At 62.5% G+C, this 55688-nt stretch carries 60 protein-coding genes and 1 pseudogene (1 of these 61 only partly in view); 33 read left to right on the plus strand and 28 right to left on the minus strand.

Going from position 1 to position 55688, the window contains the following annotated elements; all coding sequences use genetic code 11:
* The 6 genes from ABD884_RS00560 to poxB all read left to right on the plus strand — a co-directional run.
* Window positions 1-481, plus strand: partial view of a phosphoribosylanthranilate isomerase gene (locus tag ABD884_RS00560; protein ID WP_345033515.1) — the 3' portion only. The gene continues 116 nt to the left of window position 1, outside the view; 481 of the gene's 597 nt are visible here — the last part of the coding sequence; its start codon lies beyond the left edge, outside the window; it ends in the stop codon at window positions 479-481.
* Window positions 482-690: 209 nt separating this feature from the next.
* Entirely contained in the window at window positions 691-1041 is a 351-nt protein-coding gene (locus ABD884_RS00565; RefSeq protein WP_345033520.1) for an ArsR/SmtB family transcription factor, read from the plus strand.
* Window positions 1038-1514: an SRPBCC family protein gene (locus ABD884_RS00570; RefSeq protein WP_345033522.1), complete on the plus strand. Its 477-nt coding sequence runs from the start codon at window positions 1038-1040 to the stop codon at window positions 1512-1514. Before ABD884_RS00565 ends, ABD884_RS00570 begins: the two co-directional genes overlap by 4 nt.
* 131 nt (window positions 1515-1645) lie before the next feature.
* On the plus strand, window positions 1646-2131 hold the full coding sequence (locus ABD884_RS00575; protein ID WP_425548238.1) for a nucleotide exchange factor GrpE: 486 nt from the start codon (window positions 1646-1648) through the stop codon (window positions 2129-2131).
* 311 nt (window positions 2132-2442) lie between these two features.
* Window positions 2443-2844: a YccF domain-containing protein gene (locus tag ABD884_RS00580; RefSeq protein ID WP_345033527.1), complete on the plus strand. Its 402-nt coding sequence runs from the start codon at window positions 2443-2445 to the stop codon at window positions 2842-2844.
* 89 nt (window positions 2845-2933) lie between these two features.
* Window positions 2934-4670: a ubiquinone-dependent pyruvate dehydrogenase gene (gene poxB, locus ABD884_RS00585; protein WP_345033529.1), complete on the plus strand. Its 1737-nt coding sequence runs from the start codon at window positions 2934-2936 to the stop codon at window positions 4668-4670.
* Window positions 4671-4679: 9 nt separating this feature from the next.
* Here the strand turns inward: poxB and ABD884_RS00590 are convergent, their stop codons facing one another.
* The 8 genes from ABD884_RS00590 to ABD884_RS00625 form a co-directional block, all read right to left on the minus strand.
* The gene (locus ABD884_RS00590) at window positions 4680-6371 is read right to left on the minus strand and encodes a sialidase family protein (RefSeq protein ID WP_345033534.1); all 1692 of its coding nucleotides are present in this window, start codon (window positions 6369-6371) and stop codon (window positions 4680-4682) included.
* Between the two features lie 61 nt (window positions 6372-6432).
* A complete protein-coding gene (locus ABD884_RS00595; RefSeq protein WP_345033540.1) occupies window positions 6433-7917 on the minus strand; it encodes a sensor histidine kinase in 1485 nt (494 codons plus the stop codon).
* A complete protein-coding gene (locus ABD884_RS00600) occupies window positions 7914-8609 on the minus strand; it encodes a response regulator (RefSeq protein ID WP_345033545.1) in 696 nt (231 codons plus the stop codon). Before ABD884_RS00600 ends, ABD884_RS00595 begins: the two co-directional genes overlap by 4 nt.
* A 128-nt stretch (window positions 8610-8737) precedes the next feature.
* Entirely contained in the window at window positions 8738-9352 is a 615-nt protein-coding gene (locus ABD884_RS00605) for a M15 family metallopeptidase (RefSeq protein ID WP_345033553.1), read from the minus strand.
* Window positions 9353-9445: 93 nt separating this feature from the next.
* Window positions 9446-10654 carry an ABC transporter permease gene (locus ABD884_RS00610; RefSeq protein ID WP_345033561.1) on the minus strand — a complete coding sequence of 403 codons (1209 nt, stop codon included), beginning with the start codon at window positions 10652-10654 and terminating at the stop codon, window positions 9446-9448.
* Window positions 10651-11340, minus strand: coding sequence for an ABC transporter ATP-binding protein (locus ABD884_RS00615; protein WP_345033566.1), 690 nt, complete (start codon window positions 11338-11340; stop codon window positions 10651-10653). Before ABD884_RS00615 ends, ABD884_RS00610 begins: the two co-directional genes overlap by 4 nt.
* A complete protein-coding gene (locus tag ABD884_RS00620) occupies window positions 11337-12476 on the minus strand; it encodes a peptidoglycan-binding protein (RefSeq protein WP_345033570.1) in 1140 nt (379 codons plus the stop codon). The genes ABD884_RS00615 and ABD884_RS00620 overlap by 4 nt, the downstream gene beginning before the upstream one ends.
* Complete coding sequence (locus tag ABD884_RS00625) at window positions 12473-13027, minus strand: hypothetical protein (RefSeq protein WP_345033572.1); 555 nt, start codon at window positions 13025-13027, stop codon at window positions 12473-12475. Before ABD884_RS00625 ends, ABD884_RS00620 begins: the two co-directional genes overlap by 4 nt.
* Window positions 13028-13356: 329 nt before the next feature.
* Here ABD884_RS00625 and ABD884_RS00630 point away from each other — a divergent pair, with 329 nt between their 5' ends.
* Window positions 13357-13716, plus strand: coding sequence for a DUF1801 domain-containing protein (locus tag ABD884_RS00630; protein WP_345033578.1), 360 nt, complete (start codon window positions 13357-13359; stop codon window positions 13714-13716).
* A 36-nt stretch (window positions 13717-13752) separates the two neighbouring features.
* On the opposite strand, the gene ABD884_RS00635 is transcribed toward ABD884_RS00630, so the two are convergent.
* From ABD884_RS00635 to ABD884_RS00645, 3 genes are read right to left on the minus strand one after another with little or no spacing between them, the layout of a single operon-like run.
* Complete coding sequence (locus tag ABD884_RS00635) at window positions 13753-14532, minus strand: 2-phosphosulfolactate phosphatase (protein ID WP_345033582.1); 780 nt, start codon at window positions 14530-14532, stop codon at window positions 13753-13755.
* Window positions 14529-15398, minus strand: a complete 870-nt coding sequence (locus tag ABD884_RS00640) for a DUF4031 domain-containing protein (RefSeq protein ID WP_345033591.1) — start codon at window positions 15396-15398, stop codon at window positions 14529-14531. The genes ABD884_RS00635 and ABD884_RS00640 overlap by 4 nt, the downstream gene beginning before the upstream one ends.
* A gap of 16 nt (window positions 15399-15414) precedes the next feature.
* Window positions 15415-15882: an SRPBCC family protein gene (locus ABD884_RS00645; RefSeq protein WP_345033599.1), complete on the minus strand. Its 468-nt coding sequence runs from the start codon at window positions 15880-15882 to the stop codon at window positions 15415-15417.
* Between the two features lie 158 nt (window positions 15883-16040).
* On the opposite strand from ABD884_RS00645, the gene clpB reads away from it, so the two are divergent.
* The gene (clpB, locus tag ABD884_RS00650; RefSeq protein WP_345033610.1) at window positions 16041-18710 is read left to right on the plus strand and encodes an ATP-dependent chaperone ClpB; all 2670 of its coding nucleotides are present in this window, start codon (window positions 16041-16043) and stop codon (window positions 18708-18710) included.
* Window positions 18711-18725: 15 nt separating this feature from the next.
* Here the strand turns inward: clpB and ABD884_RS00655 are convergent, their stop codons facing one another.
* Window positions 18726-19442 (minus strand): septum formation family protein, encoded by a 717-nt coding sequence (locus ABD884_RS00655; RefSeq protein ID WP_345033621.1) that lies wholly within the window; start codon window positions 19440-19442, stop codon window positions 18726-18728.
* A gap of 221 nt (window positions 19443-19663) precedes the next feature.
* Between ABD884_RS00655 and ABD884_RS00660 the strand changes: the two genes are divergently transcribed.
* The 4 genes from ABD884_RS00660 to ABD884_RS00675 all read left to right on the plus strand — a co-directional run bounded on the left by ABD884_RS00660 (window position 19664) and on the right by ABD884_RS00675 (window position 22451).
* A complete protein-coding gene (locus tag ABD884_RS00660) occupies window positions 19664-19897 on the plus strand; it encodes a DUF3073 domain-containing protein (protein WP_028265518.1) in 234 nt (77 codons plus the stop codon).
* A 319-nt stretch (window positions 19898-20216) separates the two neighbouring features.
* Window positions 20217-20567 (plus strand): ArsR/SmtB family transcription factor, encoded by a 351-nt coding sequence (locus tag ABD884_RS00665; protein WP_345033639.1) that lies wholly within the window; start codon window positions 20217-20219, stop codon window positions 20565-20567.
* On the plus strand, window positions 20564-21544 hold the full coding sequence (locus ABD884_RS00670; RefSeq protein WP_345033646.1) for a TIGR03086 family metal-binding protein: 981 nt from the start codon (window positions 20564-20566) through the stop codon (window positions 21542-21544). Before ABD884_RS00665 ends, ABD884_RS00670 begins: the two co-directional genes overlap by 4 nt.
* Before the next feature lie 121 nt (window positions 21545-21665).
* Entirely contained in the window at window positions 21666-22451 is a 786-nt protein-coding gene (locus ABD884_RS00675; protein WP_345033659.1) for a VOC family protein, read from the plus strand.
* A 67-nt stretch (window positions 22452-22518) separates the two neighbouring features.
* Here ABD884_RS00675 and purM read toward each other — a convergent pair whose 3' ends face one another.
* From purM to uraD, 5 genes are all read right to left on the minus strand, one after another.
* Window positions 22519-23679, minus strand: coding sequence for a phosphoribosylformylglycinamidine cyclo-ligase (gene purM, locus ABD884_RS00680; protein ID WP_028265515.1), 1161 nt, complete (start codon window positions 23677-23679; stop codon window positions 22519-22521).
* Window positions 23676-25295: an amidophosphoribosyltransferase gene (gene purF / locus ABD884_RS00685; RefSeq protein ID WP_345033674.1), complete on the minus strand. Its 1620-nt coding sequence runs from the start codon at window positions 25293-25295 to the stop codon at window positions 23676-23678. The genes purM and purF overlap by 4 nt, the downstream gene beginning before the upstream one ends.
* Before the next feature lie 61 nt (window positions 25296-25356).
* On the minus strand, window positions 25357-25737 hold the full coding sequence (locus tag ABD884_RS00690; protein ID WP_345033678.1) for a hypothetical protein: 381 nt from the start codon (window positions 25735-25737) through the stop codon (window positions 25357-25359).
* Window positions 25738-25835: 98 nt separating this feature from the next.
* Window positions 25836-26177 carry a hydroxyisourate hydrolase gene (gene uraH / locus ABD884_RS00695; protein WP_345033691.1) on the minus strand — a complete coding sequence of 114 codons (342 nt, stop codon included), beginning with the start codon at window positions 26175-26177 and terminating at the stop codon, window positions 25836-25838.
* Window positions 26174-26704, minus strand: a complete 531-nt coding sequence (gene uraD / locus ABD884_RS00700) for a 2-oxo-4-hydroxy-4-carboxy-5-ureidoimidazoline decarboxylase (protein ID WP_345033699.1) — start codon at window positions 26702-26704, stop codon at window positions 26174-26176. The genes uraH and uraD overlap by 4 nt, the downstream gene beginning before the upstream one ends.
* 295 nt (window positions 26705-26999) lie before the next feature.
* Here uraD and ABD884_RS00705 point away from each other — a divergent pair, with 295 nt between their 5' ends.
* The gene (locus tag ABD884_RS00705; protein ID WP_345033703.1) at window positions 27000-28094 is read left to right on the plus strand and encodes a pyridoxal-phosphate-dependent aminotransferase family protein; all 1095 of its coding nucleotides are present in this window, start codon (window positions 27000-27002) and stop codon (window positions 28092-28094) included.
* A gap of 258 nt (window positions 28095-28352) precedes the next feature.
* A complete protein-coding gene (locus ABD884_RS00710; RefSeq protein ID WP_345033706.1) occupies window positions 28353-29315 on the plus strand; it encodes a patatin-like phospholipase family protein in 963 nt (320 codons plus the stop codon).
* Window positions 29316-29318: 3 nt separating this feature from the next.
* Here ABD884_RS00710 and ABD884_RS00715 read toward each other — a convergent pair whose 3' ends face one another.
* The 8 genes from ABD884_RS00715 to ABD884_RS00750 all read right to left on the minus strand — a co-directional run bounded on the left by ABD884_RS00715 (window position 29319) and on the right by ABD884_RS00750 (window position 37038).
* Window positions 29319-29465, minus strand: coding sequence for a hypothetical protein (locus ABD884_RS00715; RefSeq protein WP_345033710.1), 147 nt, complete (start codon window positions 29463-29465; stop codon window positions 29319-29321).
* A 64-nt stretch (window positions 29466-29529) separates the two neighbouring features.
* Window positions 29530-29997 carry a thioredoxin-dependent thiol peroxidase gene (gene bcp, locus ABD884_RS00720; RefSeq protein ID WP_345033713.1) on the minus strand — a complete coding sequence of 156 codons (468 nt, stop codon included), beginning with the start codon at window positions 29995-29997 and terminating at the stop codon, window positions 29530-29532.
* A gap of 67 nt (window positions 29998-30064) precedes the next feature.
* Window positions 30065-30706: a winged helix-turn-helix domain-containing protein gene (locus tag ABD884_RS00725; protein WP_345033716.1), complete on the minus strand. Its 642-nt coding sequence runs from the start codon at window positions 30704-30706 to the stop codon at window positions 30065-30067.
* Window positions 30707-30716: 10 nt separating this feature from the next.
* Window positions 30717-32078 (minus strand): allantoinase AllB, encoded by a 1362-nt coding sequence (gene allB / locus ABD884_RS00730; RefSeq protein ID WP_345033721.1) that lies wholly within the window; start codon window positions 32076-32078, stop codon window positions 30717-30719.
* Window positions 32071-33303 carry a glycerate kinase gene (locus ABD884_RS00735; protein ID WP_345033723.1) on the minus strand — a complete coding sequence of 411 codons (1233 nt, stop codon included), beginning with the start codon at window positions 33301-33303 and terminating at the stop codon, window positions 32071-32073. Before ABD884_RS00735 ends, allB begins: the two co-directional genes overlap by 8 nt.
* Before the next feature lie 22 nt (window positions 33304-33325).
* The gene (gene gcl, locus ABD884_RS00740; protein WP_345033726.1) at window positions 33326-35116 is read right to left on the minus strand and encodes a glyoxylate carboligase; all 1791 of its coding nucleotides are present in this window, start codon (window positions 35114-35116) and stop codon (window positions 33326-33328) included.
* A gap of 127 nt (window positions 35117-35243) precedes the next feature.
* Window positions 35244-36122, minus strand: coding sequence for a 2-hydroxy-3-oxopropionate reductase (locus tag ABD884_RS00745; protein WP_345033734.1), 879 nt, complete (start codon window positions 36120-36122; stop codon window positions 35244-35246).
* Window positions 36123-36234: 112 nt separating this feature from the next.
* On the minus strand, window positions 36235-37038 hold the full coding sequence (locus ABD884_RS00750; RefSeq protein WP_345033740.1) for a hydroxypyruvate isomerase family protein: 804 nt from the start codon (window positions 37036-37038) through the stop codon (window positions 36235-36237).
* Between the two features lie 392 nt (window positions 37039-37430).
* On the opposite strand from ABD884_RS00750, the gene ABD884_RS00755 reads away from it, so the two are divergent.
* Complete coding sequence (locus tag ABD884_RS00755) at window positions 37431-37790, plus strand: hypothetical protein (protein WP_345033745.1); 360 nt, start codon at window positions 37431-37433, stop codon at window positions 37788-37790.
* Between the two features lie 50 nt (window positions 37791-37840).
* Here ABD884_RS00755 and ABD884_RS00760 read toward each other — a convergent pair whose 3' ends face one another.
* Complete coding sequence (locus tag ABD884_RS00760; RefSeq protein ID WP_345054335.1) at window positions 37841-38815, minus strand: NAD(P)H-quinone oxidoreductase; 975 nt, start codon at window positions 38813-38815, stop codon at window positions 37841-37843.
* Window positions 38816-38901: 86 nt separating this feature from the next.
* On the opposite strand from ABD884_RS00760, the gene ABD884_RS00765 reads away from it, so the two are divergent.
* The 18 genes and pseudogenes from ABD884_RS00765 to ABD884_RS00850 all read left to right on the plus strand — a co-directional run bounded on the left by ABD884_RS00765 (window position 38902) and on the right by ABD884_RS00850 (window position 53459).
* Window positions 38902-39732, plus strand: a complete 831-nt coding sequence (locus ABD884_RS00765) for a class I SAM-dependent methyltransferase (protein WP_345033750.1) — start codon at window positions 38902-38904, stop codon at window positions 39730-39732.
* A gap of 298 nt (window positions 39733-40030) precedes the next feature.
* Window positions 40031-41059, plus strand: a complete 1029-nt coding sequence (gene mpaB, locus ABD884_RS00770; protein WP_345033758.1) for a daptide biosynthesis RiPP recognition protein — start codon at window positions 40031-40033, stop codon at window positions 41057-41059.
* Window positions 41060-41117: 58 nt separating this feature from the next.
* Window positions 41118-42407 carry a daptide-type RiPP biosynthesis aminotransferase gene (gene mpaD / locus ABD884_RS00775; RefSeq protein WP_345033762.1) on the plus strand — a complete coding sequence of 430 codons (1290 nt, stop codon included), beginning with the start codon at window positions 41118-41120 and terminating at the stop codon, window positions 42405-42407.
* Entirely contained in the window at window positions 42404-43618 is a 1215-nt protein-coding gene (mpaC, locus tag ABD884_RS00780; RefSeq protein WP_345033766.1) for a daptide-type RiPP biosynthesis dehydogenase, read from the plus strand. The genes mpaD and mpaC overlap by 4 nt, the downstream gene beginning before the upstream one ends.
* 4 nt (window positions 43619-43622) lie before the next feature.
* Window positions 43623-43766, plus strand: a complete 144-nt coding sequence (locus ABD884_RS00785) for a daptide-type RiPP (protein WP_155854291.1) — start codon at window positions 43623-43625, stop codon at window positions 43764-43766.
* Window positions 43767-43812: 46 nt separating this feature from the next.
* The gene (locus tag ABD884_RS00790) at window positions 43813-43938 is read left to right on the plus strand and encodes a daptide-type RiPP (protein ID WP_345054340.1); all 126 of its coding nucleotides are present in this window, start codon (window positions 43813-43815) and stop codon (window positions 43936-43938) included.
* 54 nt (window positions 43939-43992) lie between these two features.
* Entirely contained in the window at window positions 43993-44130 is a 138-nt protein-coding gene (locus ABD884_RS00795; protein ID WP_345033781.1) for a daptide-type RiPP, read from the plus strand.
* An 84-nt stretch (window positions 44131-44214) separates the two neighbouring features.
* Window positions 44215-45039, plus strand: a complete 825-nt coding sequence (mpaM, locus tag ABD884_RS00800; RefSeq protein ID WP_345033790.1) for a daptide-type RiPP biosynthesis methyltransferase — start codon at window positions 44215-44217, stop codon at window positions 45037-45039.
* Window positions 45036-46286, plus strand: coding sequence for a YcaO-like family protein (locus ABD884_RS00805; RefSeq protein WP_345033795.1), 1251 nt, complete (start codon window positions 45036-45038; stop codon window positions 46284-46286). The genes mpaM and ABD884_RS00805 overlap by 4 nt, the downstream gene beginning before the upstream one ends.
* A gap of 20 nt (window positions 46287-46306) precedes the next feature.
* Window positions 46307-47980, plus strand: coding sequence for a daptide biosynthesis intramembrane metalloprotease (gene mpaP, locus ABD884_RS00810; RefSeq protein ID WP_345033806.1), 1674 nt, complete (start codon window positions 46307-46309; stop codon window positions 47978-47980).
* A complete protein-coding gene (locus ABD884_RS00815; protein ID WP_345033821.1) occupies window positions 47977-48687 on the plus strand; it encodes an ABC transporter ATP-binding protein in 711 nt (236 codons plus the stop codon). Before mpaP ends, ABD884_RS00815 begins: the two co-directional genes overlap by 4 nt.
* On the plus strand, window positions 48684-49421 hold the full coding sequence (locus tag ABD884_RS00820; protein WP_345033824.1) for a hypothetical protein: 738 nt from the start codon (window positions 48684-48686) through the stop codon (window positions 49419-49421). The genes ABD884_RS00815 and ABD884_RS00820 overlap by 4 nt, the downstream gene beginning before the upstream one ends.
* Window positions 49422-50138, plus strand: a complete 717-nt coding sequence (locus ABD884_RS00825) for a hypothetical protein (RefSeq protein WP_345033830.1) — start codon at window positions 49422-49424, stop codon at window positions 50136-50138.
* A 28-nt stretch (window positions 50139-50166) separates the two neighbouring features.
* The gene (locus tag ABD884_RS00830; protein ID WP_345033834.1) at window positions 50167-50361 is read left to right on the plus strand and encodes a hypothetical protein; all 195 of its coding nucleotides are present in this window, start codon (window positions 50167-50169) and stop codon (window positions 50359-50361) included.
* Between the two features lie 255 nt (window positions 50362-50616).
* Window positions 50617-51561 (plus strand): ABC transporter ATP-binding protein, encoded by a 945-nt coding sequence (locus tag ABD884_RS00835; RefSeq protein WP_345033851.1) that lies wholly within the window; start codon window positions 50617-50619, stop codon window positions 51559-51561.
* A gap of 2 nt (window positions 51562-51563) precedes the next feature.
* Window positions 51564-52394: an ABC transporter permease gene (locus ABD884_RS00840; protein ID WP_345033855.1), complete on the plus strand. Its 831-nt coding sequence runs from the start codon at window positions 51564-51566 to the stop codon at window positions 52392-52394.
* 7 nt (window positions 52395-52401) lie between these two features.
* A pseudogene (locus tag ABD884_RS00845) lies at window positions 52402-52566 on the plus strand (ABC transporter ATP-binding protein); the annotation flags it as partial.
* Window positions 52567-52601: 35 nt separating this feature from the next.
* A complete protein-coding gene (locus tag ABD884_RS00850; RefSeq protein ID WP_345033859.1) occupies window positions 52602-53459 on the plus strand; it encodes an ABC transporter permease in 858 nt (285 codons plus the stop codon).
* A gap of 157 nt (window positions 53460-53616) precedes the next feature.
* Here ABD884_RS00850 and mctP read toward each other — a convergent pair whose 3' ends face one another.
* Together mctP and ABD884_RS00860 are read right to left on the minus strand one after the other, a co-directional pair.
* Window positions 53617-55314, minus strand: a complete 1698-nt coding sequence (gene mctP, locus ABD884_RS00855) for a monocarboxylate uptake permease MctP (protein WP_345033864.1) — start codon at window positions 55312-55314, stop codon at window positions 53617-53619.
* Complete coding sequence (locus ABD884_RS00860; protein ID WP_345033870.1) at window positions 55311-55592, minus strand: DUF3311 domain-containing protein; 282 nt, start codon at window positions 55590-55592, stop codon at window positions 55311-55313. The genes mctP and ABD884_RS00860 overlap by 4 nt, the downstream gene beginning before the upstream one ends.
* Window positions 55593-55688: the final 96 nt, after the last annotated feature.

Below are 55688 nucleotides of genomic sequence, written 5' to 3' on the forward strand. Positions count from 1 at the left end.
CCGCGCCCGGGACCTACTCGTCCATGTACCGGAAGGTGTGGCCGCCGTCGGAGTCTTCCGCCGCGAGACCGCCGCGGACGCCGTTGCGACAGCCCGCGAGGCTGGCCTGAAATGGGTCCAACTGCACGGCAGCCGCTCGCCGGAAGATGTAAAGACCGTGCACGACGCCGGCATGCGGCTGATCAGGGCGGTCACCATGGGTGCCGCGCCGGAGGAGTTCGAGGAATGGGGCGAGGAACTCCTCCTGATTGACGCCGCTGTCCCGGGTTCGGGGGAGGCATGGGATTTTTCCTCGGTTCGGAAATTCGCTCTGGGTGGGCGCCACTGGTTGTTGGCCGGCGGGCTGACCGCGTCCAACGTAGGGGCCGCAGCGCATGAAGCAGCAGCTTGGGGCGTAGATGTGTCCAGCGGCGTTGAGTCCTCGCGTGGGGTGAAGGACCTTGAGCTCGTCCGGGCCTTCGTCCGAGCCGCAAAAGCCTGACTCCCCACCAAACCCTCGCTCACTTTTGGTGCCTTTTGGCGCGATCCTCCTGCAGAAGTCATGAGCGAGCGTTTGCGATTTCGCCCTCAAAAGTGAGCGAGCGTCGGAGGGAGTCCAGGCTTCGAAAAACCATTGACAGCCGCGCCTCGAAATACGATATTTAACACATCGGCTAATTAGTCGATGTGTTAAATACGAAGGCGCCAACGATGCCCACAGATCGGCTCAGCCTCATCTTCTCGGCACTTGCCGACCCCACCCGAAGGGCCATTCTCGCCCGCCTATCGGAGGGTGAAGCCACCGTGAACGAGCTTGCCGAACCGTTCGACATCAGCCTTCCCGCCGTCTCGCGGCATCTCAAGGTCCTGCAAAACGCGGGGCTCATCAGCCGGAGCCGGAATGCGCAATGGAGGTCTTCCAAACTGGAAGCAGAACCATTGCGCGAAGCCACCGAATGGATGGACGAATACAGGCGATTCTGGGATGCCAGCTTCACCCGCCTCGACGCCCACCTACGCAAGATTCAGCACGATTCAAACGATCGAGGGGTCAAGCAATGAACACGGAACAGAGCACCACCGAACAGCACATCCTCACCATGACCCGCGACTTCGACGCCCCACGTGAGCTCGTCTTCGAAGCCTTCGTGGACCCCGAGCAGTTGGCTGCATGGTTCGGGCCGGTGGGCATCGACTCGCCGCGCGACCGGATTGTTGTGGAACCCAGAGCGGGCGGCGTCTGGCAGCTCGTCATGACCTGGGACGAGGACGGTGCCACCAAGGAATCGCCCATTGACGCCGTCATCACCGCTTACGATCCGCCTGCGTTGCTGGTGGCCACCCAGAAAGCAGAGCCCGACGCCGGGATCACACTTTTGCTCGAAATGCGCCTTGAGTTTGAGGTGCTGGAAGGCAACCGCACGCGGCTTCATCTCACGCAAGGACCGTTCGACTCGGTCGAATGGGTTGAAATGACTCGCGAAGGATGGGGGACTTCATTCACTAAGTTGGACACCCTGCTGGTGCGGGAATAGCCCGCGCAACAAGTAAGTGCCAGAAGTCAACTTGGAAGGTCGCAGCTGATTCGGGCTAGACTCCCACGGCGGGGACAGAATGCCATTGTCCCCCGAGGCCGAATGGCTCCGGGGACTGACCGCCAAGCAGAATGCGACCTTTGAAAATCCTTGCTAAACCTCTTAACGGCCCTAACCGCTACCTGACAGTCGCCTTCTTCGCCGTTCTGGCGCTGTCCGGCTGCTCCGCGCAGGGTGGGGGCACCGCCTCGGCCGGTACGCCGTCGCCCTCTAGCACTGACGGAACCGCGTCGGTCAGCGCAAGCCCAAGTCCATCGTCGGGGCCGTACGGGGGCTTCGCTTCGGCAGTCGAAATGTGTTCCACCGTCTCCCAAGAAGCCACGGGAGCGTCGTTGCTACCCATGTCTGCGGCGCAGGGAAAGACCGCTGAACTGGAGCAGGATAAGGCCGAGCTCACCGCAACCGCCGAGCGCGTCCCGGAAAGCTTCAGGGCAGATTTCACGAATTTCAAGGACACGGCTATCGCCGGCTTGCAGGACCAAACGGTGTACTCGAGCGGAAAGTTCGAAAAGGCGATGGCTCCCGTCACAACCTGGCTGAGCGTCCACTGCAAATAGGCCTTCGTCAGGGAAATCCTGTCGACCCTGACCGACTTTGGCCCAATAGGTGAGCGTGCGTCCGGCAAAAGGGCCACATATGTGAGCGGGCGTCGGGGATCACCCGGCGTCGGAACGCTCGCGCACCTTTGGGCCGAAAGTGGGGCACCCTCCTTCAGTTCATCATCTGCAGGAGGGTGCCGCCATTTGGCCGCATAGGTGAGGGGGCGTCTGGGAAAAGGACCGCGTAGCTGAGCGGGGATCGGAAGATCAGGGGTATTTCAGGGCGAACCCCTAGGCCGCGGCAGCGTCCCACAAGGGACAATGGAAACATGAAAACGCTGCTCAACATCATCTGGCTCGTCTTCGGCGGCTTCGTTCTGGCCTTGGGATATTTCATGGCCGGAATTGTCTGTTGCTTGATGATCGTCACCATCCCGTGGGGCATCGCGTCGTTCCGGATCGCCTCGTACGCACTGTGGCCGTTTGGTCGTATGGTCGTTGACAAGCCCGGGAGCGGGGGCATCTTTACACTCCTGGGCAACGTCATCTGGTTGCTGGTTGCGGGCATTTGGATCGCGGTCGCCCACGTGGCCACTGCATTCGCCATGGCCATCACCATCGTCGGGATTCCCTTGGCCATCGCCAACCTGAAGCTCATCCCGGTGTCGCTCATGCCGTTGGGAAAGCAGATCGTGCCGAGCAACAGTCCCTTCGTCAGCACCTACCGCTAGCCCCGTGGCCCTCCCTGCGTAAGGCGCCATGGTTTGTTCCGGAGTAGCGTAGGCGGTGTCTGCACTGCCTCCCTCGAAAGGAACAGTCCATGCCCGCCGCCAGGAACACTGTCGCCAAGAACATCGTCGCCACCCTCAAAGCCAACAACATCCAACGCGTCTACGGGATCCCCGGAGATTCGCTCAACGGGTTCACGGATGCCCTGAGGGAGGAAGACAGTATCCGCTGGGTCCATGTCAGGCACGAGGAAGCCGCGGCGTTGGCAGCAGCTGCAGAGGCGGGTCTCACTGATGAGCTGGCGGTGTGTGCAGGATCCTGCGGACCGGGCAACCTGCACCTGATCAACGGGCTCTACGATGCCAACAAGTCCAGGGTTCCCGTGCTGGCCATCGCCGCCCACATTCCCAGCGAAGAGATCGGCAGCCAGTACTTCCAGGAGACGCACCCCCAGGAGCTATTCCGGGAATGCAGCGTTTACGTCGAGCACGTCGCCCATGCCTCCCAGATGCCCAGGGTCTTGGAAATCGCCATGCGGACGGCGGTCGAGAAGCGGGGTGTCGCCGTCGTCGTGATTCCCGGCGATGTTGCCCTCGCGGAGGCGCGCAGCGAGCGGACCGCGGTGATCCGCGCCGCCCGGCCAGAGATCCGACCCAATAGCCGTGAGCTCGCGGAGGCAGCTGGCATGCTCAACGCGGCCAGCAAAGTCACCATCCTGGCCGGTGCCGGCGCCGCGGGTGCGCACGCTGAGGTCATGGCCCTCGCGGACGCGCTAGGGGCGCCGATCGTCCACGCGATGCGCGGCAAGGAACACCTGGAGTACAACAACCCGTTCGACGTCGGCATGACCGGGCTCCTGGGGTTCAGTTCCGGTTACCGCGCCATGGCGAGCTGCGAGGCCTTGCTCATGCTGGGCACCGACTTTCCGTACCAGCAGTTCTACCCGGAGAACGCCAAGATCATCCAAGTGGATATCCGGGGCGAGCAGCTCGGCAGGCGTACCCCGCTTGACCTTGGGCTCGTGGGCACGGTCAAGGATACGGCGGCCTCGCTCCTGCCCCTGATCGAACGCAAGTCGAAGCGCACCCACCTGAGCACCTCGCTCAAGCACTACGCCAAGTCGCGCGCTAAACTCGATGACCTCGCCTCTCCGGCGAAGGGCGGCCAGCCCCTCCATCCGCAGTTTGTGGGCAGGCTTGTGGACGAATTGGCAGCCCCGGATGCTGTTTTCACGTGCGACGTCGGGTCCCCCACCGTGTGGGCCGCCCGCTATCTAACCATGAACGGTCGGCGGAGGCTTCTTGGCTCGTTCAACCACGGAACCATGGCCAACGCTCTATCGCACGGAATTGGTGCGGCTGCCGCGTATCCCGGCCGCCAAGTGGTTGCCTTGGCCGGGGACGGCGGCCTGACCATGCTTCTCGGTGAGCTGATCACCTTGGTGCAGAACAAACTCCCCGTCAAAGTGGTGGTCTTCAACAACTCCTCACTGAACTTCGTGGAGCTCGAAATGAAGGCCGCGGGCTTCGTCAATTTCGGTACGGAACTGGAGAACCCGGACTTTGCGAAGCTCGCGGAATCGCTGGGCATCCGCGGGATCCGGGTGGACGACTCCTCCGGGCTGAAGGCGGGATTGGCGGAAGCTTTCGCCCACGACGGCCCGGCCCTGATCGATGTCCGAACAGCCCGGCAGGAATTGTCCATTCCGCCGGCGATCAGCGCTGAACAGGTCAAGGGCTTCACGCTCTACGCGATCCGGACCGTCCTCTCGGGCCGCGGCGACCAACTCATCGACCTCGCGAAGACCAACATCCGCCAGATTTTCTAGGCGAAACCGCTACCGCGCAGGGTTAGTTGTCACGGCTCCGCTGCGCAGATCGAAACTGAAGCTGCGCTCCAAGGCCGGTGCGCCGCCGTCGTACGCTACCGCGAAAGTCAGCTCAAGAGAGTCCCGCGCAAGATCCTCTTCGGTGACGGTGTACACGGGAGTGAAGTAGGGGGCTTCCGCGCCCGGCGCGAGGTCTGTGGGCGGGAAGTCGGAGGCGTTCGAGTGCGGTCCGAGGAGTACGACGCCGGTAGCGGGCTGGGTGCCCAGGTTGCGGGCGCGTCCGGTGAAGGCGAGGATGTCCCCGGCTTTGTAGCCTGGAATGATGGGGCCGTAGTTGAGGTCCTGGGCTTCGCGGGTACCGAGGACCTGGGCTTGCTCGGCGGAGTAGCCTTGGCCGACTTCCTTCCAGGTCTGCACGTCCCAATCGCCGTGGTTGTCCGGGGAGATGACGTGGAATTCTCCGGCGTTCCGCCATACCGTGGGTCGTCCGGGAGTGATGGAGCGCAGCTCCATGCGGAACTCGACGCCGGCGGGCTGGGACTCGGTGGCGCCTTGATCCGGCACGCGAAGTTGCTCCGTCAGCTGCTCCACCGGCACGGAAACGAAGACGATCTCGCGGTAGCCCTGCCGTTCGTACAGCACGCCGATGTTCCCGTCCGGAAGCCGGGCAGCCGTCGAGTACGCCGAGCTGCCCTCGCACAACAAGAGCTTGGCACGCCACGTGGCACCGTTGTCCGTGGACAGGCTGAGGACCGTGTTGCGGCGGAGCGAGGTGTCCTGGTTGTTGCTCGCCAGGAGCCAATTGTCGGTGGCCGGGTTGCTCAGGGACGTCACGCTCGGCATCCCGTCGAAGCGGACCAAGGAACCATTGTCGCTCGGGTCGGGGAGGTCCTCTACCCGTTCCAGCTCGCTCCACGTTTCGCCGCCGTCGTGGGAGGTCGCGGCCAGGCGTCGGGGCGTCGCGCGTGAATGCAGGAGGAGGCGGCCGTCGTCGAGGCACGCGACTTTGTTCTCGTTGGGGCCGATTCCTGCCGGGCCCTTCCCGATCAGTGAACCAAGCGTCCAGTTCTCGCCGTGGTCGTCGCTGTACGCGGAAGCTGCCAGGATTTCGCCCTCCACGAGCACCACGAATTGCTGCACCAAGCGCCCGGCAAACGGACCCGCATGCATCTGGATACCTTGGCCCGCAGCTGCGAAAATCCCGGTGATGCCGCGTTCGCCGCGGCCCAGCTTGAGCTGCTCGGTGAGCCGCCGGTGCTGCCAGGTGACGCCGTCGTCGTCGGAATAGCTGACATCGCAGTGCTGCACGTCGTCGTCCGGTTCCAGCCCGGCCACTGCCTCGAAGAAGCCCGCGTGCTTGCCTGCGGCGTGGAACATGAAGATCCGCCCGGTCTCGGCGTCTACCAGGAGGCTGGGGTCGCCGTAGCCGTTGAGCCCGGAACCGCAGCGAACCACCCGCTGCTCCTCCCAGGTACGGCCGCTGTCCGTGCTGCGGCGGAACAAGAGGTCGATCGGGTTGGGCAGGTCGTCAAGGTTCGGCCTGCCGTCATAGGCGGCGAGCACTGTTCCCGCCGAGGAGACGGCCAGTGCCGGGATGCGGTATTGCCGGTAGCCTCCCGCGCCGCGCACGGCCAGGACGTGCTCGACGTCGGGACGGGCTGGGGGGAGTGCGGCACCATTGCTTCGGACATGGGAGGTCATATGTCCATGATACGAGTCGTGCTGCGGGGACCGTGCAGCGCTGCTTGGGCTTATGGCGAACCTAAGGCGAAATGGTTGACGCCCTTTCGGCTTCATCAATCTGGACCAGTCTCGGTAGGGTGGCGCAGAAGGTCGTCTCGCCCGGCGAAGTTGCGATTTCAACCCTGCCATCAAGCGCCTTGATGTTCTCAAGGACGAGCGAGAGGCCGAGCCCGGTGCCGTCCCCACTTCGCGAGCTGTCCGACTTGAAGAAGCGATAGAAGACCTTCTCGACGTCCGCAGCGGGTATCCCATCCCCGTGATCGGTCACGGAGACACGGAGCTCCGGACCCATCGGACATGCGTCGACGACGATCGGCGGCAACCCGTGGCGCAAGGCGTTCGCGACTAGATTGGACACCACGAGATCGAACCTCCTTGGGTCTGTTTCGAGCAAAAGCCCCGCCGGCGAGTGGACCTCGATCCCGGAGCCGGGAAAACGGGCCTCCACCAAATCTCGAAGCCGCATTTTGACATCGAAAACATCCTTCGAGATGACGATGCTGTGGGAGTCAAAGCGGGAGATCTCCAGAAGATCCTCCGTAAGATTGGCCAGTCTCCTCGCCGAAGAGGAGATCAGCGTGCCCGCCTCGGCGCGCAAGGGCCCTGGGGCTTCCGCATGACCGAGCACATCGGCCAGCGCCACCATGGCGGCCGTTGGCGTCCGCAGTTCGTGCGAAACATCGGCCACGAACCGGCGCGCGCGCTCTTCGGAGTCCTTCAGCTCGGACACCGACCTGTGTAACTGCTCGGACATTTCATTGAAGCTTGTAATCACGCCATCCAGTTCGTCAACGGTGTTGGCCGGAAGCGTTGCCGGCTCGACGCCGGCGTCGAACTGCTCGATGGCCCTGCGGAGCTCCAGGACCGGTCGCGTGAGCTGCCGGGCGAGCAGCCAGCCGACGGCGGCCCCGGCAACGCCGATCATCGAGGACAAGACGATCGAAGTACTGCTCAGGGCCCTGATCTGATCGTCTTGCGCCGAGAACGGATAGACAGCGTAAACAAAAGCGTCGACAGTGCCCACCTCGGACCCTGCCCGGACCAGCGTGACAACTTTACGGGTGCCGACGACGAAGACCGATTGTCCTGCGACTGTTTCACGCGAGAAGTCCGGAGCCGTCCGGGCGTTGTGTTCTACACGCTCCCTGAAAGTGGCGGGAAGCTGGCGAGGATCCAAGGTACCGCCCGAAGCCTGACCGAGAGAGGGCAGTACGATGCCCATTCGACCGACATCGAGGCTGGACGAGGGAACGGAGGAGACCAGGCCATCCAGAACCTCCAGCGCGTTCCAGGGCTCCCCAGACACGGTTGCTTTCGATTTGATCCCTTGGACGTCCCTGGTGAACTCTGCGAGTGCAAGATTCTGCTGTGCCATAAGGATATTCGTGCTCGCGAACCACGTGATCAGCGATCCGGTCGACACCGCGGCCAGGATCGCTATCAATGCCAGGGTTCCGCCGAGGCGAACGCCCAGGGTCCGCGGCATGACGCTTCGTCGGTTCATGGCTGCCGGTCGAAGCGATAACCAAAACCGCGGATGGTCACGATGTGACGGGGTTGCGAGGCATCGTCCTCGATCTTTCCCCTGAGCCGCTGGATCGTGGCATCGACCATCCTGGACTCCAAGAGGTATTCGATACCCCATACAGTGCGGAGCAATTGCTCCCGGCTGAGGACAACGCCGGGCCGATCAGAGAATTGGAGGAACAGTCTCAACTCGGTGGGCGAGAGTGGCACGTCCTCGCCCCCCTTCGTGACCTTGAGTGCGGTCCGGTCGATCGAGAGCGAACCACTCGTCAGGACGTCGGTGGTACCCGGTCTGTTCGTGTCCGGGGTTGTCCGGCGAAGCACCGCTCTAATCCGGGTTTCCAGGAGCGCAGGTTCGACGGGCTTGACAACGTAATCATCCGCTCCGGCCTCCAAGCCCAGAATCACATCGGCGTCCTCGCCCCGTGCCGTCATCATGATGATGGGGAGCATGCTGTGCTCCCGGATCCGCCGGCACACTTCCAAGCCATCGATATCCGGAAGCATGAGATCGAGAATGAGCAGTTCGGGGGGATCCGAGCCCAGTGCGGTCTTTACCCCCTCTGAGCCGAGGCGAACGCCTGTCGCCCTGTGCCCGCGTTGGCCCAGTGCAAGCTGGAAGGCCGTGTTTATCTCAGTGTCGTCCTCGACGACGAGTATTCTGGCCAAGAGGACTACTCCTTAGTGAAATATGATGGCTGCGTCCGAACCGAACTGCCGGGGCTAGCTGCCGAAATCTCGGCGGGGACGAAGTGTCTTCCGTGCTGTGGATCCCCGTAACGTGGGGTGCGTACAGTCTATTTGGATTGATTCGGACTCGCGGCGGGTGCAGGGCAAACGGACCCCGGCCGGGTAGTGAGCTCAAAATGCCACATTTCATTCGCATAACTTTGACACAAGCCGTAACTGCTTCCGTGCTGAATTAGCCAGTCAGCGGCCGAAGTTGGCCCGACATCAATCGCCTTTCCTAATACATGCGACGACTTCTCTGGAGAAGAGACCCAATGGAGGGCTTCCTCTTTACTGCCGTAGTTGGTGATCGCCTCGTCAAGAAGCGATTGTTGGTATCGTTCGCTCCTCCATCCGGAAGTGATGACGATCGCAATGCCCTGGGACTTTGCGTCTGCGGAAGCACGGCGGAGCGCTTCGAGCAGCTGGGCATCAAGTTTGTCGATTCCGGGCAGGCCCGTCCCGGTGGCAGCCTGTCCCTCTGGCAGAACACCGTCAGAAGGTCCAACCGGGCCCGTCGTGGGGCTGGAAGTGGGACCGGAAATAGGGATAGGGCTCGAAGTGGACCTCGAAAATGGGGTTGAGGCGTGATCCGTGGCGACGTCCGCCGCCGAACAACCAGAGGTGAGTAGAAGGCAGGTCAGTGCGGCGAGGATCGTTTCTTGGGGTCGCAGGGCGTTCATGAACTCACGGTATGAATCAGATGTCCGGGCCTAGAGGCAGCAATGTAACCGCCGCGCTACAGCTCAGGGCAGAAGTGCCACTTGGCTGCCTTTTTACTGCGGGGCGCCCGCCAGAGCCGTGGTTGGTGGGATGTTCGAGGCCCGCGTCGCAGGATAGATCCCGGCAATGAGCCCGATGACCAAGGTACTCGCGATGGCGGATGCGATAGTCGAAGGCGGAATTGTTGGTGGCCACCCGTTGGCAGCGGAGATTGCAAAGAGGCTCGCGGTGCCGACTAATATTCCAGCTAGGCCTCCCAAGACGGAAAGTTGAAGAGCCTCGAGGAGGAATTGGAAACGGATGTGGGATCGGGTTGCGCCGAGTGCGCGGCGGAGACCGACTTCTTGACGACGTTCAATCACGGAAATGATCATCGTGTTCGCCACGCCAATACCCCCAATCAACAGGCTAATGCCGCCGAGTGCAAACAGAAGCCCATTGAAGGCCGCGTCAGTGGCGGTCTTTGCCGCCAGCGCCTCCGAAGGTCGGGACACTTCAACACCTAGCGGAGACTGGGGATTAATCGTTTTGGGAAGGCGATCTTTCACTTCCAGGACAGTGAAATCGGTGGAGCGCTCATATATTCGTGTGGGCCGCCCATCCCAGCCCAAGACATTTTTACCGTATTCTTGTCCGATCAATGCCGCCGTATCCAGTTCCGGGGCAAGCGGCAACGGTTCCAGAATCCCGGTCACTGTTATGTCTCTGCCGTCGAGAACGATCTGGCTTCCAGGGCTCACAATTCCCAGGCGCTCAGCGGCTCTTGCGCCCAAGACCGTGGTTGGATAGGCAGCTTCAGGCCCACTAGGCCAGTGCCCCGCCTTTAGGGTTGCGTTGAGCAATTCACCCAGACCGGCTGAGAAGGTCAAAACATCAATTCCCTCGCTCTGTAACGGATCGATGATCCTACTGCGGTAAACATGTTGGTCTGTGAGCAGGGAGACCTCTTTGGCGTCTAGAACGCCGTCGATACGTCGCGCTTTGGCGGCCGAACCGATAGGCAGTCCATCGGCATCAGCTGCCACAGATTTGCCCGGTTCAATCGTGAGTAGATTTGTTCCCAACTTAGCAAGCTGTTCGTTGAGCTTGGCTTGACTTGAACTTGAAATCCCGACGATCGTGAGCATCGATGCGATGCCAATCGCGATGCCCAGCGCGGAGAGGACGGTACGTAAGGGCTTGGCCATGAGGGAAGCCCCGCCGATGCGAATGAGATCGGCGAAAGTGACCTTCGATTTCGCCTCGCTAGTCGGACGAATCATTGTGGCGTTCCTTGTGTGTCTGCGAGGACTTTGCCGTCCTGGATGCTGACCCGTCGTGGCATTTGCGCGGCGAGTTCAGGATCGTGTGTGATGACAATCACGGTGGTGCCCTCGTTATGAAATTTGCGGAGAATCTCCATGACGGCCGCACCTGAGCTGCGATCCAGGTTGCCCGTGGGTTCATCAGCCAGCAGAATGCGAGGACGCGAGACCACGGCCCGCGCGATGGCAACCCGTTGGCGCTCTCCGCCGGAAAGTTGATGAGGGCGGTGCCCACGCCGGTGGCTGAGCCCAACCGCATCCAGAGCCTCTGCCGCACGGCGCCGTCTGGAGCTACGGTCAACACCGCAATACAACATGCCGTTAGCGACGTTCTCGAGCGCAGTCGCGCCGTCGAGCAGATGGAATTGCTGGAAAATGAAGCCGATGCGATGTGCTCTGAGCGCCGAGAGCTCATCATCGCTCATATCAGCGACTGCGCGTCCTTCGATTACGGCGCACCCGGAGGTCGGCCGGTCGAGAGTTCCCATGATGTTCAACAAGGTGGACTTCCCGGATCCGCTAGGGCCCGTGATTCCGACAAATTCACCTGCCGCGATGCTCAACGAAACGTGGTCAAGGGCTCGCGTCTCAGTGGGCCCATGATCCCGGCAGACCTGGTCAAGATGAATCTGCTGCCCCTTCATGATTGAGGCACCACGACGTCTTGCCCGTCTTCGAGCCCGGAACCGGTCACTTCAACAAAACCGCCGGCGAACAGGCCGGTTGTCACGGGAACCATGTCATTTGGTTTACCTTCATGTACTACTTCCACTCCGAGGTTCCCATCTCTCAGTGCGATCAAGGCCGCGGCCGGGACTGTAAGGACGTTCTCGCGCTTATCGGTGCTGACATCAATAGAGACCGGATACTCCTGGAGTTTCCCGGCGTCTTCCGTTGCGTCCAACACGATGGTGGCGGGGATTGTTGTGACGTCCTTCCCGTTTTCTTGGGTCGTTTTCGCCGCCCCCACTGCTGTGATCTTCCCCGGGGAAGACTTCCCCGGAAGATTGACGTGAACTGCGCGAGCAACGGTGGCAAGAGCTTGTTCGGCCGGTTTGAAGTTCACGCTCACCACTCTGTCCGGCGAAGTCACTTTCAGCACTGGCGTTCCAGCAGAGACCTGGGACCCGACTTGAACGGCATTCGCCGCGGCCCGAATCGGCCCGGGAGCGAACACAAAATCGCCAAACCCCAGCGATCGCGCGTCCGATAATCCTTTGTCCTTGCGCCACCCACTGATAGCTGCTCCGGTAGCAGCGGTGAAATTCTCGTCCGGGGTCCCGGAAAAATAACCCCAACCAGCTAGTGCCGTCTCGATCTGCTTAACATCGGCCCCGGGACCCATTCCAGGCTCGATTGTCCTCCATGCAGGAAGCAGGCCGGGGACAAGCACCACAGGATGGTCGTTGATCCGGTACAAAACCTCCCCGGGGGCAATCGTCAGCCCTTCAGGAGGAAGGGCTGTGACCGTCCCTTCGGCCCGGGACGCCAGATCCCGGGCAGGACCGTAGCCGAGCGTGCCGCGCACGGTGACTTTTTCCGCAAGCGTTTGCCGTGCCACTTTTGCCGTTTCCGTGGAAGCGCTGCTGGCCAATTTTGGGGTGCCCGATGACTCCCTTGGCCAGTTGTTCGCGATGGCTATCCCCGCCGTGGCCGTCACCAATACGGCTACGACAGCAATATGGACCCTGCGCGACCGCCAGAACCGGGACTTCGAATCTTCGACGGCGGGCGGCGCGTTCTCGCTTGGTACCGAGCCGTGCTTGGTGCCACTTCTCATTTTTTGGCAGCCTCTTTGTTCTTGGCCGCGATCTCCTCGCCCTTCTTGGCGGCCGCTTCCCCACAGGTGCTTTCGTCCTTGCGATCGACCTCATAGGGGGTGTTTGACCCCACAGCATCGCCAAGTTTCGGATCCTGAAGGGTGTAGCCCTTTTCGCGCAGGCACTTCGTCATTTGCAGTGCCAATTCGAGCATCTGCTCATCACTCATTTTCGGACCATCAGACCCAGGCAGAGGACCAACCTCGCCTGCGCATGCATCGCCCGCCTTCAGATACTCACTCTGTCGATCACCGAAATCGGGCTTTCCATCCTTCGGCAAGTCGAAACCTTTCTTGGCGAGACAAGAACGGTAAGCGAAGTCCCACTGGTCTCTGGTTTGCGCGGCGCCTGTGCTCTTGCCCGCCGTCTTATCAGCTCCCGAACCGGCTCCACTACTAGACGCCGGAGAGGGAGCCGAACAGGCCCCCAAGCCTAGACAGAGCAAACCTGCCAAGACGAACGTGAACCGCGCCTTACCCAGGCCGTGCATCCTAATGCTCATAACAATCAAATCCCTTCTGTTTTCGGTAAACGCATACCAGCGCCAATGCGAACCGATGGCCCTAGGCGATGACTGCCCGCGGGGCGTTTTCGCACCAGCCTCACCGGGAGAATGACGGTCCTCATGGCTGAAGTCCCTGGACATGTCCGCTAGCGAAGTAACGGACGCCTCGTCCATTCAGACGCTGACATTTCCCACACCTTCAAACTAGGGCGCCCCTGTAAGCCCCTTGGAACGGTGTTGTAACAGCCACGCACCAAAGAATCCCGAATGAATGGAGCGGCGGGAACTCCGGGAGGTGGGCCCGCGCAGCTCTGCTCGGGCTTATGGTTGCTGCCATGGGCGATCGAAATCCGGAAGTGGACACTTGGCTTCAGCGCTACGACAACCCGCACCGCGAATTGCTCGGTAGCATCAGGGAATTCATCCTCTCCCTGGACCCTAGATTGTCTGAGGCCATCAAATGGCAGGCGCCCACCTTCATCTACAAGGGGAACATCGCCTCGTTCTTTCCGCGATCAAAGAAGAACGTCACCCTGATGTTCCACCAGGGCGCGTCAATCGCTGATGAACTGGGCCTGCTGGAGGGCGACGGCGAGGTTTCCCGGGTCGCGCGGTTCGTGGACGACGCCGATTTCGAGGCAAAGAAACCGGCGCTTGAAGCTGTGGTTTTGGGCTGGATCAAGGACAAGGGCTAGCTGAGGGCTTAAGGGACGCGCGGGCCTGGCGGATACTCAGGGTTGCCGGAACGCACCCTCCCTCAACAGGGCCACAGCGACCCCGGCGTCAAGTTCGGCGGCGATCTCGACGTCGTCGGGGTACCCGGCACCGATCAGCTCCCGGCCGCTCGAACACTCTTGCAGAGCATCGCGGAGTCGGGGCTCGGAAGCATTGAAGACAGCCATCGCGGCCTCGGCCTCCGGAGAGAAACCTTCCTTGCCGTCTTCCGGGGTGAAGCCGCCCCGCCCCGCGGCCGCGAGTCCGGCGATGAAGGCGCCCGCCCCGATCTGATCCTCCACAGCGGGCCGGAGCGAACCGCCGGGCCAGCGCTCGCCGGCGGCGATCACCGCCACTACCGCGTCACGGGGTAGTTCGGCCGCCACCCAATCGGCCGTGGCGGCTGCGTTGCGCAGCGACACGGCCGCGATCAGCGGGACGTCCCGGCTGAGCTCGTAGGCAATCGACGATCCGTTGGGCGAAGGCAGCACCACGCGGCCCAGGGCCGGGGCGTCTCGCAGGCTCGACGGCGAGAGGCTCAGTCCACCGCCTCCCCTTGGACCGGCCAACAGGGCACCATGGTGGGCTGCGAAATCCTCGGCTCCGGCATCTTTCCATAGGTAGGGGTACACCATCGCCCCGCGGTCGACGGCGACACTGACACATGTGGTGAAGGAGAGGACGTCAACCACCACGGCGAGTTGGGCCCCGGACGCTACGGCACGGCCGCCGTCGAGCCCCCATTCAAACCTCACCGCGAACGGAAGCTGCCGGTGTACCGCCGCCGCTGTGGTCATGAAAGTTCGGCCGCCAGGTTGCGGCGCGCGGCATCCAGCCAGAGACCCTTGGCTCGTTCGCTGTGGAAGAGCGGATCCAGGGCAAGCAATTGCCTGACCACCGAGGCCCTGCCTGCGGCAAAGTCGGCGTCACTGACGTGGGCGTAGTCCTGGCGGACGGCGCTGAGGTAGCGGGCATATGCGGCGGGTTCTGCGCCGAGGATGGAGAGATCGGCGTCGCACAGGAGCGCGCCGGCGTGATCTCCTGGTTCGGGGCTGTGCGTGGAAGTCAGCCTGACGAGCCGGGCGACCTCGTCAACCACTGCCTTCGGAAGGCCTGCTATGGCGAGCCGGTCCTCGGCCAACGTGGCCGATTGTTCTTCGTCGTGCCCCGCGATTCCCTCATAGACGGCGTCGTGGAACCATGCGGCGAGGGTTACCGGGCGCGGGGTGAGCGCGGGCCCGGTGAGGAGGTCCAAAGCTTCGAGGACGGCCAACAAATGCGTGCGGCTGTGATACTTCCGGTGCCCTTCGCCCCAGCGTTCCAGGAGCTCGAAACCCAGCTCCTCATGCCCCGGAAGCGTTGAATTCCAGCGCTCCAGAAGGGGTACCGTGAGGGCTTTGCTCCGTTCGCGGGCAGGGATCCGCAAACCGCTCGCGATCAGCTTGCGGACCAAGATGCGGGCCTCCACGGGTATGGCGCCGGCGGACAGGAGGTCCTGGTAGCGGCGCTCCGGGACGTCGTAGTGGTCGCCGTCGAAGGCCCGCTCCGGAATCCCCGCGGCCTCGGCGAAGGCGTGCAGCTCCTCAATCGAAGTGTCCGAGACGAGGTGGGAGAACACGGTCCCGTGCGCGGGCCACAGCGGCGGATCGAGGTATACAGCCATGGCCTGGGTCCGAGGGTTACGAGTTCTTCTGGGTGACTGCCGTCCTGAGGGAGGCCAGGCCTTTTTCGAAGTCGCCGCCCACCATTTTGTCCATATTCATGAACAAGGCGAAGACTTTGCCGAGTCCCTTGTTTTCGCCGGTCATTGTCCAAGTGACACGGGTCCCGTCGCCCTCCGGCACAAACGTGAACGCAGTCGGGTTGATGGCTTTCATCGGTTTGGTGAACTCCAGGCGGATGTCGATCTTGCCGGGTTCCTGCGAACCGACGATTTCCATGGTGCCCGTGCCCGCCTTGTTGTTGCCGCTCCACGCGTACTTTGCTCCGACGCCGGATTCGTTGCCCGAGTAGCTGCGGCTCAGCTTGGGGTCAACCGCCTCCCACGGGGACCATTTGGTCCATTCGTGGAAGCTGTTGACGAAGGGGAAAATGTCGGCGGGGGCAGCGGGGATCAGTGCATTGCGGGTGACTGTGAAGGGTGCCATGTGCATATCGTACGGCGGTTTGTCGAAGTCAGTGCGCTGCGTGCTATAGACAGCAGTTTCGCCGTAGGCAAACATGGACCGGGAGGGTCGCTTACTCAAAGTTGAGCATAGTAGACTCAACTTTGAGTAATCGTCATCTTCCCGAAAGGAGCTCTTCCATGGACGTTAAGTTCACCACCAAGAGTCAGGAGGCTCTTTCCGCGGCGGCCATGAACGCGTCAACGGCCGGAAACCCGCAGCTGGAACCTGCCCACTTGCTCAAGGCACTCATGGACCAGCGCGAGGGCGTCGCCGTCGCGCTCTTGCGCGCCACCGGCACGGACCCGGATGCCGTGAGCGTGCAGGCGAGCTCAGCGATCAAGGCGCTGCCGTCGTCGTCGGGCAGTTCCGTGCAGCAAGCGCAGCTTTCCCGCCCCTCCATGCAGGCCATTCAGGCTGCCCAAAACGAGGCCGAGAAGCTCGGCGATTCTTTTGTCTCCACCGAGCACCTCCTCTTGGGACTCTCCGCCGGGAGCGACGCCGTAGGAAAGTTACTGCGCGACGCCGGTGCCTCCCATGAAGCGCTTCTCGCCGCCTTGCCGGGCGTCCGTGGCGACCGGAAAGTCACGTCCCAGGATCCGGAGAACACCTTCCAGGCACTGGAGAAATACGGCACCGACCTCACAGCCGTTGCGCGCTCGGGCAAGCTGGATCCCGTGATCGGTCGGGACAGCGAAATCCGGCGGGTCATCCAAGTCTTGAGCCGCCGCACCAAGAACAACCCGGTGCTGATCGGCGAGCCCGGTGTTGGTAAGACCGCCGTGGTGGAAGGCCTCGCCCAGCGCATGGTGGCAGGTGACGTCCCCGAAAGCCTCCGGGGGAAGACCCTGATTGCCTTGGACCTCGCGTCCATGGTGGCCGGAGCCAAATACCGCGGTGAATTCGAGGAACGCCTCAAGGCAGTGCTGGAGGAGATCAAGAACTCCAACGGGCAAATCGTCACCTTCATCGACGAGATCCACACCGTCGTGGGCGCCGGCGCTACTGGTGAGAGCGCCATGGACGCGGGCAATATGCTCAAACCCATGCTTGCCCGTGGTGAACTCCGCCTGATCGGTGCCACCACCCTGGACGAGTACCGCGAAAACATCGAGAAGGACCCTGCCCTGGAACGCCGCTTCCAGCAGGTATACGTGGGGGAGCCCAGCGTCGAGGACACTATCGGTATCCTCCGCGGCCTCAAGGAACGCTACGAGGCACATCACAAAGTGGCTATCGCGGACTCCGCCCTGGTTGCTGCGGCCACGCTCTCCAACCGCTATATTTCGGGCCGCCAGCTGCCGGACAAAGCGATTGACCTCGTGGACGAATCCGCGTCCAGGCTCCGGATGGAGATCGACTCCGCTCCCGAGGAAATAGACCAGCTTCGCCGTGCCGTGGACCGGCTCACCATGGAGGAGCTGGCCCTCGATCGAGAGACCGACGCCGCTTCGGTGGAACGCCTTGCCGCCCTCCGAGCGGACAAGGCGGACAAGAAGGAAGCTCTGGCAGCGCTGAACGCCCGTTGGGAAGCTGAGAAGGCCGGACTGAACCGCGTTGGTGACCTCAAGGCGAAAATCGACGAACTTCGCTCCGCGGCCGAAAAGTACCAGCGCGAAGGCGACCTTGAAGCCGCCTCCCGCATCCTCTATGGCGAACTGCCGGCCCTGGAGCGCGAGCTGAACGCAGCGGCCGAGGAAGAATCCGCCCGGGAAGCAAGGGGGGAAGCGAAGCCTGCCCTCATGGTGGCGGAAGAGGTAACAGCGGACGATATCGCCGAGGTTATTTCGGCCTGGACGGGCATCCCCGCCGGGCGCATGCTGCAGGCGGAATCCCAGAAGCTGCTGCATATGGAAGAAGAGCTGGGTAAGCGGCTGATCGGTCAAGCCCAGGCCGTGGCCGCCGTTTCCGACGCCGTCCGCCGTGCCCGCGCGGGCATCAGCGACCCCAATCGCCCTACGGGTTCGTTCCTGTTCCTGGGCCCCACCGGCGTCGGCAAAACCGAGCTCGCCAAAGCACTTGCTGACTTCCTGTTCGACGACGAGCGCGCCATGGTGCGGATCGATATGTCCGAATACGGGGAAAAGCACTCGGTGGCCCGTTTGGTCGGTGCCCCTCCCGGATACGTGGGCTACGAGGAAGGCGGCCAGCTTACCGAAGCGGTCCGCCGCCGTCCGTACTCCGTGATCCTGCTCGACGAAGTGGAAAAGGCGCACCCCGAGGTGTTCGACATCCTCCTGCAAGTGCTCGACGACGGCCGGCTCACCGACGGCCAAGGCCGGACGGTGGACTTCAGGAACACCATCCTGGTGTTGACCTCCAACTCTGGCAGCCAGTTCCTCGTGGATCCAACTTTGGACGCGGCGGCTAAACGGGATGCGGTCATGGCCGTGGTCAACGCTTCCTTCAAGCCCGAGTTCCTTAACCGGCTCGATGAAATTGTGCTTTTCGATCCGCTCAGCGTGGAGGAGCTCGCCAAGATCGTTGAACTACAGGTGGCCGAGCTGACCAAGCGCCTGCGCGACCGCCGGCTCACTCTCGAGGTCAGCGACGGCGCCCGGGCTTGGCTCGCGATGTCCGGCTATGACCCTGCCTACGGGGCACGTCCGTTGCGCAGGCTGGTCCAGCGCGAGATCGGTGACCGCTTGGCCAAGGAGATCCTTGCCGGGCATATAGCGGACGGTGACACGGTTTTCGTGGATACCGCCGCCGACGTCGATGAACTCACCATTGCGGGGCTTGAAGCGTTGTCAGTTCCTGGCGGCGGAGCCCCGGCGGGCAGCGGGCTCAAGGTGCGGCGGAAGAACTAGCTGGGGCTGGCGGGGCTACTTCTGGAGGATGGATTCCTTGAGCGTGTTTCCAGAGTTCACAACGATGAAGCAGTCCACGCGGCGATCACCGTTGTCCCAGCTGGAGGCGCTCGGGTAGACATTCTGCTGTAGGAGTGTGTACTTCGTGGAGGCCTCGTTGAACATCACGTTACGGCAGATTTCGCGCCCCTTGTCACGGAGGGCAGTAGCGCCGGGGAAGGTGTCGTCCGCTTTGTACCGGAAAATTGCGCCCAGCTGGGCGGAATGGTCGGTGGTGCAGTCCACAACCCTGGACTTGGTGGCGTTGGAGTCGAAATCCGCGAAGCAATCGCCCAGCTGGTAGTCCTTCGCCTCCACGTCCGCCGGAAGGGGGCCGCGGCTGGTGGACGTGACGGGTTCGGGAGTGGCGGTGGCCACAGGCCGGTTGGCGAGCGCGCCCACGAGGATCCAGATCACCACGCCGATGAGGATCAACACGGCCAGTACAATGCCGCCAATGATGAGTCGCTGCCGTGTCATGACGTCAAGGGCGGTTCGCAGCGGGGAGCCTTTTTCGGCGGGAACAGTGCTCCCCGGCTCGAGGCCGTCAGGTGCGCCATTCTCCGGGTCGATGCCCGACGCCGCCGGATCCTCGGCCCCTGAAGCAAGGTCTACCGGCGACTCATCGTCGCCTGTACCGTTGTTGCCCGGGAAGGTGTTGTCCTGGCCCATGTCCGAATTTGCGCCTCTCATGCGTGTGGCCCGATATTAGGGCGACTCTACCCAAGTTTTCCATGCCGGCGAATGATGATATGGCCAGCTGGGACTGTGACGCGGCTTTTACGAACGTCGTGGCAAGCAGTCGCTCCAGAAAGCATGTAATCTAGACATACGACAAATTGACCAAACATTCCGGGGCCTCACCGATAGCCAAGGTGACCACCTCCGGTCCAAGTACAAAAGGGGGTCACGCCATGGGGCGCGGCCGTCAAAAGGCAAAAGCTACCAAGCAGGCTCGGGACATCAAGTACTACTCCCCGAACACTGACTATTCAGCCCTTCAGCGCGAGCTCACAGGGCCATCAAGTCGTGCGACGAGCCGATTCGCGGACGATCCGCCGGAGCCGGACTACTCGGCTTACGAGGACAAGTACGCGCAGGACTTGGAAGACGATGACGACGAGGTAGACACCCGCCGTATCGGATAGCTGTCGCAACGATCAGGTGCCTTTCGGCATCGAGTTGCGTACCGCCGTCGTACACGAGGTCATGTGGCGTCCCCGGATGCCACTCATAACGATTTGGCCCGTAGGGCTCGCCATGATTGGCGTGCCCTACGGGCCTTTTTCGTTCCCCTTTTTGCCGGACCAAGGTGTTTTCCGGGGTTATAGGAAAAACGTGTGTAAATCGCGGGACCTGCACCTTCGGCGAAGAGAATGATCCAGCAGTATCCGACGAGGTCCATGGATCCTGCGGTTCTGTAGTCGTTGATAGTGCGCTCTCGAAAGCTGTTGACAGTATGCGTTAGTGACGACTAACGTATTAATTATGCTCGACCCACTGGAAGTTGCCGCGGAGCCGAATAGGCGGCGTCTGTTGCACCTGCTTGTGGTGGGCGAGCGCACTGTGACGGAGCTGGCAGCCGAATTCACCGTGAGCAGATCCGCCATCTCGCAGCACTTGTTGCTGCTGGAGGAGGTAGGCCTCGTTGCCGCCCGCAAAGAAGGTCGCAACCGCTTCTACCGCTTGGACAACGTCGGCATGAGAGAACTCCGGATGCTTTTTGAGCAGTTCTGGACCGCGGAGCTGGACATGCTCCTCGCTGACGCACAAAACTTCACCACCGACCGCCCTCAAACAACAGAGGAATCATCATGATTTACGACAAGACCGTTCTTCTTCCCCTCAACGTCGACCAGGCGTTCGAACTCATCACGCAGCCTGCACGCCTCCGCCGCTGGCAGACCGTTGCCGCACGCGTCGACCTGAAGGTCGGCGGCGAGTACCGCTGGACCGTCACTCCTGGCCACCACGCAGCCGGAACCTTCACCGAAATCGAACCGGGCAAGCGCGTGGTCTTCACCTGGGCCTGGGAGCAGCCGGAGGCCCCGGCGGACAACGTCTCCACCGTAGCCATCACCCTTGAGCCAGCCGACGGCGGGACCACGGTGCGCTTCGTGCACGAAGGCCTTCCGACGCCGGAAGCCCTCGCAGCCCACTCCGAGGGCTGGAACCACTACCTCGACCGTCTCCTCGCCGAGGCCTCCACGGGCGACGCAGGTGCCGACGAATGGGCCGCTGCCCCTGCCGATCTCAACGAGCTCACCTCTGCGGACGCCACGCTTGCCATCGTGCAGCGGGTGCTGGCGCACGTCACCGCAGCCGACGCGCAGACCCAGACTCCGTGCGCCGATTTCAACGTGTCGCAGTTGCTTGACCACCTTGCGGGATCGATTGGCGGCATCGCAAGGGCCCTGGGTGCCGAGGTAGCCGACGACGCCGGAAAGTCGCCTGAGGTGCGCATCGCCGACCTCGCCCAGCCCACGCTGGAGGCTTTCTACCGCCGCGGCCTCGAAGGCACCATCGACATGGGCTTCGCCGAATTGCCGGCCACGATGGTGGCCTCCATCCTCAACCTCGAGTTCCTCGTCCACGCTTGGGACTTCGCCAAGGCCCTGGGCCTCGAAGTGTCGGTGGCGGATGAGCTCACCGATTACGTCGAGGTCCTCGCGCAGAACACGATCAGCGAGCAGGTCCGCTCAAGCGGCAGCTTCGCCCCGGCCCAGGAAGTCGCCGAGACGGCATCCAGCCTGGAGCGCCTGGTCGCTTTCACGGGCCGGACTGTTCACGCATAAGGGTTCCGGCGCCGCTCTAAAGGGGATCCATCCGCGCTGGCTGTTGTCAGTGTCGGACCCTCGTACTACTTTGAACGTGGTATCCGCTGGCGTAAGCCCGCTACTCAACGAAGGGATAGCAATGCCGCAGGTTGATAGCTACAAGCAGGGAACTCCGTGTTGGGTGGACCTGTCGTCGTCGGACATTGAGGCTTCCAAGGCCTTCTATGGTGATCTGTTCGGCTGGGAACTGGATGCGATGGATGCTGGCAACGGTATGACCTACTACATGGCCAAGCTGCAGGACCGCTATGTAGCGGGCATGATGCAGCAAATGCCGGACATGGCTGCGGCAGGAGCACCGTCCTACTGGGCCAACTACCTCGCCGTCGATTCCGTCGACGAGGCAGCTGAACGCGCGACGGCGGCGGGTGGCAACATCCTGTTCCCGCCGGACAGCGTCCCCAACGGGAGCGGCCGCATGTTCTTTGCCGCTGATCCCACGGGTGCCCAGATTGGTTTCTGGGAGGCCGGAAGCCACCACGGTGCCGGGTTGGTCAATGAACCGGGCACGGTGCTCTGGAACGAGCTGCAGACAAACGAGGTCCCCAAGGCCGTGGCTTTCTATGAATCCGTGACGGGATGCTCCAGCGAAACCGCAGCAGCCGGCGATCTGCAGGAATACACCCAATTGTTGGTGGACGGGAAGTCCGTGGCCGGCGCCATGAAGCAGCCCATGGAGGGCATGCCGCCGTTCTGGATGACATACTTCAATGTTGCGAACGTGGACGAATCCGTGGCGAAGGCCGTGGAACTCGGGGCCCAGGTCTTCGCGCCTGCCTTCGATGTCCCCGGGGTCGGCCGCATGGCAGTTCTCGGCGACCCCGCCGGGGCAGCCTTCAGCGTGATGGCCGGCGAAAGCTCTTAAATAAATCGAGTGCCCACCCAACTGCCGGATCGGCAATTGGGTGGGCACTCGTTTGCGTTAAGGACCCTTAGGCGTAGGCGTTCACGAGGCGCACGGCGCCGCCGTCGACGCCCTTGGCGCCTTGAACGTAGTCCGGGCCGCTCTTGTCAACGGACGCGGAGTCCGCGGCAACAGTACCCATCACCCATGACGGCAGTCCGCGCTCGTTGAGGCGGGCTACGGCGGCGTCAGCGATCTCCGGCGACACGATGGCCACCATGCCAACACCCAGATTGAGCGTGCGCTCAAGATCAGCCAGGGGCACATTCCCGAGTTCGGAGACGAGCTTGAAGATGGCGGGCAGTTCCCACGTGGCGCGGTCAACCGTGGCCACGAGACCCTGCGGCAGCACACGGGCCAGGTTGGCTGCGAGTCCGCCACCGGTAACGTGGCTGAAGCCGTGCACGGCGCCGGCTGCGGTACCAATGCCGCTGACCGGGAACGCGCGGGCGAGGTCCAAACAGTCTGCGGCATAGACTCGGGTCGGTTCCAAAAGCTCTTCGCCCAAAGTGCGGCCGAGCTCGGAAACCTGACGGTCCAGGGCCCACCCGGCGTGGTTGATCACCCGGCGGACCAAAGAGTAACCGTTCGAGTGCAGGCCTGAAGACGCCATGCCGATCACGACGTCGCCAGCGCGGACGCGGTCCGGTCCAAGCAGGGCGTCGGCTTCGACAACACCTGTAGCTGCACCGGCGACGTCGTACTCGTTCTCACCCAGCAGGCCCGGGTGCTCAGCGGTTTCGCCACCCACCAGGGCAGTGCCGGCAACAGAACAGGCAGCGGCAATGCCGCGGACGATGTCCGCGATGCGCTCGGGGACAACCTTGCCGCATGCGATGTAGTCGGTCATGAAGAGCGGCTCGGCACCCACTACTACGATGTCATCCACCACCATGCCGACGAGGTCGAAGCCGATGGTGTCGTGGATGTCCATGGCCTGGGCGATGGCAACTTTGGTGCCGACACCGTCCGTGGACGTGGCCAGGAGCGGCCTTTTGTACGTGAGCAGCTTGGAGACGTCATACAGGCCGGCGAAACCGCCGACGCCGCCGAGCACCGAGCTGTTGTGGGTCGCCTTGACGGCGTCCTTCATGAGTTCGACGGCGCGGTCGCCCGCTTCGACGTCGACGCCGGCGGACGCATAGGTGATGCCGGTTGCGTTCTCAGCGGCGGAGGATGCGGAGGTCATACAGACTCTTTCTTATCGGCGTCGGTCAGCAGGTTCTCAAACTCGGCGTCGGGTCCGGGGTCGCAACCCGTCGCGCCGGGCTTGTTGGCCGGGTCGTCCGAGTCTGCGTCTACGGTTTCCGTGGAAGTGCCCGACGCCGGCAGCCCGCCGAGGTCGGTGCGCTCAAGCAGGTTCTTGCCGAGTTTGTCCGAACCCGGAAGTGCGATGGGGTACCGGCCCGTGAAGCAGGCGGTACAGAGGCGTTCGCGAGGCTGCTGGGTGGCGCCGATCATGCCGTCTTCGGAAATGTACGCCAGCGAATCTGCGCCAATGGCGTGGGAGATCTCCTCGATGGTGGCGCCGTTGGCGATCAGTTCAGCGCGGGAGGCGAAGTCGATGCCGTAGAAGCAGGGCCACTGCACGGGCGGGGAGGAAATCTTGATATGGACGGCTGCGGCGCCGGCTTCGCGGAGCATCCGCACGATGGCGCGCTGGGTGTTGCCGCGCACGATCGAGTCATCCACAACCACCACGCGCTTGCCGCGGATCACGGATTCGAGGGCGTTGAGCTTGAGCCGGATGCCGAGCTGGCGCAGGGTCTGCGAAGGCTGGATGAACGTGCGGCCCACATAAGAGTTCTTGACGAAGCCGTGGGCGAACGGGATACCGGACTCTTCGGCGTAGCCGACCGCGGCGGGGGTGCCGGATTCCGGGACCGGGATGACGATGTCGGCTACCTGGGTGTTTTCGCGGGCCAGCTGGCGGCCCATCTCCACGCGGGACTCGTACACGGAACGTCCGGCAATCGAAGCGTCGGGACGCGCAAGGTAGACGTACTCGAAAACGCAACCGGCCGGCGTCGCATCCGCGAAGCGCTGGGAACGGACGCCGTTCTCGTCAATCGCAATGAACTCGCCGGGCTCGATCTCGCGGATGAAGCTCGCACCCACGGTTGCCAGCGCGGACTGCTCCGAGGCGACAACCCAGCCGCGCTCGAGGCGGCCAAGGCACAGGGGGCGGATGCCGTAGGTGTCGCGGGCGGCGTAGAGGGTGCCTTCGTCCATGAACACGAAGCAGAATCCGCCGCGGATCTTGGGAAGCAGTTCAAGCGCGGTCTGTTCGAGGGTCTTGCCCTCTTCGCCTTCGAGCAGGGCGGTGACCAGGGCGGTGTCCGAGGTGTTGCCTTGCTTCATTTCTCCGGTCAGCTGGCCATCGTTGCGCTCGAGGATCATTTCCCGGAGTTCGGCGGTGTTGGTCAGATTGCCGTTGTGGGCGAGTGCCACGGTTCCGGTAGCAGTTGCACCGAGGGTCGGTTGAGCGTTGGCCCAATGGCTGGCACCGGTGGTGGAGTAGCGGCAGTGTCCGACGGCAAGGTGTCCCGTGAGGGTGTTCAGCGTTGTCTCGTCGAAGACCTGGGACACGAGGCCCATGTCTTTGTAGACATTGATGCGCTTGCCGTCACTGGTAGCAATACCAGCCGATTCTTGTCCGCGGTGCTGCAGCGCGTACAGCCCGTAATAGGTGAGTTTTGCTACCTCTTCGCCGGGAGCCCAGACCCCGAAGACGCCACAAGCGTCCTGAGGTCCTTTTTCGTCGGGGAGAAGATCATGAGAAAGTTTTCCGTCGCCACGTGCCACTGGTCAATTGTCGCATGATGTTGGCGTGGTATTTTCCCCACGCGACTTTGTGACCGGGATCCTACGCTTCGGCGTCGTCCTCTGTCGGGTTGGGTACGGACTCCACGACCGCGCGCTGGGTGCGCCGCACGCTGACCTTGTCCAGGATGAGGGCTGCGATTGAACCTAGCAGGACTCCACCGGCGGCAAACGAAATCAGGAAGAATCCGAAGACCGCCCCGGTGTCGAAACTCGCATCGCCGGGGATCCCGTAAGCCACCAGTGCGGCAACGATGATCCCGATGACTGCACCCAGGACCATGAACGGAACGAATTTCGGCGCGCGACGGACCGTGATCCCACGGCGCTCGGCGGGGCCGCGGGGTGCTGGGGTGCCGTTTCCGACGCCAGGGGTGTGGGGTTCCTCAAAAGCCATGCCTTCCAGCCTACCGTTTCGAGACATGTCCGGCTCCGTCCACCCAACTAGCTCGCAATTGTTGTCGTTATGAGGCGTCAAAACGACAACAACTGCGAGCTAGTTGGGCGGCCGACTCGGAAGAACTAGCTTCCTCGGTACGTGGAGAAGGCGAACGGGCTGAGCAGCAGCGGCACGTGGTAATGCTCGCCGGCGTCGGACACCGTGAAGCTCAAGTCCACCTCCGGGAAGAAGGTTTCCACTCCCTGTGCCTTGTAGTACGGCCCGGTGGCGAAGTTCAAGCGGTAACTGCCGCCGTCGACTCTTTCAGGACCCAGATCCTTGATCCGGCCGTCCGCATCGGTGGTGCCGCGGGCAATCTGCCTCCAGTTATCGCCGTCGCGCACTGAGAGAACGACGGCGACGCCGGCAGCCGGACGGCCGGAGCCGGTGTCCAGGATGTGGGTGGTTATTTGGGAAACGCTCATTTGCTGGGTACTCCTTCGCTGCTCGCGCTGGCTTCGCTGATCACACCGGCAAGGCGCAGCAGCGCGATGTCGCGCAATTGGCCCGCCACGATGACGTCTTCTTCTTCGGCGGTGTGGTTGAGCCGTTCCTGGAGGGAGGCCAGAATCTCCTTGGCTGTCCGTCCCGCGGCGCGGATCAGGAAGACGCGGCCGAACTTGGCCTCGTATCCACGGTTGCCTTCCGCCAAGGCTCTGACCAGGCCGTCGTCGTTGGGATCCACGCCGGCCTGTTCCGAGCGGGACATAGCGGCTTCGGTGGTGTGGGCCTTGGGCCGTTCGCCGATCCGCGGGTGGTGGGCCATCGCGGCCGCTACTTCGTCCGACGTGAACGGTTCGGCGGTTTCCCGGGCAAAGTCGAGCAGGGAGTCCAGGCTGCGAAAGGGGCGCGCATCCGCGATGTGCTCCACCCAGCGCTGGATATCGAGGCACGGGCGCAGGACGTCGATCGCGTCCGCACGGTCCACGTTGTTGAATATTTCAAGCTGCATGCTTGTTCATTCCTCGTGCGAGTGCTGGCATCCATGGTGTTGGCTATGCGGAACTCCGGCGATTTCCGCCGGATGGACTTGGGCGCCTGGGCTCCTCTGGTCTTCCACATCATGGAACTGTTATTTCAGCATGCGTAATAGTCAATCCAAAGAGTACGGCGGTGTCAAGAGAGTACCGCACCTCGGTCCTCCCTCCGCCCGAAACGCTCGCTCACCTTTGACCCGAAATCCCGAAACGCTCGCTCACCTTTACTGTCTGGTGGACAATGTCAGCACCAGCCAAAGGAGTTTCGCCATGCCAGAGGTCCTGACGTCCCGGTATCTCTTCGGACCCGGTCCCAGCAACTGCTATCCGGAAGTGACCGCCGCGTTGGCGTATCCGGTGATCGGTCACCTGGATCCGGTATTCATTAGGCGCCTTGACCGGACATGCGCCGGGCTCCGGACCATGTGGGGGACCCGGAATACCCGCACCTTGCCGTTGAGTGCCACAGGCTCAGGCGGGATGGAGGCCGCTTTTGTTAATACAGTGTCCGACGGCGATGTGGCAGTAATCGCCGTCAACGGCCTTTTCGGGGAGCGAATGTGCGAGGTGGCCCGGCGCTGCGGTGCCACGGTAGTGCGCGTCGACCATGAATGGGGCCAGCCAGTCGATGCGGAAAGAGTCCTCGCCGCACACCCGCATCCCAAGGTGATTGCCGCCGTCCATGCCGAAACCTCCACAGGCGTCCTGTCCGACGTCGCGCCCCTTGGGGCCGGCAAGGGCGACGCCCTCTTGATCGTGGACGCGGTGACGTCCATCGGCGGGCTGGAGCTCCTGGCTGACGAGTGGGGGATCGACGTCGGGTACGCCGGGACGCAGAAGTGCTTGGGGACGCCTCCTGGATTGTCCCCTTTCACCGTGTCTGAGCGCGCTTTCGAGCGGCGCATCAAGGATCCGCGTTCGTGGTACCTGGATATCGGTCTTTTGGGTGGATATGTTGGCGCGGCGAGTGGCAGCCGGACGTATCACCACACAGCGCCAGTGACCATGATCGCCGGGCTCGAGGCCGGGCTGGACCGCATCCTTGCCGAGGGGTTGGCCGCTGTCCAGGCGCGGCACCGCGCTGCCGGAACCGAGTTGCGGGAGGGACTTGAAGCCATGGGCTTGGAGCTATTTGCTGCCGAAGGCTCGCGCCTGCCGAGCCTCACCACAGTCAAAGTGCCCGACGGCGTGAACTCGGCCGCCGTCCGCACTTACCTTCTGAAGAACTTCAGCATTGAAATCGGCTCCGGTGCGGGCCATTTTACGTCGACCATTTGGCGGATCGGCATGATGGGTCCGAACGCGAACAGGGCATCGGTGAAGCTTGTCCTTGGTGCACTGGAAGAGGCGATCGCGAAAGCGTGACGCTCGCTCAGCTATGGGCGCCAATTCCCAGACGCTCGCTCAGCTATGGCCGAAAACAAGGAAACCCTCCTGCAGTCCCGTCCGATTGCGCACCGGGTCGTCGCCGTGCTAGCGTTCCGGTGATCGTGATCTATCGGCAGGAGGTGAGACCCATGAACGCAGTATCCACAGTGGGTGCTCCCTGCAGTCCACGATCGCGCGACTGAAGTAGTCGCCACCGGGAGCGCCAGATCAGGCAATTCGCGAAAGGCGACTCCCATGAATACAACACCTTTTTCAACTCTGAACGTCACCTCGACGTCGGCATCCGACCGCGCGCCGCTGCTCCTGATGGGCCACGGTGAGCGAGCCTTGGTCCTCGGAGGCGGCGGATCGACAGGCAACGCGTGGCTGATCGGTGTCGTCGCCGGCCTGTTCGGTGCCGGATTGGACGTGACGACTGCCGATCTGACCATCGGGACGTCGGCCGGCTCGACGGCGGCGGCCCAGATAGCTGGCGCGACCCCGACCGAGCTGCTCGCAGCCATCCTGTCCGCCGTCCCCCCGCAACGGACCGGTCCGTTGGTCGGATCCGACCGGGGACGCAATCCTGGTAGGCCGGTGGTGGACCAGTTGGAGAGGATGAGCAGAATCATCGCCTCCGCTGAGGACGCGGTTGACATGCGCCGCAGAATGGGCGCGGCGGCACTCGATCTGGATGCGGCGTCGGACGGCTCCTGGTCGACACAGTGGCGCACTATCGTCGGCTCGCGGTTGCCCAGTCAGAGCTGGCCACAACGAACAGTGCTCATCACGGCGGTCGATGCCAGAACAGGTGAGCCGGTAGTGTTCGACCGCCAGAGCGGGGTCGAGCTGGCGGACGCCATCGCCGCCAGCTGTTCCAGCGGTCTTCCCTACCGGATGGGGGACAACCGATACATCGACGGCGGCTACCGACGCAACGAGAATGCCGATCTCGCGGCCGGACACGCGCGGGTGCTGGTTCTGTCACCATTCGGCGGCAGAACCCTACATCCGTTGGACTGGGGCATGCAGCTCGCGGCGCAGGTCGACGAGCTACGCGCAGGCGGCAGCAGGGTCGAGACGATCTTCCCGGACAGCAACGCCGAGCACCTGTTCGGCGCCAATGCGATGGATCTGTCCATGCGTCCTGCCGCGGCCCGGGCCGGACACGAGCAAGGCAGAGCCCTCGCCGAGCAGCTCGCCGAGTTCTGGTGCTGACGTTCAAGCAACAAAGCGGAACATGGTGACCGGTTCGCTTACATCGGCGCCGAGCGGCAACTGATCTGACGCTCGCTCGTCTTTGGCCGGAATATCCGGGACCCTCCTGCAGATAATCATCTGCAGGAGGGTCCCGTCATTTGGGCTCATAGGTGAGGGAGGATCATGCTGGAGGGGCTCATAAGTGAGCGGGCGTCGCGGGAGAGACGGGGGATCAGAGTCCGAGTTCGGCCTTCAGCTCTGCTACATGGCCGTCGGCCTTGACCTGGTACTGGGTCAGCCTGACCTTTCCTTCGCCGTCGAGCACCACGGTGGAGCGGACCAAACCGTCAACTACTTCGCCGTTCACGAGCTTCTCGCCCCAGGCACCGTAGGCCAAGGCCACTGCGTGGTCTTGGTCAGAGAGGAGCGGGAAGGTCAGGGCGTAGTCCCCGGCGAAGCGTGCGATCTCTTCCGGGGCGTCGGGAGAGATGCCCAGGACTTCGTAACCGGAGGATTGGAGGCTGGACAGGCTGTCCCGGAAGTCGCATGCCTCGGTGGTGCAACCGGGGGTGGCGGCTTTGGGGTAGAAGTACACAATGACGTTGCGCCCGCGATAGTCCGAGAGGGAGATCTTTTGGCCTTCGGAATCGAGCAGGGAAAAATCGGGGGCCTGGGTTCCGGCGAGGAGCTTCTGGGTCATGTTGCGATCCTTGACTTGTCGGGCAACCGCCGTGGCCGGCGATCAATCTAAAGGTTTAACGGTCTGCCTAGATGCAGTATTCCGCGGGTCCGCGGACTGTGGAGCCAGGTCCGGGCACGAACTGGTAGCCGTCTCCACGCACTGTGGCGATGACATGACGGGCTGAGCCCAACTTGCGCCGGACGCGTCCAACATACACGTCGATGGACCGGAATGCCGCGCCGGGACAGTCAAGTGACTCCAAAAAACGTTGCAATTCTTCACGTGGAACGGCCCGGGACAGGTTCTCCACGAGGTAGCGCAAGAGGCTCTGCTCCATCGCCGTGAAGCCGACAGGGTCGCCATCCAGCAGGACAGTGTCTGCGGCGAGATCCACTGCTACCGTGCTGCGCCGGCCGGCCCGGGCGTTAGCCAGGACAACCGGTGGGTTGACAGCGGCGGGGCGGCTTTCGCCGTCGGACGTTGCAGCTCCGGCGGCGGGCCAAAGGAGGACTTCCGCCCCCGGAGCAAGTTTGCGGGCCCGGGCCAGGACCGCTTCAGCGGCCCGGGCCCAAACCTCAGGATCGATGTCGCAGCCTTCACCCGGCTGTACCCACACGGCCAGGCCGCGCGGGTACAGCCCCGGCCGAACCACGGAAGCTGGCTGGTGCCGCGAGGCGTTGAACCGGGCGGGAAGTTGCCCATACGGGGCATGGACGTTGACGGCCATGGGTGTGGACTTACACGCCGCCGCGGCGAATCAGTTTGCCGCTGGGCGTCCGGCCGTCGATCTCGTTGCCGCGCAGGTACGTTCTGCGTACGACGCCGGAGAGTGCCTTGCCGTCGTACGGCGTGATCGGGTTCTTGTGCTTGAGTTTCTTGACGTCGACGACGAACGCGTCGTCGGGCGCGAAGATCGAGAAATCCGCGTCGTACCCGAGCGCGAGCTGGCCTTTGTTGTGCAGCCGGGCCAAAGCTGCGGGCTTCTCCGACATCCAGGACACGACCTGTTCCAAGGATATTCCGCGGTGCCTTGCCTCGGTCCAAATCAACGAGATCCCCAGCTGCAGCGAGGAGACGCCGCCCCAGGCCACAGCGAAGTCGCCGTTTTCCAAGTCCTTCAGGTCAAGCGTCGAGGGGGAATGGTCTGAGACGATGCAGTCGATGGTGCCGTCCTGGAGTCCCTGCCAGAGCAGCTCGCGGTTGGAGGCCTCGCGGATGGGCGGGCAGCACTTGTAGGCGGTGGCGCCATCGGGGATTTCCTCGGCCATCAGCGTGAGGTAGTGCGGGCAGGTTTCCACGGTGAGATGGACGCCGTCGCGCTTTGCCGACGCGATCATGGGCAGAGCGTCCGACGACGAGAGGTGCAGGATGTGCGCACGCGCACCGGTCCAGCGGGCCCGTTCGATGACCTCGGCGATGGCCTTGTTCTCGGCGCCGCGGGGGCGGGAGGCAAGGAAGGTGGAGTAATGAGCGCCGCCGGGGTGGGGCGCGTGGTCGATCGCATGGGAGTCCTCGGCGTGGACGATCATGAGGGAGTCGAAGGACTTGAGCTCAGCCATGTCCTCTTCCATCTCGTCCGCGTCCAAGTGCGGGAACTCGTCCACGCCGGAATGGAGCAGGAAGCACTTGAAGCCGAAGACTCCCTCGTCATGCAGCGGGCGGAGGTCCTTCTTGTTGCCCGGAATGGCGCCGCCCCAGAATCCGACGTCCACGAACGCCTGGTCCTCGGCCACTTCGCGCTTGAGCTTGAGGCCGTCCACGTTGGTGGTGGGCGGGATGGAGTTCAGCGGCATGTCGATGATGGTAGTGACGCCGCCGGCTGCGGCAGCGCGGGTGGCAGAGGCGAAGCCTTCCCACTCGGTGCGGCCGGGCTCGTTGACGTGCACATGGGTGTCCACCAGACCGGGGATGAGGGTTTCGTCGTCGGCGAGTTCAATCACCTGAGCACCCTGCAAGCCGTTCCCCAAGGGTTCGATCGCGACGATCACGCCGTTGCGGACGCCAACCTCGCGGGCGGTAATGCCGGCGGTGGTGAGGACGCGTTGGCCACGGATGACCAGGTCAAACGGGCCGTGTGCTGTGGTGGTCTCTTCAGACATGGAGTGGCTCCTTGGTCTCGGTTCGCGCTGAGTCTTGGGTGGGTGCCTGGCTCTGGGAATTTCCCGAAAGGCGCACGCCGATGTGCTTACCCAATTCTTCAAGCAGCGGCCCTGCTTCAGCTATACATTTCTCTACATTGGCTTCGAGCTCGGTCAATGCGTGGGCCGACTCGAAACCGGACTCCGTAAGTTGTTCCGGGCTCAGCGTACTGCGGCCGCAGACGGCAATCACAGGGACCCCGGAACGCGCTGCCGCCCGCGCCACACCCATGGGCGTTTTGCCGAGCAGGCTCTGTTCGTCGAGGCTGCCTTCGCCGGTTATCACCAGGTCTGCGCCCGCCAGCCGCTGCTCCAATTCCGTGAATTCGAGGACGACGTCGATGCCCGGCCTGCGTGCCGCGCCCAGCGCCGCGATGGCAATATAGCCGACGCCGCCTGCCGCACCCGCGCCCGGCGCCTGTGCGGCGTCCTCGGCTTCGGGGCCGATTTCGCCGGCGAGGACCCGGACGAAGTGGGCCAAGGCGGCATCGAGCGCGGCGACGTCTTCCGGCGTCGCGCCCTTTTGCGGCCCGAAGATCGCGGCGGCGCCGGTGCGGCCCAAAAGGGGATTGTCGACGTCGGACGCCAGGACGAACTCGGCGACTTCCAAGCGGACGTCGAGGTTCGAGAGGTCGATCCGGTCAAGGCGGCCGAGCGCGGCTCCGCCGGCGGGGAGTTCGTTGCCGTCGGCGTCGAGGAGCAGGGCGCCGAGGCCCTGCAGGACTCCTGCGCCGCCGTCGGTATTGGCGCTGCCGCCGACGCCGAGGATGATGTGCCGGCAGCCGAGGTCCAGGGCGGCGCGGATGAGTTCGCCCGTGCCCAGGCTGGTTGAGTTTCTGGCGGTTTCGGTGTTTGGCGCGCTTCCGTCGCCGAAGCCTGGGAGCACTGCGAGTCCCGAGGCTTCGGCCATTTCGATGACGGCTTCCTTGCCGCGGACGGCGAATTCGGCTGTGATCGGCTGGCCCGTGGGTCCGGTGACCGTCGCGCTGCGGCGGGTGAAGCCGGAGCCGACGGCGGCGTCGAGAGTCCCCTCGCCGCCGTCGGCCACTGGAATGAGCGTGGTTTCAAAGCCCTCGGCCGGGTGACTGGCGGCGAAACCTGCCCGCAATCCCGTGCTCAAGCGGCTGGCGACCTCGGGAGCTGACAGCGATCCCTTGAACTTGTCCGGAGCTATGACCACACGCATTCCGTACCTCCTTCAGTACTTACTAGGCCCGCCGGGCGATGATCGCAGTGGGGGCGTCCTCGGCACGCTCGGCCAGCTCTTCGAACTCGTTCACGCCGTCGATTTCAACACCCATGGAGATATTGGTGACCTTCTCCAGGATCACTTCAACCACTACGGGAACCTTGAACTCGCCCATGAGTGCCTTGGCCTTGTCGAACGCGGCGGGCAGGTCGGACGGGTCTTCCACGCGGATGGCCTTGCAGCCGAGGCCCTCGGCCACCTTGACGTGGTCCACGCCGTAGCCCGCTGCTGTTGCAGAGAGATCAGTGGAGTTGATGTTCTCGAATGCCAGGGACACGTTCTGTTCCATGTTGAAGCCGCGCTGCGACTGCCGGATCAGGCCCAAGTACGAGTTGTTCACCACCACGTGGATGTACGGCAGGTTGAACTGCGCGCCCACTGCCAGTTCTTCGATCATGAACTGGAAGTCGTAGTCGCCGGACAGGGCAACAACGGTCTCGTCCGGCTTGCCGCGGACAACGCCCAAGGCGGCGGGACATGTCCATCCCAGAGGGCCCGCCTGGCCGGCGTTGATCCACTTGCGCGGACCGAAGACGTGCAGCAACTGTGCACCGGCGATCTGCGAGAGGCCGATGGTGGACACGTAGGTGGTGTCCTTGTCGAAAGCCTTGTTCATCTCTTCATACACGCGCTGCGGCTTGATCGGCACGTTCTCGAAATGCGTCTTGCGGTGCAGGGAACCCTTGCGTGCGGTGCACTCGGCAACCCAGGCGGAGTAATCCGGAAGGGACTTGGCCGCCTGGCGCTCGCGGGCCAGCTCGATCAGCCCGTCCAGCGCCGCGCCGGCGTCGGACGCGATACCGAAGTCCGGTGAGAACACGCGACCGATCTGCGTCGGTTCGATGTCGATGTGCACGAACTTGCGGCCGGCCGTGTAGGTGTCCAGGCCGCCGGTGTGGCGGTTGGCCCAGCGGTTGCCGATCCCGATCACGAAATCCGAGGCCAGCATGGTCTCGTTGCCGTAGCGGTGCGAGGTCTGCAGGCCCACCATGCCGGCCATCAGCGCGTGGTCGTCCGGGATGGTGCCCCAGCCCATCAGGGTGGGGATGACCGGAACGTTGAGCAGTTGGGCCAGTTCAACCAGCTGAGCGGAGGCACCGGCGTTGATGATGCCGCCACCGGCGACGATCAGCGGGCGCTCGGCTGCGGTGAGCATGTCCAGCGCTTTTTCCAGTTGCTTGCGGCTGGCCTTGGGCTTTTCGACGGCGATGGGCTCGTAGGCGTCGATGTCGAATTCGATCTCGGCCATCTGCACGTCGAACGGCAGGTCCAGCAAGACCGGACCGGGACGGCCGGAGCGCATCAGCTGGAAGGCCTTCTGGAAGGCGCCCGGAACCTGTCCCGGTTCCAGGATGGTCATGGCCATCTTGGTGACCGGCTTGGCGATGGACTCGATGTCCACGGCCTGGAAGTCTTCCTTGTGCAGTTTGGCGACGGGGGCCTGGCCGGTGATGCAGAGCATGGGGATGGAATCCGCCCAGGCTGCGTACAGGCCGGTGATCATGTCCGTTCCTGCGGGGCCCGAGGTGCCGATGCAGATGCCGATGTTTCCGTCCGCTGCCCGGGAGTAGCCGTCGGCCATGTGGCTGGCGCCTTCAACGTGCCGGGCCAGGGTGTGGCGGATGCCGCCGTGGGCCCGCATTGCCGAGTAGAAGGGGTTGATTGCCGCGCCTGGCAGGCCGAACGCCTCGATGGCGCCTTCCTTTGCCAAGATGGCGACGGCTGCGTCTACAGTGCGCATCTTCGTCATGGTGTGCTCCTTGAAAAGTCTGTTTCGCCCGCCGTGGGCGGCTTTTGGGTGTAGTGGGGGAGCCGCCGTCGTGAAGTACGACGGCGGGTGCCCTGTTGTGCTGGTTGTCGCGCCTTAGCGCGTGGCTTTACTTACGGCCGCTGAGCTGGAGGACCTGCTTGAAGAGTCCCGAGTGGTCGAGGCCGCCGTCGCCCTGGTTGACGGTGGCGGCGACGAGCTGTGCAACGACGGCGCCGAGCGGGACTGCGACGTTGGCTTCGCGGGCTGCGGAGGTGACGATGCCGAGGTCCTTGTGGTGGAGGGCCAGGCGGAAGCCGGGGTCGAAGTTGCGGTCGAGCATCTTCTGGCCCTTCTGCTCGAGGACCTTGGATCCGGCCAAGCCGCCGCCGAGGACCTTGAGGGCTGCATCCGTGTCCACGCCGTAGGCCTCAAGGAAGGCGATGGCCTCGCCGAGGACCTCGATGTTGACGGCCACGATCAGCTGGTTGGCTGCCTTGACGGTCTGGCCGGAGCCGGAGGGGCCCACATGGACGATGGTCTTGCCGACGGCGTTGAGGACCGGCTGGGCTGCTTCGAAGTCGGCTGCGTCACCGCCAACCATGATGGAGAGGACCGCGTCGATGGCGCCCTGTTCGCCACCGGAGACGGGGGCGTCGAGGGGGCGGATGCCGGCTGCTGTCGCCTGATCTGACAGGCGCTTCGCGACGTCCGGGCGGATGCTGCTCGCGTCGATCCAGAGGGCGCCCTTCTTTGCGTTGGCGAAGACACCGTCCGGGCCGCTCACGACGCCTTCGACGTCGGGGGAGTCCGGCACCATGGTGATGACGACGTCGGCGTCTTTGACGGCGTCGGCGATGCTGGTGGCGCCCTTGCCGCCTTCGGAGACGAGCTTGTCGATCTTGTCCTGGCTGCGGTTGAATCCGGTGACGGTGTGGCCGGCCTTGACCAGGTTGATGGCCATGGGGAGGCCCATGATTCCGAGTCCGATGACTGCAACGTTGCTCATGATTTTCCTTAGTGAAGTCTGCTGGACCCAACTAGCTAGCAGTTGATGTCGTTTTGAGGGCTCATAACGACATCAACTGCTAGTCAGTTGGGCGGGTGGGAGGGGGTGGGGACTAGTGGGACGTGGCGCGCTGGCGGATGGCCCAGCTGAAGGCCGTTTCCTGCGGTTCTTTGTATTCGAGGCTGATGAAGCCTTCGTAGCCGAGTTCGCGGCTGCGGGCGATCCATTCGCCGAGGGGAAGCTCGCCGGTTCCGGGAGCCCCGCGGCCGGGGTTGTCGGCGATCTGGATGTGGCCGAAGTCCTTGGCGTGGTTCTCGATGACGGCTGCGACGTCGTCCCCGTTGACTGCCAGGTGGTAGAAGTCGGCGAGGAGCTTGACGTTCGTGGCGCCGGATTCTTCCTTGACACGAGCGATCACTTTGAGGGCGTCGGCGGCCTTGAGGAGCGGGTACTTGGGGGCACCGCTGACGGGTTCGAGGAGGACGGTGCCGCCGATGCGTGCGATGCCTTCTGCTGCGCTGGCCAGGTTTTCGGCGCCGATGGCGTCCTGCTTCTCGGCCGATTCGCCGTCAACACGGTTGCCATAGAGGGCGTTGAATGCCTTGCAGTCGAGCCGCTCGCCGATGCCTGCGACAACGTCGATGTTGTCCAGGAATTCGGAGGAGCGTGCGGGCCAGGAGACCAGGCCGCGGTCGCCGGCCGGCATGTTGCCGGCATTGAAGTTTAAGCCGGTGAGCTGAACGCCAGCGTCCTTGATGGCGTTCTCGAACTTCGTGGTTTCTGCGTCCGTGGGAACGGACGTGTCGAAGGGCCACCAGAATTCGACGGCGTCAAAGCCGGCGGCCTTCGCGGCCGCGGGGCGCTCGAGCAGGGGCAGCTCCGTGAGGAGGATGGAGCAGTTCACTGTGTACGTCATCGTAGGTGTCCTTCCGGGGAGGGCTTGGGATCTATGTTCCGCTGGGCTTCGTTGGCTTGGCTAGCCTTGGTAAGTTTCCGCTTGCCCATACTTGATAAGTTTCCGCTTTGTGGAATTTAGATTCTGCTTTATGAAAAGTTTAGGGAAGGTGGGGGTGGGAGTCAAGGGGGGACGGCGGCCCGAGGTATCCGTCCACAACACCCAGAAGCAACTCCGTGCACAGCGTGTGCGCCTCCGTGTGTGGCCCAGGCACACGGAGCTTGGGGTTTCAGCCCACTGATCTTTCCGATTTCTTCACGTAGACGCGCGAAAACGGGCTTCGGAATGGCACAGAATCGGGCTATCCGGTTCTAGCCACAGAAGTTGCCCTGAAACCCAGAAAAGGCCTGACATTGATCTATTCATCAAGGATCCGCACTGCCGCCTCTGTCTTCGCGCTCGCTTGTATCTCCGGCAGTGGCGTCATGGGGCTTCTTCACGGACTGAGAACGCCGCTGCTTGCTTGGACATTCTTGGCCGCGGGGGCGATTGCCCTGGTGGTAGTGCTCGCAACAAAACGAAGTCCGAAGCGCGATGCTGTTCTCTTCATAATCAGCGGGATTGGCAGTGGCGTCTTTATGTCAGCCTCGACCGTTGCTTTCCCCGGATCGCTTTCGATGTGGCTCTGGACGGTCGGCGCGTTTTCTATCGGAACAATGGCGCTCATCGCGGATGCCGAAGAGGCTCAGAAGCAATCTGTCAATCGTCTCTAGGCATGTTGGCGGTCACGGGGTGGCCGATACCCAGCCACGCCGTCGTGGTGTTAGCGGCTACAGTCTAGGATCATCTTGCCGACGTGGTTTCCGGAGTCGAAGTAGGCGTGGGCCGATGCAACGTCGGAGAGGGCAAATACGGTGTCCGTGGTGATCGTGATGGCTCCGGTTTCGATCAGGGGCCAGACCAGGTCCCGCGTGCGGTTCATGATCTCAGCCTTCTGCCAGGGTGGCCTGTCACGGAGCAGCGTTCCATGAACCGAGGCCTTCTTCTTCATCAGTTTGGCGAAGTCGAGAGTCCCTTCCGCCCCTCCTTGCATCCCGATCGTGACGATCCTTCCAAAGGGAGCCAGGGCCCGCAGGTTCCGGTCCAGATAGGGACCCGCCACAGTGTCCAAAACGATGTCCGCGCCGCCGATGCCATCAAGGACTTCAGCGAAGTTTTCGCTTGTGTAGTTGATCACGACGTCGGCGCCGAGGGCCCGGGCGGCAGCGAGCTTTTCCGAGGTGGAGGCCGTGACGGCCACTCGTCCGCCTAGTGCCTTGACCAGTTGAATTCCGAACGTGCCAATACCGCCGGTGGCGCCGTGAATCAGGACCGTCTCCCCCTCGCGGAACGAACCGGTCATGACCACATTGGAAACCAGCGTAGCTGCGACTTCCGGAATTCCGGCGGCTTCGAGGAGCCCGATGCCGGATGGAACCGGTAGAACTTGCCCCGCCGGGACTGCCACGAGGCTCGCGTAGCCGCCGGATGCCAGTAGCGCGACCACCTCATCCCCGATCCTGAACCCCGTTACGTCCGGACCTAGCCCGGCGATCCGCCCAGAGACTTCCATGCCAAAGATGTCGCTGGCACCGGGAGGTAGGTTGTAGCGGCCCCTGCGTTGCAGGGCATCCGCCCGGTTCAGGCCAGCGGCGGCGACGTCGATAAGGACGTCTCCGGCTCCTGGAACCGGATCGTCAAGCTCTTCCACGCGCAAGGTTTCCGGTCCGCCGGGGAAACGGAAACGCACCGCGCGCAGGCTAGGCCTCGTCCGTCGTGGAGCTGCATCGTTTCACGGTTAGGACACGACCAGGACCACAATCCGTCCCTCGCTAAAGTGGAGGAATGACCCCGCATCTTGAACCGCAGGCGCAGGCAACCGTTGTAGGCACGGGCCGGTGGATTGCCGCCGCGCGGGCCCTTGAAACCGCCCGCGCGGATCGGCTTTTCAACGATCCGTGGGCCGAGCAACTGGCGGGAGAAACCGGCAAGGCCACAGTGGAAGCCGCAGACTACAACCCATTCCTCCCGGTCCGGACACGTTATTTTGATGATCAGATCATCCGCGCGGCCCGGCCGAACTCACAGATCGTCCTGCTTGGTGCCGGCTTGGATACCAGGGCCTTTCGGCTGCCCCTTCCGGCATCGTGCACCGTGTTCGAGATCGACTATGCGGAGGCATTTACTGAGAAAGAGCCCATCCTGTGCACGGCAACTGCCCGAGGTGAACGAAGGTGCGTCCACGCGGACCTGTCTGGCCCTTGGACCGAGGCCCTTCTCGATGCAGGCTTTGACCAGCGAGCACCGACGATCTGGGTAGCCGAGGGGCTCTTCTACTATCTCGCTGCCATCGATGCCGAGTCTCTGGTGCACGCCACAGCAGCCCTATCCGCCAAAGGCTCCACCTTCCTGGCGGACATCTTCGGCACCGGGCTTTTAGAATTGGAAGGCATGGCACCGCTGGTGACCGCGCGCAAGAAGGCCGGCCGCCCCCTGCCCTTCTGCACAGATTCGCCCAAGGCACTTTTCAAGGCCGGGGGCTGGAACAACGCCGCGGTGGTTCACCCTGGACAGCCCGCGGCAAACTTCGGCCGACTAACCCAGCGCCCCGGCGCAAGGGACGCTGGCCACGAATCCAATCTCCGCACCCATTTGGTGACCGCCACCCTTTTTTGAGGACTCGGGCCAGGAACACCATGGCCGCTCGCACGGAGGGTCAACGCTAGGCACTAGGCGTGCACTGGCTTGTCCACGTGCTCACGCTGGAATTACACGGAGAACCGTCACCAACCACACGTAGATTGCCCGATTCCACCCTTAATTCTGGTCCGTCAGCACTGAATTTCCCCCTTTTCTACACTGAGGCCGTTTTTGCGGCCCTAGTCTCCTACACAAGGACGGTCCCCGTGCCGCCGATCATCGGAGGGCCTTTCCACGGTGCCGGTACAGGACGCAACTTATGGGGGGTTGGGAAATGAAACTAAGTCAGCAACAGGCGGTTGGCGCAGCGATGGACCAGTGGATTACGGGCATTCCCGGTCGAATTCCGGATCATGCAATCTTCGTTGAGAATCCTGAGCACGCTCCGTATGCAAAGGAGCTTGCCGGCGAGCAATCGATCGTCTTCGTGCTCGACGGCGGGAACGGCGCCGATGAAGACACCGTGGTTCCGGTCTCGGGGTTCTTCGATGTCGTCGGGGAAGAGCTGCTGGTTGCCGGCAGCCTCAGCCTCGAGGTCCAGGACTACCTGGCCATTCCGTTCATCAGCCTCATGGGAGTCACGGTTGTCAGGATTACTACTTCTGAAGACTGGCAGGCCTTCTTCGACGACGCAGAAGAAGCTCGACGATCGGGCCATTTCGTGTGGCAGCTTACCGAAGTCAACGCCGTCTTTGCAGAGCGCGGCCTTCTAGACGGCGGTCAAGGCGTTGATTCCCCCCTCGCAAGGCTCCACATCGCATCTGACGGAACGGTACTCAGCGGTCCCTACGGATCCACTGTTGGCAAGGCGGGCGATTCCTTGGCAGACATTCGGACAAGGTGCCTTGCGCTGGAACCGGAATCTGCACTGGCTTCTGTCTGTGATGCGGAGGCTGTTCGTGATTCCCTCGGCGCCCGGCCTTGGATTCCCCGTTACTTGGCTGCACTGGATGCCTGGAAGTTCATTCCCCGGGACGATCGCTCCAAAGCTACGATTGTCGGCTTTGGCGCCAGCGTCTACGGAGCATCGCCCACTGACGATCTCCCCTCACCACGCGCTCCCTTCATCATCCACAGCGATGGACAGTACACACTCCTGGACACCACGTCGGGCCGGACTTTCCGGGTTGGACCTGATGCGGCGGCCATCATCGAGGCCCTCTCGAATCTGCGGCATCTCCAGCTCGCTGCGTCTGCGGTAGCTGCTGCCCTGGGCGTTTCCGTAGCGGCAGCCGAGGAATCCACACGAGCCGTCCTAGAACAGTTCGAACGGGCAGGCGTGGACGTTTTCGGCGCCGGCTGAGCTCCATAAACGTCAACTTGCCGGCCACCGCCCGTCCAATTCCGAGGACCGACACCTGATGACTGCCGCACCCGCCCTTGATACCTCCAGCACCCGACTTCCGCTCTGGGTACCATTTGTTACCCAACACAATTTTCCCGTCGATAGCTACACTGCCGTCAGGGCCCATGGCGTCCACGTAGATTTTGAAGACGGGCAACGACGCCTGTGCGCAAAGAGCGGACTGTGGAACACCAACCTCGGCTACGGTAACCCGCGAATTGCCGGTGCAATTGCCAGAGAGCTTGAGGCAGCGTCCTATCTTCCGTTGTTCAGGACTGCGAATCGCAAAGCAATCGAGGCGGCAAACGCGCTGCTCTCACTCCCGGCTCACTCCTTCGAGAGGGTGGTCTTCTCTACTTCCGGGGGTGCTGCCAACGACGCCGGCATGAAGCTCGCGCGCCAATACTTCCTCTTGGACGGACAACCCGAGCGAAAAATCATCGTAGGGCTGGTCGGCAGCTATCACGGGCTGACCTACGGGAGCCAGGCTCTCAGCGGTGACCACCTCGCTCAGACGATCTACGGGGTGGACCGCCGCAATATACGGCACATCAGATTCGACGACGGGGGCGCCGAACTGGCGCTATTAATGCGCAGGGAAGGCCACAGAGTGGCCGCAGTCATCGTTGAACCTGTCCTTGGATCCGGGGCGGACGTCGTGCCAGCGAGCTTCGTGCGTTCCTTGTTGACCTTCCGGGAGGAGCACGGCTTCCTGGCCATCGCAGATGAAGTGGCCACGGGCTTCGGACGAGTGAATTCATGGTTCGTCTCGGATGAATGGCCCACGGCCCCGGACATCATTGTGACGTCCAAGGCCATGACGAACGGTACCAGTGCGTGTGCCGCCCTTCTGATTGGACAGCGAGTAACCCGAAAGTTCGATTCCACGGAATCTGTCTTTGTCCATGGAGAAACCCAAGCAGGAACACCCGCCACGTGCGCCGCGATACTTTCGACCATCGAGGAAATGAAAAGGCTGGACCATGGCGGTCTCACAGCGGTGGTCTCGGCTGGACTTGATCGCCTCATTGTCCGGCTCATGGGCATTCCGGGCGTCAGCACCACAACCGGTCGGGGCTGCATGCGGGGAATCAAGCTGGAAACAGCGCAGGGGGAACCGCTGTCAGCAGACGGCGTCCTGGCCGTCGTGAGGCATATTCATCAAGCTGGCGCAATCGTGCAGCCAGGACCGGGGAGGATCCAACTCCTTCCGGCCTTGGTCTTCACAGAAGAGAACTTTGAGGAACTCCACGCCGCAATCACAGCCGGTCTCAGCGCCGCCCATCGGGACGGGATCTTCGCATGATCGCCGACCGGACCTGGAACACGCGCTGCGTCATTCTCGATCAGGGAACGTCTGCCAGATATGTCGGCACTCTGATCCGTGGGCGGACCGGACTTGTTGTGGACGGCGCACTCCCGGAACACCGGGATCGACTCCTGGATGGGGATCTCAAGGGAACGCCGGTCCTGGAGCTCGGCGCGCGGCCTGTCTCTTTCACGACCCTAGGGCTTGTTGAGGAGTTTATCCGGGGCTACGATCTCACCACCGTTGTGGGACTTGGGGGCGGTTCCGTCCTGGACGCAGTGAAAATCTCCGCGCTCTTCACAGCCGATCCGTGTTTTGCTGAATTCGCGGCGCGTCACGCCAAGCGATCGGGCCTCATCGTCCTGCCTTTCGGGGCCGAGCCAAATACTCGACCCAGAACCATTCTGATGCCGTCCACTGTGGGAACCGGCGCCGAAGTCAGCGCTGTAGCGTGTCTGGACACCGACGTCGGACGCCACCTGATTGCTTCACGTCACCTTTCAGGTGACGTCGCGGTACTTGATGCCGGCCATTTGTCCACCCTCCCGCGGCAGCTGGTGCTCGAAGGGCTGCTCGAAGCGCTTCTCCGGGTGGCCGGAACAATGATCGGCAGTTCCCCGAGTATTTTCGACGACGACGCGCTCTCGGTTCTGGTGCGAATGGTGCGGTTGGGGCATCGCTTGACGCGCGAAGACTCCCCGGAGCTGCGGCTTGCTGCGGCCCGGTTGAGCATGGAAACCCACACCGGATGGTCGCTCATCGCTCGCAACCCGTATGGGGCCAAACACTGGTACGTCGCGAATGAACTGGCGTACGTGACGGGTGTGAGGAAAATGACCGCAACCGCCACTGTCATTGAAGCGATATGGGACGAGATTGAAAACGGCGCCACTGCCTGGGGCGAGCCCCATCGTTTGGCCGCCCTGTGGTCCGCGGTAACGAGTGTTGACCCCTCGCTTGGCGACACCGCAGCTTCCGGGATCAAGAAGCTCATGGTGCGATGGGGAATCCACGGGCTCGATGAACTGAGCGAACAGACTGCCATGAAAACAGCCAACCTGGCCGTCAGCCGCTGGGGCGGGGTGTTACCCATGCTGCACGGCGTCGATGGGGTCCACATCCTGCGCGTCCTCCGGAAAGCCATCAACATGCGGCGAGCCTTGCCAAGCCCAGTGGGCCACCAACGAGTGGTAAGGGAAAGGGGGTGAACACATGAACAGCAGCGGCGCACCAAGGCTTCTGGACCTTGAAATTCAGGAGTTGGAAAGCATCGAAGTTCCGGACGACTGGAGCGAACGTATCCACGGAATCACAGTAGGACTCTCTCTGGTCGGACTCGGCGTCGCCATCACCTGATGCGGCGGGACAAATGAGGCAAACGAAACAAAAGGGGGTGAACACAATGCAAGATCAGCTCAATATCTCCATCCAGGAAATCGAATCCATGGATACACCGGACTTCAACAATTGGTTCCTCGGGGTGTCCCAAGGTGTGGCCATCGGCGTCATTGCCGTCGGCATCACCTAGATGGACGCACAGCCAACTATCCGACACCCAGAAACGCCATTGAAAGGAGGAGAAATGATTGCAACCTCAAACCTTCAACTGACCGTTGAAGAACTGGAGAACCTCGACACACCTGACGACACTCCGTGGTACATCCGTGCCGGTGACGTCGTCATCATCGCCGGCATCGTCGTTGGCATCGCCGCGACCTAGTCCGTGCGCGCGGGTGGGGAAGCGCTCATATTCGCCACCCGCGCGCACACCCGTCCCCCATGTGCCTCCCGAGAGTACGAGTTAATGAGAAACGCAAGCAACGAGACTGCTGACGACATCCTGCGCGCCATCGGTCACGGGGATCCCCCTGAGGACCTGTACGGCATTGAGGGTTCCCGCCTTTACGACAAAATCACTGCTGCTGACCTTTCCGAGCTTCCTGAGATTCTGGGCGCCGCAAGGAAAACGACCGGACCAATCCTCGAATTGGCCGCAGGGTCCGGCAGAATTACCCGGGCACTTCTCGCCCTGGGACGTCCGTTGACAGCCGTTGACTCTTCACCGGAAATGCTGCAGATGCTGAGGGAAAGGGCCGCGACCCGATCCTTTAATCCTCAAGGGGTCGCTGTGGATGTCATCGAAGCCGACATGTCCCGGCTTCATGTTGATGATAAGTTCGGCTGCATTGTCCTAGGGGCCAGCTCGGTAACGCTTCTGTCTCCTGAGCAGCGTCGGGAGCTCTTTCGTCGAGTGCGCGATCGCCTTAGCCCTGATGGCCGCTTTGTGCTCACGGTCCTGGACGCGGAGCAATCCGGGCAGCAGCCACATGATCAGGGCGGAACGAAGGCCGGATATTCGGTGCTTGACGCCAACTCGATCCTGTTCACTATTGAACGCCGGGATCCGGGCAACGGAACACGGCACGTGACCATGATCAAGGTCGATTTTGATGAAGGAAGGACATACCGCTCAAGCGCGTATGCCAGCGAGATAGCTTACGTCCGCAATGAGGTCATTGAAGCGGAACTCACCGCTGAGGGTTTGCACGTTCGCGAAAGACGTGCTGTTCGGATCCCCTCGCTGGTCCGTTCGCTGAACGGGGTCGAAATGTGGGTGTGCGGGACATGATGATCGACGCAGCACGGACCTTGGATCCCTCCCTGGGCTTGGTTTCCGACGCGCGGGTCTACGTCCCGAACGAGGTCGGTCTGTGGCGCACGGTAGCGCATTTGGCCAATGACCGGGGGACCGCGGAACACTCATCCGGGTTCTCTTCTGCCGTCGGAGCATTCGACGCTAACAGGCGGCGGTCCCTCACCAGGGGAGCCGGCGAAGCGGTAGAGCGCTTCGCGCTGGTTCCGGTGCCGCCCGATTCGGGACACCTCCTCGTGACCACACCCTGTGAGGAAAAACGGATTGACTTCGTGTCAGCCGGACTTGGACACGCCTCGGCCCTCGGTTCCGAGATTCCGTGGTACCGGGCAATGGACCTGGTTTCAGGGAATGAATCGCATATTCCGGCGCCGGTGGTGGATTACAGCCCCCGCGGAATTCCTCAAGAAGCGCCCGTCGCCCGGTACTTCGATCCATCCCCGAACGGCGCGGCAGCAGGACCCTCGGAACGTTTCGCCAAGATCACCGCGATAGCGGAAATCATTGAGCGGGATGCCTTCTTATGGGCCTGGCGCCACAGGACACCGCTCAAGAAGTTCACCATGAAAGACATACCGGTGTCCCTGCGCAGTGATCCGTCAACCCTCAGGTTCACCAGGCTCCTCAGAACCGCCCTCGACGCCGGGATCCACGCCACGCTCGCTTTTGTCCCCAACGACGACGGCCCCTTGGAGACCGCAGTGGGCGTGATTCTGGATGACACCGAGAATGGCCAGTTCGGTGCCGTGGGCCTTAAGGCATCCGCCGACCCTATTTCTGCCTTGCGGGGTGCCCTTCAGGAAGCGCTTCAAATCCGGGAACTCCTCCTTGCCAGATCGCCCTCCTCAGGCACAGGCGATTCAGGGGTGACGAACGACGAAGCGAGGGCGGACTTCTGGACCACGGGTCCCGCCATCGGTGAACTCCGCGGATGGGTGCAGTCATTCTCGAAATCGCCGCTGCCCCGTGCTCACCCCAAGCCCGACGTGGACGACTTGGTGCGGTATCTGGATCGGAAAGGAATCACCTCGCACTGGGTCAGCCTCACCCACAGGCTTCCGCCAGCGATCCAAGCGCTCGGCTGGCAAGCGGGCAAGGCAATCTGTCCAGGTGCGTTCCCCCTGACGATGGACGAATCCAAGCGACTGTGCTTCGTTCCGAGCAGCCCTGACGGGCCGTCGAGTCGGACCGCGTTCGCCTCAACGCCTCATCCGTTGATATGAACCCTGCTCGAGAAACAACCATGTCAAGAACTTCAGACACGCGAACGGCCGTTCAGTGGCCCGTGCAGCTGGCCCCAGCTGCATCCGTTGATGAACCCCTGCAAGCCGACGGGCCATGGATCGTGGCGATCAACGGGGTGCCCAAAGCCAGGGTCTCGCACGATGTGGCCACCGTGCTCAGAGCTCTGGACGGAAAGAAGGACCCCGCCCAGGTAGCCCACCACATCGGCAGTCCATGGACTGCCGATGATGTCAGGGGAATTGTCCACCAACTCGTTCACACCGGTGTCTTCGACGTCACCGCGAGCCGAGCAGAACCGCGGCGAATCCAGTTCCGGGCTCCTCTGACCGTGCAGCTTACGCTCTTCAATCCCGCTCCCTTCCTCAAGGTCCTCCGTCCCGCGGTTGCAGCCATGGTTCGCCCAGGTGCCCTCGCTGCAGCTGCTGTTCTCCTGGCCAGCGGTATCGTTGGCGCTTTCACAGCGGGGCCAAATCTTTTGCGGGTGTTGGCAACGCCACTGCCCTTGGAGGCCTATCTGTTCGTCGCCGTCGCGATGTTCGCCTCCACTTTGCTGCACGAGCTCGGCCATGGAATGGCACTCGTCTATTTCGGTGGCACGCCCCGGCGTATCGGAATCATGCTGTTCTACCTCGCTCCGGCATTCTTTTGCGACGTGACGGACGGATGGCGACTATGTTCGCGCAAACAGAGGGTGCTGGTTGCGCTGGCCGGACCTCTCGTTCATCTCGGCCTGGGGAGCGTGGCGCTGGCGGTCCAAGGCCTTATGTCAGCGACATCGCTGAGGGACGCGGCAACCCTGTACGGGATCATTTGCTATGCAATAGCCGTCCTGAATCTCTTTCCGTTTATCAAGATGGACGGATACATAGCGTTGATGTCAGCCCTGGACATTCCCCACCTACGGCGCAAATCGATCACCGCCTTGGCCGACGTCGTCAGCCACCGCCTTCTCGGTTCACATGTCCATGCCCGAGGCCAATTCCTCCTCGCCTGGTTCGGAGGCGCAAGCCTCCTATCGGGGATCGCCTTTATGGTCATCGGTTTCCAGAGACTTATCCCGATTGTTCTGCAGCTCGGATACGCCGGGCACATCGTGGTGTTTGTGGTTGTTTGTCTCTTGCTTGTGGTGGCGGCGAAAGGAGTCACCCGGTTCTTCAGCTCGGCCTCAAGGAGGGGGAGCCCGGCATGGCGGCGGATTGCTTTGCTGCTCCTTGGAACCGCTGCCGCGGCCGGGCTTCTCACCGCGATTCCGGTGACGTCGGTGGTGGTAGCCGGTTACACCTATAGCAACGGCGAACTGAAGATCGTCACCCCCAACGAATCGCCCGTTCAAGCAATCGTCCCAGGGGACGCGGTGACTTTGAAATCCCAAGGAATGGTGATCCACGAAGAACTGGCACGGGCAACCATCGGGGCGGAACCGCCGTCGAACTCCACGGCACCCATGGAAACCATCATCCCAGTGACGTTACCCGGCACGAACGTTCCCGTGCTGGCCTACCAGGGACGCCTTGAAGGTTCGGCCGATCTACCGCTCTCAGGAAGAGCAGAGGTGACCAGCAAAAGGGTGGTTCGACTGGGGGAGTGGCTCTGGAGTACCGCCTCGAATTCTCCGCTCTGGCCTGACGGATTCGGACAAGCCACCACCCACTCCGGGAAAGGAATGCAATGACAATCCACGCGAGTTTCGACCGGTTCAGCAAGAAACGCGGCACAAGCTTCGCCGTCGAAGACCTGACGTTTGAGGTCCCCGCTGGGCGGATTGTGGGACTGATCGGCCCTAACGGTGCCGGAAAGAGTACTGCGCTCGCGGGCCTGACTGGCCTGTTGGAGGCGACGTCCGGGCGTGCGACGGTTTTTGGAATGGACTATCGAACCCTGCAAAAACCGGTCACCAAAGTTGGAGTGAACCTGGACGGAATGGACATCGAACCCGGCCTCACCGGCCGCCGCCACCTCCAGATTTGTCAGCTCGCCGCCGGCACCTCGCCCGAGAGCGTCGATCGGGTCCTGGAACTGGTCGATCTGACGGCTCACGGGAAACGGAAAGTCCGGGACTACTCCCTCGGGATGAGGCAGCGGCTAGGCATCGCCTCGGCAATAATCGGCAGCCCCAAGCTCCTTGTCCTCGACGAACCGGCCAATGGGCTGGACCCCGACGGTATTCAATGGCTGAGGTCCTTCCTGAGGGATTTCGCGAGTTCAGGAGGGAGCGTCCTGGTCTCCAGCCACCAGTTGACGGAGCTGGAACAAATAGCCGATGAAGTGGTCATCCTCAAGCGGCGGATGTTGTTCCGCGGGTCTCTTGAGAATGCCATGGCCGTTGGCGGCGGGAGCCTGGAAGCCGCGTATTTCAAGATTCTGGAGGGAGCCCGATGAATCCGGCTTTCGCGGGCGGACTCCGGGCGGAGCTGCTCAGGTACTTCAGCGGCTACTCGGCCCTGGGCGTTTTGGCATTCACGGCGCTGGTTCCGTGGTTTGTCGCTAATTTCTTCGGCTGGCCGGACAACTCGGCCAAGTTTTCCTCGACCCAAAACGGTCAAACCTTCTGGGGACTCGCCGCGACGATCACCATCGTTGCCACGTTCGCGGGAAGCTATATCGTCACTCGGGAGGCTTACTACGGGACTCTTCGACGAAGCGTGGCCATGTCCGGGCCGGCGCACCTAGTGGGAACCAAGTACATTGCCTCGTTGGTTGTTGGGCTCCTCACTGCTGCAACAGGCGTGGCGCTCTGGAGCGGCAGCGTCGCGCTCATCGTCTCCCCGGAAGTCCGCGCTGACCTAGTAGGTGGCGAGTCCTTGCGTGCTTTGCTCGGCGTCATCGTCGCGTCAGTGGTCGGGTGTTTGTGGGGTTGTTCGCTGGGCTGGATCATCAGGCACTACTATGCGACGACGATAGTCACCATGTTGATTCCGCTCGCCTTGGAATTGCCGCTCATGGCGAATTTTCCTGAAATCGCGCGCTGGCTACCGTCCGGAGCCTTGGCCGGTATCGCATCCTTGCCCCTTGAGGGTCTTCTTGAACCATTGCCCGCCTTCCTTGTCGCCTTGGGATGGTTGGCGGCCGCAGGAGCAGGTGCGATGTGGACGCTGCGGAGAAGGGGGGCCTAATTGCTCAACTATGCACCTGCCTTCTTGTCTGACATGCGACGTCCGTGGTTGTGGAAAGGATCGGCCATCGGTACGTTGCTCGTGGCCGGTCTGATCGGTGGACTTGTGGTGGCGGCGGCGATAGGACCCGAAGAGGAAAGCGGCCATGCGATGACAGGCGGTGATCGAATTCTCTTGGACGCCGGGTTGTCGCTGTTGCTTACTGCAGCGGCCGTGGTGGGCTCTTTCTCATTTACCTCGGATTTCAACACGAGATCGTTTTATCGGCGCATCTTGGTGTTCCAGCGTGGCGCGGCATTCACCGGGCGGGCGGCCTCCACCACCGTCGTGGCCCTCTTGGCGGGCACAACCATAGGCGTGCTTTTCGGGCTGGCAGGGGAACTGGGGGTTGACCGCTGGCATGTCAGCACCCACGTGGTGGTGGCCTTCGCCGGGGTGTCCGGCATGGGTTCGCTGTGGGGCTTCGCGATTGGTTCCCTCATCCGCAACCATCTCCTGAGCCTCTTCGTTGTACCCCTGAGCCTTGTTTTGCCGACAGCTGTGGGCCGCCAGCTGGGGCACTTCGTCGACTTCCTTTTCCCGAACTTGCTCTCGGTTTGGGCGAAGCAAGGGGCCCTGGAAAGCCTGAGGTTGGATTCCCTTGCTGGAGCGGCTATGTGGCTCGCCTTTGTGCTCGGAGCGGGATTCTGGGTATTTCTCAAGCGCGATCTCGCCTGACCAATTACTGTTCGTTAAGGAATTCACCGTGAAAAGCAACTCGATCATTTGGCTTCTACTCGCGCTTATTTTTGGTTTCTACTCCGTATATATCTTTTCCACCATCCGCAACGACTCGCCGTGGGGCATCGTTTCCGGAGTGGCGCTGGTAGTGGGTTCATTGGTTTCGCTTGGGAAGTTCGTGCGCGATGCCAAGGCATCTAAGGTCGACCGAAACGGCTAGCGACACTTGCCATCCGGACTGTGGACCGTACGGCTGGGGTTCAGGACGTGGACGGCGGCGCAGTCCTTGTCAACGAGACCACGCATCAGGAACTCGGCAAAAAAACTTTGCAGAACACCGTCATCTTCAGCCAGGTAAGGGCTATTCGTTGTTGACGGTGTCTGCGATGGCGCCGCAAAATCGGCGATGGCGCCGCAAAATCGGTGCGGTCAGAGAACTCATCTGCCACGTGCACTTCAAGAAAGGAACGCTTTCGTGATCGAAGCACGAGGCCTGACAAAGGCCTACGGCGAGAAAACCGCCGTCGACAATGTCAGTTTCACAGTCGAAGCCGGGAGGGTCACCGGTTTCCTGGGCCCGAACGGTGCGGGCAAGTCCACTACGATGCGCATGATCATGGGGCTCGACGCCCCAACCGCCGGCTCCGTGACCGTCAACGGGGAGCCGCTCGCCAAACACGCCGCGCCACTGCGCGAAGTCGGTGCACTGCTGGACGCGAAGGCCGTCCACACGAGCCGCACCGCATACAACCACCTGCTCGCGATGGCAGCGACGCACAGTATCCCCAGCAGTCGCGTTCGTGAAGTCATCGAGATGACCGGCCTGGGCAGCGTCGCGAAGAAGCGGGTTAAGGGATTCTCGCTGGGCATGGGTCAGCGGCTAGGGATCGCCGCAGCGCTATTGGGAGATCCGCAAACCATCATTCTGGATGAACCGGTCAACGGCTTGGACCCTGAAGGCGTGATCTGGGTCCGCGACCTGCTCAAGAACCTCGCTTCCGAGGGCCGCACGGTCTTCCTCTCCAGCCATCTCATGAGCGAAATGGCGCTGACGGCGGACCACCTGATCGTGATCGGCCGCGGCAGGATCATCGCCGACGCGCCGATTGCTGCGATCATCAAAGGCAACGGTCAAGCACGGACACGGGTGCGCAGCGAACAGCCGGAGAGGCTCATGCAGCTGCTGACAGGCGCCGGAGGGGCGGTGGAAATCATTGAACCCGAGGTGCTTGAGGTCAGTGGTTTGGATACGCGTGACATTGCCCGGACGGCGGCGGAGAACCAGATCATGGTTTACGAAATGGTCCCCCTGCAGGCAAGCCTGGAAGAGGCCTATCTGGACCTGACCAAGGACGAAGTCGAATACCAGTCGCACAGCACCACCGGGACCTCCGTCCCCGGCAAGACCGGAGGCAATTAGACATGAGCACCACCACTTCGAATCCCAGTCCCATTCGCGCCGCAGCCGGTCCCGGACCGGCATTCCACCGCGTCTTGAACTCTGAATTCATCAAATTCCGCACCCTCAGGTCCACTCTGATCCTCCTGGCTTGCACGGCGGCGGTCATGCTGCCCTTGGCTGCTCTGAGGGCCGATAGCATGGGAACGATAGTTGGGGAATATGGCGACAGTCCAGGATTCAATGTCGCCGAATATATCGCCGGAGTGCCTACCTCGGGGGTTGTGGTGGCGGTGCTGATCCTGGGTTCACTGGGAGTCATGCTGATGAGTTCGGAATTTACCACGGGCATGGCACGGTCCACCTTCGCTGCTGTCCCGAAACGAATCCCTGCGTTCTGGGCCAAGCTCGTCGTCGTGATGGCTGCCGGGTTCCTCCTGACCGCAGTGACGGCATGGTTTGCCGGGCTAATATCGATACCCATCCTGGAAGACAACAAGTTCGCCTTGGATCTGGGCAGCCCGACGTCCGTCAGGTTCCTGCTCGTGAACAGCATTTACGTGGCATCTGTCGGGGCCATCGGAGCGTCCATCGGCGCAATACTCCGCAATTCCGCCGGCGGCATCATGAGTCTGTTTGGCTTGGTCTTCCTTGCGCCGAGTCTCCTGGGTTTGTTTCCCGGAGACTTGGCCGAAGCCGCCAAGTATCTTCCCAGCAAGACCATCGCACCGCTGACTGCACTCAATCACGACCCGGACATGCTGGAAGCCTGGCAGGCCGCGCTGGTCCTCGGAGCCTGGGTCGTCGTACCGGTCGTCGTGGCGATGCTGCTCCTGAAGAAACGCGACGTGTAAGCACTGAGAGCTGTTGGAAGTCACGGGACTGGATCCGCGCGGGATCGGCCGGATCGCTTCGGACAACCAAGTCACGGTCTACGAGCTCGCCCCGCTCGAGGCAAGCCTGGAAGAGGCCTATTTGAAGCTGGCGAAGGACGATGTCGAATACCACTCACACATCACCGCCTAGGCCACGGTTAGCGCCCCAATCGGAGGGAAACAAACATGAGCGCAAGCGCATTGAGCCGCCCCGTGATCCGTAACTCGCTCGGTCCCGGACCGGCGTTCCACCGCGTTCTGAAGTCCGAATTCATCAAGTTCCGCACCTTGAGGTCCACGCTCATTCTTCTGGCCGCCGCCGCCATTCAGATCATGGGCATCGCCGCTCTCGGTGCCCAGAGAACCGGAGAGACCTTCGCAGCTAGAGTCGCGTCCAATCCAGAACTGACCTCGCGTATTGCTGCTCAAGCCGGGGAAATTGCCATTAGTGTGCCCACTCAGGGGGTTGGGATGGTAGTGCTCATCGTGGGTCCGTTGGGCGTCCTGTTCATGAGTTCCGAATTCACCACAGGCATGGCCCGCTCCACCTTCGCCGCAGTCCCGAAACGGATCTCGTTGTTCTTGGCAAAGCTCGTTGTGGTGATGGTCAGCGCCTTCGCAGTAACCGCAGTAGCCAGCTACATCGCAGGGTTGGTGACGATTTCGATCCTGGACAGCTACAAGATCGCGGTGGATCTGGGTAGCCCGCAGTTCATCAAACGCCTGCTGGTCTGTGGCGTCTATGTGGCTGCTATTGCGGGGTTCGGCATGGCGCTCGGAACGATACTCCGCAGCTCTGCCGGGGGAGTCGTGAGCCTGATCGGCCTGGTCTTCGTGGCACCCGCTACGGTCGATCTCCTCGGAGGCAATTGGTTCGACACGGTCGGTAAGTATCTGCCCACCAACACACTTCTTATCCCGCTGACGTCCGTCAATCATGTCCCGGACTTGCTGGAAGCTTGGCAGGCCGCACTGGTCCTTGGAGCCTGGGTCGTCGTACCCGCCGCTGTGGCGGTGCTCCTCCTAAAGAAGCGCGACGTGTAAGCACTGCCCGGTGCTACGCGATGATGAGCTACCAGGATCAGCTCCGGCGAAACCCGGGAATGGCCATCATCGCTCAATTCTCAACGTGTCGTGCCCGGTCCGGCCGGATGACGCCGAATATCGTGTGGCGTGACGGGCTCAGGCGCGTCCGCCGCCATCAGAACGTGCTGGCCCCGCTTTCGCCCAGCGGGTACTTCCGCTGGAGTTCGGCGACCTTGGGATCGTGCTCGTCCGCTCCGTAATCCGAGTTCCGGGTGATGTCTATTCCGTCCGGGAGCTTCATCGCACGGAAGACCAGAGACAGGACGGCAGCAACAATAAGGTTGATCGCGAATGCAACGACGGCAATGTAAACCTGTACGTTTGTGCCGGGGATGGCAGCGATGGAGCCACCGAAATTGGCCTTCGTCACGGGATTGACCACGTTGTATGCCGCGACGGATCCGTAGATGATCCCGGCGGCCCAGCCAGCGAAGAGCGCCCAGCGGTGGAACCAGCGGGTGTAGAGCCCTGCCACAATCGCCGGGAAGGTCTGCAGTATCCAGATACCGCCGAGGAGCTGCATGTTGATAGCGGCCGACTGGTCCATTGCGATGACGAAGATCAGTGCACCGAACTTCACCACGAGGGAGGCGATCTTGGAGACCTTCGCTTCCTGCCGGGGGTCTGCGTCGGGCCGGATCAGGTCGCGGTAGACATTGCGGGTGAACAGATTGGCGGCAGCGATCGACATGATGGCGGCGGGGACCAAAGCACCGATGGCGATAGCCGCCAGGGCGATCCCGGCAAACCACGCGGGGAAGTTATCCAGGAATAGTTGCGGAACTACCAGCTGCGGGTTCACGGCGCCGTTGAGGTCAATGGGCTTGGTGCCCGCGGAGATGGCCGCGTAACCCAGGAGTGCAAGGAAACCGAGCATGAGCGAGTACAGCGGAAGAACTGCGGCGTTCTTGCGGATGGTGTTCCTGCTCTTGGTAGCCAGGACCCCGGTTACAGAGTGGGGGTACATGAACAGCGCCATGGCGGAGCCAAGAGCCAGCGTCCAGTACGCCGAGTAGCTGGCGGCACCCGGGATGAAGACACCGGTTGGCTTGCCGGTGGCCGGGCTGATGGCGTCGAGTTTCGTCTGGGCGGCACCAAAGATGTTGTCCCAGCCCCCGAACTTGATGGGCAGGTAGATCACAGCAACGATGACCGCCAGGTAGATCAAGAGATCCTTGACGACGGCGATAAGCGCCGGCGCCCTAAGGCCCGAGGTGTAGGTGTAGGCGGCCAGGACCACGAAGGCGATGATCAGCGGCAAGTCAGTCAGTAGGACATTCTCCGTGCTGCCGAGGCCCAACACCGTGAGCACGGCTTTGATGCCGACCAATTGCAGCGCGATGTACGGCATCGTCGCGACAATGCCGGTGAGGGCCACTGCGACTGTCAGCGCCCTGCTACCATAGCGCCCGCCAACGAAGTCCGCCGGCGTGACGAACCCATGCCTGTGCGAGACTGACCACAGCCGGCTCATCAGCAGGAACACAATCGGGTAAAGCACGATCGTATAAGGCACCGCGAAGAAGCCGCTCACAGCTCCGGTGGCCCACATTGCCGCCGGCACGGCGACGAACGTGTAGGCAGTGTAGAGGTCGCCACCAAGCAGGAACCACGTCACCCACGTCCCAAAGCCGCGGCCACCCAAGCCCCACTCATCGAGGCTGTGCAAGCCGGACTCCTTGCCCGCACGCCAGCGTGCAGCGAAAAAGCCCAAGACCGCCACGAGGATAAAGAGGACGACGACGACGGTGAGCGCCACGCCGTTGACGGGCCGATCCGCTGTGGTCGCCACCGCGACGGCGAGCCCGCTCATGGTTCCTTCTCCTCTGTGCGTGCGCCCCGCGCGGCTTCTCGACGGCGGCGGTCCTCCTTGGTGACCAAGCGGTAGGTGACTCCCACCAGGCCAGCGGTGATCGGAACCCAGAGCATTTGGTACCAGTAAAAGAACGGCATACCGGCTAGCCGCGGTTGATCAATCGAGTACACGGGGACCAACAACGGAACCAGAATGGCGATGGCAAGCAGGATTCCGGCCACGATATACGGGCCGGGCCGCGCCGGCCCCCGGGTTGGCACATCGGGAGTTGACATGGACGCCTCCTCAAAGAGACGGCCCCCGGAGCGGGATGGGCTTCCCGGGACGTGCCGGTGGCCTGAGGACCGTAAATATATCGGTCCATCAACAGA

Origin of the sequence: Arthrobacter methylotrophus (assembly GCF_039539965.1) — a bacterium.
Taxonomy (GTDB): Bacteria; Actinomycetota; Actinomycetes; order Actinomycetales; family Micrococcaceae; genus Arthrobacter; species Arthrobacter methylotrophus.

Coding starts and splice junctions, on each gene's coding strand:
- ABD884_RS00690 (WP_345033678.1), bottom strand. CDS start 25,737: ATGTCTCGAAACGGTAGGCTGGAAGGCATGGCTTTTGAGGAACCCCAC.
- ABD884_RS00860 (WP_345033870.1), bottom strand. CDS start 55,592: ATGTCAACTCCCGATGTGCCAACCCGGGGGCCGGCGCGGCCCGGCCCG.
- ABD884_RS00815 (WP_345033821.1), top strand. CDS start 47,977: ATGACAATCCACGCGAGTTTCGACCGGTTCAGCAAGAAACGCGGCACA.
- ABD884_RS00610 (WP_345033561.1), bottom strand. CDS start 10,654: ATGATTCGTCCGACTAGCGAGGCGAAATCGAAGGTCACTTTCGCCGAT.
- ABD884_RS00605 (WP_345033553.1), bottom strand. CDS start 9,352: ATGAACGCCCTGCGACCCCAAGAAACGATCCTCGCCGCACTGACCTGC.
- ABD884_RS00670 (WP_345033646.1), top strand. CDS start 20,564: ATGATTTACGACAAGACCGTTCTTCTTCCCCTCAACGTCGACCAGGCG.
- ABD884_RS00595 (WP_345033540.1), bottom strand. CDS start 7,917: ATGAACCGACGAAGCGTCATGCCGCGGACCCTGGGCGTTCGCCTCGGC.
- mpaM (WP_345033790.1), top strand. CDS start 44,215: ATGAGAAACGCAAGCAACGAGACTGCTGACGACATCCTGCGCGCCATC.
- ABD884_RS00750 (WP_345033740.1), bottom strand. CDS start 37,038: ATGACGTACACAGTGAACTGCTCCATCCTCCTCACGGAGCTGCCCCTG.
- ABD884_RS00570 (WP_345033522.1), top strand. CDS start 1,038: ATGAACACGGAACAGAGCACCACCGAACAGCACATCCTCACCATGACC.
- ABD884_RS00645 (WP_345033599.1), bottom strand. CDS start 15,882: ATGGCACCCTTCACAGTCACCCGCAATGCACTGATCCCCGCTGCCCCC.
- mpaD (WP_345033762.1), top strand. CDS start 41,118: ATGACTGCCGCACCCGCCCTTGATACCTCCAGCACCCGACTTCCGCTC.
- ABD884_RS00840 (WP_345033855.1), top strand. CDS start 51,564: ATGAGCACCACCACTTCGAATCCCAGTCCCATTCGCGCCGCAGCCGGT.
- ABD884_RS00660 (WP_028265518.1), top strand. CDS start 19,664: ATGGGGCGCGGCCGTCAAAAGGCAAAAGCTACCAAGCAGGCTCGGGAC.
- ABD884_RS00820 (WP_345033824.1), top strand. CDS start 48,684: ATGAATCCGGCTTTCGCGGGCGGACTCCGGGCGGAGCTGCTCAGGTAC.
- ABD884_RS00635 (WP_345033582.1), bottom strand. CDS start 14,532: ATGACCACAGCGGCGGCGGTACACCGGCAGCTTCCGTTCGCGGTGAGG.
- ABD884_RS00590 (WP_345033534.1), bottom strand. CDS start 6,371: ATGACCTCCCATGTCCGAAGCAATGGTGCCGCACTCCCCCCAGCCCGT.
- ABD884_RS00715 (WP_345033710.1), bottom strand. CDS start 29,465: ATGAGCCCAAATGACGGGACCCTCCTGCAGATGATTATCTGCAGGAGG.
- poxB (WP_345033529.1), top strand. CDS start 2,934: ATGCCCGCCGCCAGGAACACTGTCGCCAAGAACATCGTCGCCACCCTC.
- ABD884_RS00710 (WP_345033706.1), top strand. CDS start 28,353: ATGAATACAACACCTTTTTCAACTCTGAACGTCACCTCGACGTCGGCA.
- ABD884_RS00765 (WP_345033750.1), top strand. CDS start 38,902: ATGACCCCGCATCTTGAACCGCAGGCGCAGGCAACCGTTGTAGGCACG.
- ABD884_RS00725 (WP_345033716.1), bottom strand. CDS start 30,706: ATGGCCGTCAACGTCCATGCCCCGTATGGGCAACTTCCCGCCCGGTTC.
- ABD884_RS00640 (WP_345033591.1), bottom strand. CDS start 15,398: ATGGCTGTATACCTCGATCCGCCGCTGTGGCCCGCGCACGGGACCGTG.
- ABD884_RS00630 (WP_345033578.1), top strand. CDS start 13,357: ATGGGCGATCGAAATCCGGAAGTGGACACTTGGCTTCAGCGCTACGAC.
- ABD884_RS00795 (WP_345033781.1), top strand. CDS start 43,993: ATGATTGCAACCTCAAACCTTCAACTGACCGTTGAAGAACTGGAGAAC.
- clpB (WP_345033610.1), top strand. CDS start 16,041: ATGGACGTTAAGTTCACCACCAAGAGTCAGGAGGCTCTTTCCGCGGCG.
- ABD884_RS00675 (WP_345033659.1), top strand. CDS start 21,666: ATGCCGCAGGTTGATAGCTACAAGCAGGGAACTCCGTGTTGGGTGGAC.
- ABD884_RS00790 (WP_345054340.1), top strand. CDS start 43,813: ATGCAAGATCAGCTCAATATCTCCATCCAGGAAATCGAATCCATGGAT.
- mpaB (WP_345033758.1), top strand. CDS start 40,031: ATGAAACTAAGTCAGCAACAGGCGGTTGGCGCAGCGATGGACCAGTGG.
- ABD884_RS00565 (WP_345033520.1), top strand. CDS start 691: ATGCCCACAGATCGGCTCAGCCTCATCTTCTCGGCACTTGCCGACCCC.
- ABD884_RS00655 (WP_345033621.1), bottom strand. CDS start 19,442: ATGAGAGGCGCAAATTCGGACATGGGCCAGGACAACACCTTCCCGGGC.
- ABD884_RS00580 (WP_345033527.1), top strand. CDS start 2,443: ATGAAAACGCTGCTCAACATCATCTGGCTCGTCTTCGGCGGCTTCGTT.
- ABD884_RS00745 (WP_345033734.1), bottom strand. CDS start 36,122: ATGAGCAACGTTGCAGTCATCGGACTCGGAATCATGGGCCTCCCCATG.
- mpaP (WP_345033806.1), top strand. CDS start 46,307: ATGTCAAGAACTTCAGACACGCGAACGGCCGTTCAGTGGCCCGTGCAG.
- ABD884_RS00575 (WP_425548238.1), top strand. CDS start 1,646: ATGCGACCTTTGAAAATCCTTGCTAAACCTCTTAACGGCCCTAACCGC.
- gcl (WP_345033726.1), bottom strand. CDS start 35,116: ATGACGAAGATGCGCACTGTAGACGCAGCCGTCGCCATCTTGGCAAAG.
- uraD (WP_345033699.1), bottom strand. CDS start 26,704: ATGCAGCTTGAAATATTCAACAACGTGGACCGTGCGGACGCGATCGAC.
- ABD884_RS00620 (WP_345033570.1), bottom strand. CDS start 12,476: ATGAGAAGTGGCACCAAGCACGGCTCGGTACCAAGCGAGAACGCGCCG.
- ABD884_RS00850 (WP_345033859.1), top strand. CDS start 52,602: ATGAGCGCAAGCGCATTGAGCCGCCCCGTGATCCGTAACTCGCTCGGT.
- ABD884_RS00735 (WP_345033723.1), bottom strand. CDS start 33,303: ATGCGTGTGGTCATAGCTCCGGACAAGTTCAAGGGATCGCTGTCAGCT.
- ABD884_RS00805 (WP_345033795.1), top strand. CDS start 45,036: ATGATGATCGACGCAGCACGGACCTTGGATCCCTCCCTGGGCTTGGTT.
- purM (WP_028265515.1), bottom strand. CDS start 23,679: ATGACCTCCGCATCCTCCGCCGCTGAGAACGCAACCGGCATCACCTAT.
- mpaC (WP_345033766.1), top strand. CDS start 42,404: ATGATCGCCGACCGGACCTGGAACACGCGCTGCGTCATTCTCGATCAG.
- uraH (WP_345033691.1), bottom strand. CDS start 26,177: ATGAGCGTTTCCCAAATAACCACCCACATCCTGGACACCGGCTCCGGC.
- allB (WP_345033721.1), bottom strand. CDS start 32,078: ATGTCTGAAGAGACCACCACAGCACACGGCCCGTTTGACCTGGTCATC.
- ABD884_RS00785 (WP_155854291.1), top strand. CDS start 43,623: ATGAACAGCAGCGGCGCACCAAGGCTTCTGGACCTTGAAATTCAGGAG.
- bcp (WP_345033713.1), bottom strand. CDS start 29,997: ATGACCCAGAAGCTCCTCGCCGGAACCCAGGCCCCCGATTTTTCCCTG.
- mctP (WP_345033864.1), bottom strand. CDS start 55,314: ATGAGCGGGCTCGCCGTCGCGGTGGCGACCACAGCGGATCGGCCCGTC.
- ABD884_RS00615 (WP_345033566.1), bottom strand. CDS start 11,340: ATGAAGGGGCAGCAGATTCATCTTGACCAGGTCTGCCGGGATCATGGG.
- ABD884_RS00705 (WP_345033703.1), top strand. CDS start 27,000: ATGCCAGAGGTCCTGACGTCCCGGTATCTCTTCGGACCCGGTCCCAGC.